At 71.1% G+C, this 56,093-nt stretch carries 56 protein-coding genes and 2 pseudogenes (2 of these 58 running past the window's edge); 23 read left to right on the forward strand and 35 right to left on the reverse strand.

Annotated features, from left to right (window positions below):
* On the forward strand, positions 1–884 hold the 3' portion of the coding sequence (locus tag ACWEV3_RS13515) for an amidase (protein ID WP_452614122.1). 463 nt of this gene lie to the left of the window's left edge; the window shows 884 of its 1,347 coding nt (coding positions 464–1,347); its start codon lies beyond the left edge, outside the window; the stop codon is at positions 882–884.
* A gap of 65 nt (positions 885–949) precedes the next feature.
* Here the strand turns inward: ACWEV3_RS13515 and ACWEV3_RS13520 are convergent, their stop codons facing one another.
* On the reverse strand, positions 950–2,017 hold the full coding sequence (locus ACWEV3_RS13520; protein ID WP_452614123.1) for a tartrate dehydrogenase: 1,068 nt from the start codon (positions 2,015–2,017) through the stop codon (positions 950–952).
* Positions 2,018–2,143: 126 nt separating this feature from the next.
* Here ACWEV3_RS13520 and ACWEV3_RS13525 point away from each other — a divergent pair, with 126 nt between their 5' ends.
* Positions 2,144–3,133: a PHP domain-containing protein gene (locus tag ACWEV3_RS13525; RefSeq protein WP_452614124.1), complete on the forward strand. Its 990-nt coding sequence runs from the start codon at positions 2,144–2,146 to the stop codon at positions 3,131–3,133.
* 91 nt (positions 3,134–3,224) lie between these two features.
* Entirely contained in the window at positions 3,225–3,716 is a 492-nt protein-coding gene (locus tag ACWEV3_RS13530) for a MarR family winged helix-turn-helix transcriptional regulator (protein ID WP_452614125.1), read from the forward strand.
* Between the two features lie 6 nt (positions 3,717–3,722).
* Here the strand turns inward: ACWEV3_RS13530 and ACWEV3_RS13535 are convergent, their stop codons facing one another.
* Entirely contained in the window at positions 3,723–5,600 is a 1,878-nt protein-coding gene (locus tag ACWEV3_RS13535) for an ABC transporter ATP-binding protein (RefSeq protein ID WP_452614126.1), read from the reverse strand.
* Between the two features lie 269 nt (positions 5,601–5,869).
* Between ACWEV3_RS13535 and ACWEV3_RS13540 the strand changes: the two genes are divergently transcribed.
* The 4 genes from ACWEV3_RS13540 (at position 5,870) to ACWEV3_RS13555 (ending at position 9,151) form a co-directional block, all read left to right on the forward strand.
* The gene (locus ACWEV3_RS13540) at positions 5,870–6,568 is read left to right on the forward strand and encodes a GPP34 family phosphoprotein (RefSeq protein WP_358568608.1); all 699 of its coding nucleotides are present in this window, start codon (positions 5,870–5,872) and stop codon (positions 6,566–6,568) included.
* Positions 6,569–6,587: 19 nt separating this feature from the next.
* Positions 6,588–8,066 carry an APC family permease gene (locus ACWEV3_RS13545; protein WP_452614127.1) on the forward strand — a complete coding sequence of 493 codons (1,479 nt, stop codon included), beginning with the start codon at positions 6,588–6,590 and terminating at the stop codon, positions 8,064–8,066.
* Positions 8,056–8,619, forward strand: a complete 564-nt coding sequence (locus tag ACWEV3_RS13550) for a GNAT family N-acetyltransferase (RefSeq protein WP_452614128.1) — start codon at positions 8,056–8,058, stop codon at positions 8,617–8,619. The genes ACWEV3_RS13545 and ACWEV3_RS13550 overlap by 11 nt, the downstream gene beginning before the upstream one ends.
* A 97-nt stretch (positions 8,620–8,716) precedes the next feature.
* Positions 8,717–9,151 carry an Lrp/AsnC family transcriptional regulator gene (locus ACWEV3_RS13555; RefSeq protein WP_452614129.1) on the forward strand — a complete coding sequence of 145 codons (435 nt, stop codon included), beginning with the start codon at positions 8,717–8,719 and terminating at the stop codon, positions 9,149–9,151.
* Positions 9,152–9,204: 53 nt separating this feature from the next.
* Here the strand turns inward: ACWEV3_RS13555 and ACWEV3_RS13560 are convergent, their stop codons facing one another.
* The 13 genes and pseudogenes from ACWEV3_RS13560 to ACWEV3_RS13620 all read right to left on the reverse strand — a co-directional run bounded on the left by ACWEV3_RS13560 (position 9,205) and on the right by ACWEV3_RS13620 (position 18,506).
* Positions 9,205–9,417 carry a hypothetical protein gene (locus ACWEV3_RS13560; RefSeq protein WP_452614130.1) on the reverse strand — a complete coding sequence of 71 codons (213 nt, stop codon included), beginning with the start codon at positions 9,415–9,417 and terminating at the stop codon, positions 9,205–9,207.
* 126 nt (positions 9,418–9,543) lie between these two features.
* Positions 9,544–10,722 (reverse strand): acyl-CoA dehydrogenase, encoded by a 1,179-nt coding sequence (locus tag ACWEV3_RS13565; RefSeq protein WP_452614131.1) that lies wholly within the window; start codon positions 10,720–10,722, stop codon positions 9,544–9,546.
* A gap of 81 nt (positions 10,723–10,803) precedes the next feature.
* Positions 10,804–11,367: pseudogene (locus ACWEV3_RS13570) on the reverse strand (LutC/YkgG family protein).
* A gap of 10 nt (positions 11,368–11,377) precedes the next feature.
* Positions 11,378–11,470, reverse strand: a pseudogene (locus ACWEV3_RS13575) ((Fe-S)-binding protein); the annotation flags it as partial.
* A gap of 63 nt (positions 11,471–11,533) precedes the next feature.
* Complete coding sequence (locus ACWEV3_RS13580; RefSeq protein ID WP_452614132.1) at positions 11,534–12,334, reverse strand: IclR family transcriptional regulator; 801 nt, start codon at positions 12,332–12,334, stop codon at positions 11,534–11,536.
* 15 nt (positions 12,335–12,349) lie between these two features.
* A complete protein-coding gene (pcaC, locus tag ACWEV3_RS13585) occupies positions 12,350–12,745 on the reverse strand; it encodes a 4-carboxymuconolactone decarboxylase (protein WP_452614133.1) in 396 nt (131 codons plus the stop codon).
* On the reverse strand, positions 12,745–13,506 hold the full coding sequence (pcaD, locus tag ACWEV3_RS13590; protein WP_452614134.1) for a 3-oxoadipate enol-lactonase: 762 nt from the start codon (positions 13,504–13,506) through the stop codon (positions 12,745–12,747). The genes pcaC and pcaD overlap by 1 nt, the downstream gene beginning before the upstream one ends.
* Positions 13,503–14,861, reverse strand: a complete 1,359-nt coding sequence (gene pcaB, locus ACWEV3_RS13595) for a 3-carboxy-cis,cis-muconate cycloisomerase (protein WP_452614135.1) — start codon at positions 14,859–14,861, stop codon at positions 13,503–13,505. The genes pcaD and pcaB overlap by 4 nt, the downstream gene beginning before the upstream one ends.
* Positions 14,833–15,405, reverse strand: coding sequence for a protocatechuate 3,4-dioxygenase subunit alpha (gene pcaG, locus ACWEV3_RS13600; RefSeq protein ID WP_452614136.1), 573 nt, complete (start codon positions 15,403–15,405; stop codon positions 14,833–14,835). The genes pcaB and pcaG overlap by 29 nt, the downstream gene beginning before the upstream one ends.
* Positions 15,405–16,151: a protocatechuate 3,4-dioxygenase subunit beta gene (pcaH, locus tag ACWEV3_RS13605; RefSeq protein WP_452614137.1), complete on the reverse strand. Its 747-nt coding sequence runs from the start codon at positions 16,149–16,151 to the stop codon at positions 15,405–15,407. Before pcaH ends, pcaG begins: the two co-directional genes overlap by 1 nt.
* 69 nt (positions 16,152–16,220) lie before the next feature.
* Entirely contained in the window at positions 16,221–16,991 is a 771-nt protein-coding gene (locus ACWEV3_RS13610) for a CoA-transferase subunit beta (protein WP_452614138.1), read from the reverse strand.
* Entirely contained in the window at positions 16,988–17,809 is an 822-nt protein-coding gene (locus ACWEV3_RS13615) for a CoA transferase subunit A (protein ID WP_452614139.1), read from the reverse strand. Before ACWEV3_RS13615 ends, ACWEV3_RS13610 begins: the two co-directional genes overlap by 4 nt.
* A 211-nt stretch (positions 17,810–18,020) precedes the next feature.
* Positions 18,021–18,506, reverse strand: a complete 486-nt coding sequence (locus tag ACWEV3_RS13620) for an NUDIX domain-containing protein (RefSeq protein ID WP_452614140.1) — start codon at positions 18,504–18,506, stop codon at positions 18,021–18,023.
* Positions 18,507–18,815: 309 nt separating this feature from the next.
* Here ACWEV3_RS13620 and ACWEV3_RS13625 point away from each other — a divergent pair, with 309 nt between their 5' ends.
* Positions 18,816–20,231: an aminotransferase class V-fold PLP-dependent enzyme gene (locus tag ACWEV3_RS13625; RefSeq protein ID WP_452614141.1), complete on the forward strand. Its 1,416-nt coding sequence runs from the start codon at positions 18,816–18,818 to the stop codon at positions 20,229–20,231.
* Positions 20,232–20,318: 87 nt separating this feature from the next.
* Positions 20,319–20,843: a RidA family protein gene (locus ACWEV3_RS13630; RefSeq protein WP_435830084.1), complete on the forward strand. Its 525-nt coding sequence runs from the start codon at positions 20,319–20,321 to the stop codon at positions 20,841–20,843.
* A 60-nt stretch (positions 20,844–20,903) separates the two neighbouring features.
* Here ACWEV3_RS13630 and ACWEV3_RS13635 read toward each other — a convergent pair whose 3' ends face one another.
* From ACWEV3_RS13635 to ACWEV3_RS13645, 3 genes are read right to left on the reverse strand one after another with little or no spacing between them, the layout of a single operon-like run.
* A complete protein-coding gene (locus ACWEV3_RS13635) occupies positions 20,904–21,188 on the reverse strand; it encodes a hypothetical protein (RefSeq protein WP_452614142.1) in 285 nt (94 codons plus the stop codon).
* On the reverse strand, positions 21,188–21,811 hold the full coding sequence (locus tag ACWEV3_RS13640) for an RNA polymerase sigma factor (RefSeq protein ID WP_452614143.1): 624 nt from the start codon (positions 21,809–21,811) through the stop codon (positions 21,188–21,190). Before ACWEV3_RS13640 ends, ACWEV3_RS13635 begins: the two co-directional genes overlap by 1 nt.
* Positions 21,808–23,469, reverse strand: coding sequence for a sodium:solute symporter family protein (locus tag ACWEV3_RS13645; protein WP_452614144.1), 1,662 nt, complete (start codon positions 23,467–23,469; stop codon positions 21,808–21,810). The genes ACWEV3_RS13640 and ACWEV3_RS13645 overlap by 4 nt, the downstream gene beginning before the upstream one ends.
* Positions 23,470–23,566: 97 nt before the next feature.
* On the opposite strand from ACWEV3_RS13645, the gene ACWEV3_RS13650 reads away from it, so the two are divergent.
* A complete protein-coding gene (locus ACWEV3_RS13650; RefSeq protein ID WP_452614145.1) occupies positions 23,567–23,854 on the forward strand; it encodes a DUF3311 domain-containing protein in 288 nt (95 codons plus the stop codon).
* A complete protein-coding gene (gene mctP, locus ACWEV3_RS13655) occupies positions 23,851–25,524 on the forward strand; it encodes a monocarboxylate uptake permease MctP (protein WP_452614146.1) in 1,674 nt (557 codons plus the stop codon). The genes ACWEV3_RS13650 and mctP overlap by 4 nt, the downstream gene beginning before the upstream one ends.
* Positions 25,525–25,604: 80 nt before the next feature.
* On the opposite strand, the gene ACWEV3_RS13660 is transcribed toward mctP, so the two are convergent.
* From ACWEV3_RS13660 to ACWEV3_RS13685, 6 genes are all read right to left on the reverse strand, one after another.
* Entirely contained in the window at positions 25,605–27,683 is a 2,079-nt protein-coding gene (locus ACWEV3_RS13660; RefSeq protein ID WP_452614147.1) for a M28 family peptidase, read from the reverse strand.
* Between the two features lie 107 nt (positions 27,684–27,790).
* Positions 27,791–28,243: a TSCPD domain-containing protein gene (locus ACWEV3_RS13665; RefSeq protein WP_452614148.1), complete on the reverse strand. Its 453-nt coding sequence runs from the start codon at positions 28,241–28,243 to the stop codon at positions 27,791–27,793.
* A gap of 91 nt (positions 28,244–28,334) precedes the next feature.
* Positions 28,335–29,435, reverse strand: a complete 1,101-nt coding sequence (locus tag ACWEV3_RS13670; protein ID WP_452614183.1) for a CapA family protein — start codon at positions 29,433–29,435, stop codon at positions 28,335–28,337.
* A 5-nt stretch (positions 29,436–29,440) separates the two neighbouring features.
* Positions 29,441–30,418, reverse strand: coding sequence for a DUF3048 domain-containing protein (locus tag ACWEV3_RS13675; protein WP_452614149.1), 978 nt, complete (start codon positions 30,416–30,418; stop codon positions 29,441–29,443).
* 70 nt (positions 30,419–30,488) lie between these two features.
* Entirely contained in the window at positions 30,489–31,121 is a 633-nt protein-coding gene (locus ACWEV3_RS13680; RefSeq protein ID WP_452614150.1) for an NUDIX hydrolase, read from the reverse strand.
* A gap of 33 nt (positions 31,122–31,154) precedes the next feature.
* Positions 31,155–31,781 carry a TetR/AcrR family transcriptional regulator gene (locus ACWEV3_RS13685; protein ID WP_358568536.1) on the reverse strand — a complete coding sequence of 209 codons (627 nt, stop codon included), beginning with the start codon at positions 31,779–31,781 and terminating at the stop codon, positions 31,155–31,157.
* A gap of 212 nt (positions 31,782–31,993) precedes the next feature.
* Between ACWEV3_RS13685 and ACWEV3_RS13690 the strand changes: the two genes are divergently transcribed.
* Positions 31,994–33,331: a carboxypeptidase regulatory-like domain-containing protein gene (locus tag ACWEV3_RS13690; protein WP_452614151.1), complete on the forward strand. Its 1,338-nt coding sequence runs from the start codon at positions 31,994–31,996 to the stop codon at positions 33,329–33,331.
* On the opposite strand, the gene ACWEV3_RS13695 is transcribed toward ACWEV3_RS13690, so the two are convergent.
* The gene (locus ACWEV3_RS13695; RefSeq protein WP_452614152.1) at positions 33,332–33,790 is read right to left on the reverse strand and encodes a MaoC family dehydratase N-terminal domain-containing protein; all 459 of its coding nucleotides are present in this window, start codon (positions 33,788–33,790) and stop codon (positions 33,332–33,334) included.
* A gap of 622 nt (positions 33,791–34,412) precedes the next feature.
* Between ACWEV3_RS13695 and ACWEV3_RS13700 the strand changes: the two genes are divergently transcribed.
* On the forward strand, positions 34,413–35,762 hold the full coding sequence (locus ACWEV3_RS13700) for a DUF222 domain-containing protein (RefSeq protein WP_452614153.1): 1,350 nt from the start codon (positions 34,413–34,415) through the stop codon (positions 35,760–35,762).
* 296 nt (positions 35,763–36,058) lie between these two features.
* Positions 36,059–36,781 (forward strand): class I SAM-dependent methyltransferase, encoded by a 723-nt coding sequence (locus tag ACWEV3_RS13705; RefSeq protein WP_452614154.1) that lies wholly within the window; start codon positions 36,059–36,061, stop codon positions 36,779–36,781.
* A gap of 8 nt (positions 36,782–36,789) precedes the next feature.
* On the opposite strand, the gene ACWEV3_RS13710 is transcribed toward ACWEV3_RS13705, so the two are convergent.
* Entirely contained in the window at positions 36,790–37,575 is a 786-nt protein-coding gene (locus ACWEV3_RS13710) for a phosphotransferase (RefSeq protein ID WP_452614155.1), read from the reverse strand.
* 116 nt (positions 37,576–37,691) lie between these two features.
* On the opposite strand from ACWEV3_RS13710, the gene ACWEV3_RS13715 reads away from it, so the two are divergent.
* The gene (locus tag ACWEV3_RS13715) at positions 37,692–39,233 is read left to right on the forward strand and encodes an MFS transporter (RefSeq protein WP_452614156.1); all 1,542 of its coding nucleotides are present in this window, start codon (positions 37,692–37,694) and stop codon (positions 39,231–39,233) included.
* Positions 39,234–39,240: 7 nt separating this feature from the next.
* Here the strand turns inward: ACWEV3_RS13715 and ACWEV3_RS13720 are convergent, their stop codons facing one another.
* Both ACWEV3_RS13720 and ACWEV3_RS13725 read right to left on the reverse strand, forming a co-directional pair.
* Complete coding sequence (locus tag ACWEV3_RS13720) at positions 39,241–39,996, reverse strand: lipoate--protein ligase family protein (protein WP_452614157.1); 756 nt, start codon at positions 39,994–39,996, stop codon at positions 39,241–39,243.
* Positions 39,997–40,031: 35 nt separating this feature from the next.
* Positions 40,032–41,144 carry an NAD(P)/FAD-dependent oxidoreductase gene (locus tag ACWEV3_RS13725; protein WP_452614158.1) on the reverse strand — a complete coding sequence of 371 codons (1,113 nt, stop codon included), beginning with the start codon at positions 41,142–41,144 and terminating at the stop codon, positions 40,032–40,034.
* Between the two features lie 385 nt (positions 41,145–41,529).
* On the opposite strand from ACWEV3_RS13725, the gene pqqC reads away from it, so the two are divergent.
* From pqqC to ligD, 4 genes are all read left to right on the forward strand, one after another.
* Entirely contained in the window at positions 41,530–42,225 is a 696-nt protein-coding gene (pqqC, locus tag ACWEV3_RS13730) for a pyrroloquinoline-quinone synthase PqqC (protein ID WP_132480295.1), read from the forward strand.
* A complete protein-coding gene (gene pqqE / locus ACWEV3_RS13735) occupies positions 42,216–43,580 on the forward strand; it encodes a pyrroloquinoline quinone biosynthesis protein PqqE (RefSeq protein WP_452614159.1) in 1,365 nt (454 codons plus the stop codon). The genes pqqC and pqqE overlap by 10 nt, the downstream gene beginning before the upstream one ends.
* Positions 43,580–44,449, forward strand: a complete 870-nt coding sequence (gene pqqB, locus ACWEV3_RS13740; protein ID WP_452614160.1) for a pyrroloquinoline quinone biosynthesis protein PqqB — start codon at positions 43,580–43,582, stop codon at positions 44,447–44,449. The genes pqqE and pqqB overlap by 1 nt, the downstream gene beginning before the upstream one ends.
* 79 nt (positions 44,450–44,528) lie before the next feature.
* Positions 44,529–46,082 (forward strand): non-homologous end-joining DNA ligase LigD, encoded by a 1,554-nt coding sequence (gene ligD / locus ACWEV3_RS13745; RefSeq protein ID WP_452614184.1) that lies wholly within the window; start codon positions 44,529–44,531, stop codon positions 46,080–46,082.
* Here the strand turns inward: ligD and ACWEV3_RS13750 are convergent.
* Positions 46,079–47,242: an MFS transporter gene (locus ACWEV3_RS13750; protein WP_452614161.1), complete on the reverse strand. Its 1,164-nt coding sequence runs from the start codon at positions 47,240–47,242 to the stop codon at positions 46,079–46,081. The two genes, ligD and ACWEV3_RS13750, sit on opposite strands and share 4 nt — an antisense overlap.
* Before the next feature lie 54 nt (positions 47,243–47,296).
* Between ACWEV3_RS13750 and ACWEV3_RS13755 the strand changes: the two genes are divergently transcribed.
* Entirely contained in the window at positions 47,297–48,040 is a 744-nt protein-coding gene (locus ACWEV3_RS13755) for an AraC family transcriptional regulator (RefSeq protein ID WP_452614162.1), read from the forward strand.
* A gap of 1 nt (position 48,041) precedes the next feature.
* On the opposite strand, the gene ACWEV3_RS13760 is transcribed toward ACWEV3_RS13755, so the two are convergent.
* Both ACWEV3_RS13760 and ACWEV3_RS13765 read right to left on the reverse strand, forming a co-directional pair.
* Positions 48,042–49,286, reverse strand: coding sequence for an FAD-dependent oxidoreductase (locus ACWEV3_RS13760; protein ID WP_452614163.1), 1,245 nt, complete (start codon positions 49,284–49,286; stop codon positions 48,042–48,044).
* Between the two features lie 19 nt (positions 49,287–49,305).
* Entirely contained in the window at positions 49,306–50,553 is a 1,248-nt protein-coding gene (locus ACWEV3_RS13765; RefSeq protein WP_358564996.1) for an MFS transporter, read from the reverse strand.
* A gap of 213 nt (positions 50,554–50,766) precedes the next feature.
* Here ACWEV3_RS13765 and ACWEV3_RS13770 point away from each other — a divergent pair, with 213 nt between their 5' ends.
* Positions 50,767–51,651 carry a LysR family transcriptional regulator gene (locus tag ACWEV3_RS13770; RefSeq protein WP_452614164.1) on the forward strand — a complete coding sequence of 295 codons (885 nt, stop codon included), beginning with the start codon at positions 50,767–50,769 and terminating at the stop codon, positions 51,649–51,651.
* A 42-nt stretch (positions 51,652–51,693) separates the two neighbouring features.
* A complete protein-coding gene (locus tag ACWEV3_RS13775; protein WP_452614165.1) occupies positions 51,694–52,878 on the forward strand; it encodes an esterase-like activity of phytase family protein in 1,185 nt (394 codons plus the stop codon).
* 6 nt (positions 52,879–52,884) lie between these two features.
* On the opposite strand, the gene ACWEV3_RS13780 is transcribed toward ACWEV3_RS13775, so the two are convergent.
* Positions 52,885–53,622 (reverse strand): dienelactone hydrolase family protein, encoded by a 738-nt coding sequence (locus tag ACWEV3_RS13780; RefSeq protein ID WP_452614166.1) that lies wholly within the window; start codon positions 53,620–53,622, stop codon positions 52,885–52,887.
* A 156-nt stretch (positions 53,623–53,778) separates the two neighbouring features.
* Here ACWEV3_RS13780 and ACWEV3_RS13785 point away from each other — a divergent pair, with 156 nt between their 5' ends.
* A complete protein-coding gene (locus tag ACWEV3_RS13785; RefSeq protein ID WP_358565011.1) occupies positions 53,779–53,931 on the forward strand; it encodes a hypothetical protein in 153 nt (50 codons plus the stop codon).
* A gap of 74 nt (positions 53,932–54,005) precedes the next feature.
* Here ACWEV3_RS13785 and ACWEV3_RS13790 read toward each other — a convergent pair whose 3' ends face one another.
* The 3 genes in view from ACWEV3_RS13790 to ACWEV3_RS13800 are tightly spaced (each overlapping or abutting the next) and all read right to left on the reverse strand, a layout consistent with a single transcriptional unit that may run on beyond the window.
* Positions 54,006–55,397 (reverse strand): LLM class flavin-dependent oxidoreductase, encoded by a 1,392-nt coding sequence (locus ACWEV3_RS13790; protein WP_452614167.1) that lies wholly within the window; start codon positions 55,395–55,397, stop codon positions 54,006–54,008.
* Complete coding sequence (locus ACWEV3_RS13795; protein ID WP_452614168.1) at positions 55,394–56,062, reverse strand: methionine ABC transporter permease; 669 nt, start codon at positions 56,060–56,062, stop codon at positions 55,394–55,396. Before ACWEV3_RS13795 ends, ACWEV3_RS13790 begins: the two co-directional genes overlap by 4 nt.
* Positions 56,052–56,093, reverse strand: the 3' end of a protein-coding gene (locus ACWEV3_RS13800) for a methionine ABC transporter ATP-binding protein (protein WP_452614169.1). 738 nt of this gene lie beyond the right edge of the window; 42 of the gene's 780 nt are visible here — the last part of the coding sequence; the start codon falls outside the window, past its right edge — the gene reads right to left on this strand; its stop codon occupies positions 56,052–56,054. Before ACWEV3_RS13800 ends, ACWEV3_RS13795 begins: the two co-directional genes overlap by 11 nt.

Raw genomic sequence — 56,093 nt, forward strand, 5'->3', positions numbered from 1 at the left:
GCCGGGTCACGGGCGGGTCCAGCGGCGGCAGCGGGGCCGCCGTCGCGGCCGGGATGGTGCCGCTGGCGCTGGGCACCGACACCGGCGGCTCGGTGCGAATCCCGGCGGCGATGTGCGGGGTGGTGGGTTTCAAACCGGCGTTCAACGCGATCCCGACCGGCGGCGTGTTCCCGCTGTCGCAGTCGCTGGACCACGTCGGCGTGCTGGCCAGGACCCCGCAGGACTGCCGGACCGGCTACCGGGTGCTGGCTGGACTGCGCAACACCGTCAGCCGCGAAGCGGGGGAGACCGCGAGCATCGGCTGGATCGACCCGGGCACGCTGCACCCGACCGATCCGGACGTCGCACGGACCGCCCGCGCCGCCCTGGACCTCGACGGCCTGGAGGTGCGCGACGTCGAGCTGAGCGATCCGGCCGTCCTGCACAAGGCCTTCGCGGGCATCCAGTACAGCGAGGCGTACGCGATCCACGCCGAACGCGTGGCGCAGAACCCGCAGCTGTTCACGCCGGACGTCCTGGAACGGCTGGAAGAAGCCGCGAAGACCGCGGGCTGGCAGCACGTGCGGGCGGTCGCGGCCCGCGACCGGTGGCGCGCCGAGATCGACGGCCTGCTCACCCACGTCGACCTGCTGGCGCTGCCGACGACCTGCGTGGTCGCGCCCGCCATCGGTCGGCGCGAGATCGACATCGACGGCGCCGCCGCGACGGTCCGCGGCGCGCTGGTGTCGCTGACCAAGACGTGGAACGTGGCGGGCATCCCGGCGGTGTCGGTCCCGGCCGGCACCATCGGCGACCTCCCGGTCGGCGTCCAGCTGGCCTGCCGGCCCGGGCGCGAAGACCTCTTGCTGGCCGTCGCGGCCCGGATCACCGACGCCGCACGATGACCGCCAGGCGCGGTTTCGCGAGGACCGGCTGACCGTCGATCTCTCGCGAAACCGGCGCCGGCCGGTCAGCCCTGCACGGCGGTCGCGACGGCCTTGCCGAGGTCCTCGGTGGTGGCCTTGCCGCCGAGATCCGGGGTGCGCGGCGCCGAGGCGTCGGTCAGGACCTGCTCGATCGCGCGGACCACGTCGGCCCCGGCCTCCGGCAGGCCGAGGTGGTCCAGCATCATCGCCGCGGACCAGATCTGGCCGATCGGGTTGGCGATGCCCCGGCCCGCGATGTCCGGCGCCGAGCCGTGCACCGGTTCGAACGTCGACGGGTAGTCGCGCTCCGGGTTGATGTTGCCCGACGGTGCGACCCCGATCGTGCCGGTCACACCGGGCCCGAGGTCGGAGAGGATGTCGCCGAAGAGGTTGCTGGCGACCACCACGTCGAAGCGCTCCGGCGTCATCACGAACCGCGCGCACAGGATGTCGATGTGGTCCTGGTCGACGGTGATGTCCGGGTACTCGGCGGAGATGGCCGCGAACCGCTCGTCCCAGTACGGCATCGAGTAGTAGATGCCGTTGGACTTCGTCGCCGAGGTGACGTGCGGCTTGCCGAGCTTGCGGGCCAGTTCGAAGGCGTAGCGCATGATGCGGTCGGTGCCGCGCCTGGTGAACGCGGCGGTCTGCAGCACCATCTCGTTCGGGGTGCCCTCGCCCTGCCGCCCGCCGAGCTGCGAGTACTCGCCCTCGGTGTTCTCCCGGACCACCCAGAAATCGATGTCGCCGGGCTCCTTGTCGCGCACCGGCGGCGTCACGCCCGGCAGCAGCCGCACCGGGCGCAGGTTGACGTACTGGTCGAACTCGCGGCGGATCGGCAGCAGCAGCCCCCACAGCGAGATGTGGTCGGGCACGCCGGGCCAGCCGACCGCGCCGAGCAGGATCGAGTCGTGGTCGCGCAGCCGGTCCAGCCCGTCGGCGGGCATCATGCGGCCGGTGCTGCGGTAGGTCTCGCAGCTCCAGTCGAAGTGCCGGAAGTCGAACCGCACCCCGTACTTCGCGCCGATCACCTCGAGCACCCGCAACGCTTCCGGCATGACCTCGTTGCCGATCCCGTCACCGGGCAGGACCGCCACTTCGTACTGCTGCAATCTGCACCTCGCGCCTCTCGGAGAACCGTTCCGGTCGCCATCTAACGCCGCGGGCCCGCCCGCGGCCAAGACCCCGGGGCGAATCGCCGGTGGCGCTCCGGCCTGGCAACGGCTACGAAGGACGACGTGGATGCGACACGGGCATTGCGCGAAATCGCGTTCTGGCTGGAGCGCGAGGGCGCGCCGACCTACCGGGTGCGGGCGTTCCGGCGCGCCGCCGCGGTCGTGGACGACCTCCCGGACCTGGACCAGCGGGTGGCGTCCGGGCGGCTGACCGCCCTGGAGGGCATCGGCAAGACCACCGCCGCCGTCATCGAGGCCGCGCACCGCGGCGAGACCCCGGACTACCTGGCGCGCCTGCGGTCCGAAGTGGACGTTCCGGAGCACGGGCAGCGGCTACGCGCGGCGCTGCGCGGCGACTGCCACACCCATTCCGACTGGTCCGACGGCGGCAGCCCGATCGCCGAGATGGCCATCACCGCCCGGGAGCTCGGGCACGAGTGGATGGTGCTCACCGACCACTCGCCCCGGCTGACCGTGGCCCGCGGCCTGTCCGCCGACCGGCTGCGCCAGCAGCTGGAGGTGGTCGCGGGGCTCAACGAGCGCCTCGCGCCGTTCCGCATCCTCACCGGCATCGAGGTCGACATCCTGTCGGCCGGCGAGCTGGACCAGGACGAGGACCTGCTCGCCGAGCTGGACGTCGTGGTGGCCAGCGTGCACTCCGACCTGCGGATGGCCGCGCCGGCCATGACGCGGCGGATGTGCGCGGCGGTGGCCGACCCGCACGTGGACGTGCTGGGCCACTGCACCGGGCGGCTGATCGGCGACCGGAAGCGGCAGCAGTCCACTTTCGACGCGGTGGCGGTGTTCGAGGCGTGCCGGGACAACGGCGTCGCGGTCGAGATCAACTCCCGGCCGGACCGGCTGGACCCGCCGCGCGAGCTGATCCGGCTCGCCCGCGACATCGGCTGCGCGTTCAGCATCGACTCCGACGCGCACGCCCCGGGTCAGCTGGACTGGCTGGCCTACGGATGCGCGCGGGCCGAGGAGTGCGAGGTGCCCGCCGACCGCGTGATCAACGCGCTCCCGGCCGAGGACCTGCTGGCCCGGCGGTGAGCTGGGCGCACCACGGCCATCGCCGGATCGCTCCGTCGCTGATCGCGCATGGTATTTGAATGTTCAAATATTGCCCGGGTATGCTGATCGGGTGACCGAAACCCGATGGCTGACCGACACCCAGCAGTGCGCCTGGCGGAAGTTCGCCGCCCTGATGACCGTGGTCCCGGCCGCGCTGGACAACCAGCTGCAACGGGACGCCGGCCTGACCCACTTCGGCTACTGGGTGCTGGCGATGCTCAGCGAGCACCCGGACCGCGCTTTGCGGATGAGCGAGCTCGCGGCCCGGTCCAACGCCTCGCCGTCCCGGGTGTCGCACGTGGTCGCCCGCCTGGAGCAGCAGGGCTGGGTGCGGCGGCAGCGCGCGTGCTCCGACGGTCGAGGCAACGTCGCGGAGCTCACCGAAGCCGGCTACGAGAAGCTCGTCGCCTCGGCCCCCGGCCACGTGGAGAAGGTCCGCGACTTGATGTTCGACGGCCTCTCCGACGCCCAGGTGCGCCAGCTCGACGAGCTCTGCGCCGCCATGCTCGCGCACCTGGACCCCGAGGGGAACCTCACCACCGCGCCGCCGCAGCGGGACTGAAAAACCTCACGCCGCCTCGTCGGTGTCGTCCTGCTGGGCGAACTGGGTGCGGTAGAGCTCGGTGTACAGGCCGCCGCGGGCCAGCAGCTCGGCGTGCGTGCCCTCCTCCGCGATGCGCCCGCCGGAGACCACCAGGATCCGGTCCGCTTCCCGGATCGTGGCCAGCCGGTGTGCGATGACCAGCGCCGTTCGCCCGGACAGCGCGGTCTTCAGCGCCTGCTGCACCGCCGCCTCGGATTCCGAGTCCAGGTGCGCGGTCGCCTCGTCCAGCACGACGATCGGCGGCGCCTTCAGCAGCAGCCGCGCGATCGCCAGCCGCTGCTTCTCGCCGCCGGAGAGCCGGTAGCCGCGGTCGCCGACCACCGTGTCGAGCCCGTCCGGCAGCGACGCGACGAGGTGCCCGAGCTGCGCCGTCCGCAGGGCCTCGGTCAGCTCCTCGTCGGTCGCGTCGGGGCGGGCGAAGGTGAGGTTGGCGCGGATCGAGTCGTGGAACAGATGCGAGTCCTGGGTGACCACGCCGACCGTCGAGTACAGCGAGGCCAGCGTCGCGTCGCGGACGTCCACGCCGCCGATGCGCACCGCCCCGGAATCCGCGTCGTAGAGCCGCCCGGCCAGGTTGGTGATGGTCGTCTTGCCCGCGCCGGAGTGGCCGACCAGTGCGATCGTCTGGCCCGGCGCGGCGCGGAACGAGATGTTGTGCAGCACGTCGTGCGCGGGCGCGTTGTCCTGCCGCGCCACCGATTCCAGCGACGCCAGCGAAACCTCGCTGGACGCCGGGTAGCGGAACGACACCGCGTCGAACTCGACGTCGGCCGCCCCGGCGGGCAGCGGCTTCGCGTCCGGCTTCTCCTGGATCATCGGCCGCAGGTCCAGCACCTCGAAGACGCGGTCGAAGCTGACCAGCGCGGTCATCACGTCGACGTGCACGTTGGACAGCGCGGTCAGCGGCCCGTACAGGCGGCTGAGCAGCGTTGCCAGCGCCACCAGGGTGCCCAGTTCGAAGGCCCCGGTGAGCACCAGCCCGCCGCCGAGCCCGTAGACCACCGCGGTGGCCAGCGACGCCAGCAGCGTCAGCGCGACGAAGAACACCCGGCTGTACATCGCCGACACCACGCCCATGTCGCGCACCCGCGCCGCCCGCCGCGAGAACCGCTCGGACTCCTCGTCGGCGCGGCCGTAGAGCTTGGCCAGCATCGCCCCGGCGACGCCGAAGCGCTCGGTCATCAGCGAGCTCATCTCGGCGTCCACCTTCATCTGCTCCCGGGTGACCCGCTGCAGCCGCCGCCCGATCCACCGCACCGGCAGCAGGAACAGCGGCAGCATCGCCAGCGCGATCAGGGTGATCTGCCAGGACAGGGTGAACATGGTGGCCAGCACCAGCACCAGGCTCAGCACGTTGGACACCACCGACGACAGCGTGCTGGTCAGGGCTCGTTGCGCGCCGATGACGTCGTTGTTGAGCCGGCTGACCAGCGCCCCGGTCTGCGCCCGCACGAAGAACGCCACCGGCATCCGCTGCACGTGGTCGAAGACCTCCGAACGCAGGTCGTAGATCAGCCCCTCGCCGAGCCGCGCGGAGTACCAGCGCTGCAGCAGCGACGTCGCGGCCTCGAGGAGCGCGACACCGGCGACGGCCACCGCCAACCAGACGATCACGCCCATGTTCCGCGGCACGATCCCGTCGTCGATGATCGCCTTGAACAGCAGCGGGTTGACGATGCCGAGCACCGCGGCGAACGCCACCAGCGCCAGGAAGGGCATGATGTCCCGGGTGTAGGGCCGGGCGTAGCGGAAGATGCGCCGGGCCAGCCCGGGCGAGAGGCGTTGCCGGGTCACGGATTCGTCACTGGCGAAGGAGCGCATCGTCTCCCATGTCACCGTCATGTTCGCAGTCCTCTTCAAGCGGTCCAACGCGGTCGAGCACCATCCTGAAACTTCAAGTTAAGTCGAAGTCAACGCCGCGGGACGAGCGTCGATTCCCGCGCGGGCGCGTCGGTCGGCGTCGTGCTGGACGGCTATCTTGAACAATGCTTCACGTACGTTACTCTGTGCGCTGGCTCGGACACGGTCCGAACTCGGGGGATTGACTGGTAGGCCGCTGCGTAGGACAGGAGCGACCGCGTGTTGATCAGCACTTCGGTCGGGGGTGGGCGTTGACGGTTTCCGGGCAGGAGCCCGCGCGCATCCCGCTGCGCGTGGCGGACCGGTTCTTCCTGGCCGCGCACACCGGGGAGCAGCGCCTTTCGCCCAGGATCGACGGCTCGCTGGTGGCGCTCGGCTGCGCCGGCGGGCTGCTGGCCGAGCTGATCCTGGAAGAAGAGGTCTCGGTGACGCCCAGCGTCCGGCCCAGCGGCAAGGGCCGCTGCCCGGACTTCCTGTCCTGGGCGATCCTGCGGGAGATCCGCGAGGAGACCGGCCACGACGTGCGGACGTGGCTGGAGTACCTGAGCCAGACCGCCACCGAGAAGGTGCGCGCCCGGCTGACCATCACCGACGTGCTCCGGGAGGTGCCGGTGTCCGGCGGCTGGCGCGGCGGGTCGGCCGCGGCCTGGAGGCCCGCCGACGACAGCGTGCGCAACCCGGAGGTGGACCTGGAAACGCTGTTCACCGGCGCCGAAACGGCCAGCGGCAGCGGCATGATCACCATCCCGGCCCGGCTCGCCGAGATCACCCTGGCGCTGCTGCTGCGGGAAACCGGCGTGCTGCGCCAGATCCGGCTCGCCAAGCACGTCACCAGGCAGGGCGAGTACCGGATGGAGTCCTGGGAACCGCGCATCCCGGGCCCGCTGCGGACCCTGGTCAGCGAGGTGGGCGCCGCCCGCGGCCAGTCCGCGATCACCCCGAGGCACTGAGAGCGCAGAGGAGCGAGCGTTGCCACCGTCCAAAGTCTCAGCAGCCCTGGCCCGCGCCCGGCTGGGCGTGACGTCGATCGTGTTCTTCACCGTCGCCGCCGCGGCCCCGGAAACGGTGGTCGGCGGCGGTGCGGTCAGCGGGTTCGCGGTGTCCGGGGTGACCGGGATCCCGCTGGGCTACCTGGCGATCGCGCTGATCCTCGGGCTGTTCGCGATCGGCTACGTCACGATGTCGCAGCACGTGGAGAACGCCGGCGCGTTCTACGCCTACGTGGCCAAGGGGCTCGGCCGGGTGGCCGGCACCGCGGCCGGCGGCCTCGCGCTCGTCTCCTACCTGATGATCCTGGCCAGCCTGCTCGGCGGTTTCGGCGTCGGCGCGGCCGCATTCGTGCAGCAGATCAGCGGCGTCGAGGTGTCGTGGTGGGTGCTCTCGGCCGCCGGCCTGGCGCTGATCGCGGTGCTCGGCGTGCTGCGCATCGACGTCAACGGGCGGGTGCTGGGCGTGCTGCTGCTCGCCGAGGTGGCGATCATCCTGGTCTACGACGCGGCGTTCGTGTCCGCGCCGTCGGACGCGGGCGTCGTGCTGGACACCCTCAACCCGGCCCAGCTGATGACCAGCGCGGCCGGGGTGATCCTGGTGATCGCCTTCACCGGATTCATCGGGTTCGAGAACTCCACGGTCCTCGCCGAGGAGGCGAAGAACCCGCGCACGGTGATCTACGCGACCTACATCTCGCTGGTCGTCATCGGCGGTCTCTACTCGTTGTCGACCTGGGCGATGACGGTGGCCACCGGGCCGGACGCCATCGTCTCGCAGGCCGAGACCCATTCCACGGAACTGCTCTTCGTGCTCGCCGGGCAGCGACTGCCGGGCGTGCTGGTGACCATCGGCTCGGCGCTGTACGTGACGAGCCTGTTCGCCGCGACGCTGTCGTTCCACCACGTCTGCGCCCGCTACTTCTTCGCGCTGGGCCGGGAAGGCATCGGCCTGCGCTGGTGGGGGACGACCAGCTCCCGCACCTCGGCCCCGGCGGCGGGCTCGCTGAGCACCACCGCGATCGTGGCCGTCGTGGTGGCGCTGGTGGCGGTCACCGGGTTGGACCCGATCACCTACCTGTTCTTCTGGGGTGCCTCGGTGGGGGCGCTCGGCGTCCTGACGCTGGTGCTGCTGACCTCGATCGCCGTCGTCGGCTACTTCATCCGCGAACGAGACCACGGGCACGGCCGGTGGCGGACCGCGATCGCGCCGGCGCTGGCTGCCGCGGTGCTCGCGGTGGTGCTGGTCCTGACGGTGACGTCGTTCGGCACCGTGCTCGGCGTGCCCGACGGCGATCCGGCCGCGTGGGCGCTGCCGCTGGGCTTCGTGGTCGTGCTGGCGCTCGGCGCGGGCTGGGGCGCGGCGCTGAAGCGGTTCCGGCCGGAGGCCTACGCGCGGATCGGGATGGGCGCCCGCGCCACCACCATCCAGTCCGGCGCGGAGCCCGCGGATGTCCACTGAGGACGTTCGGGTGCGCACGCTGTTGCGGGCCTTCGCCGACGACGCGTTCGCCCGGTGGCTGCTGCCGGACCCGGAGCACCGGCACCACGTGTACCGCGAGTGGTTCGTCATGGTCCTCGCGCAGGCCGGCGCGGCCGGGCAGGTGATCAGCGGTGCGGACGGCCTCGCGGTGCAGGTCTGGCTCGCGGCGCGCACCGGGCCGCCGAGCATGCTCGACGACGCGGGCTCCCAGCGCCTGCTCGACCTGGCCGGGGACCGGGCGCACCGGTTCCGGGAGTTCGGCGCCCTGAGCGCGGAACGGCACCCGCGCGACCCCCACGAGTACCTGGCCCTGATCGGCGTCGACCCGGCGGTGCAGTGCACCGGCGTCGGTGGCCGGGAGCTCCGCGGCGCCCTCCGCCGGTGGGACGCGGAGGGGATGCCGTCGTACCTGGAGGCCAGCAGCGCCCGGAGCCGGAACCTCTACCTGCGCCTGGGCTTCCAGGACCACGGCGACCCGATCGTCCTCCCCGGCGGCCCCAGCCTCTACCCGATGTGGCGCCCCGCGAGCTGACGCCCTGATCAGGACTGGTGGACGATCTCGCCCGCCTGGACGACCATGCGCAGCGGCTTGGTCAGGGCCGCGATGTCCGCCAGCGGACGAGCGGCGGGTGGCGCGGGCGCTGCAGGAGGACGGCCGGGCCAGTGCGGCCGACATCGCGCGCCGCCTCGACCTGAGCCAGTCCACCGCCTACCGCATCGCCCAGTCCCTGCTGGAGCGCGGCATCGTGATCCCGCGCGTCGAGATCGAACCGGCGGTGCTCGGCTACCCGCTGGAGGCGGTGATCTCGCTGACCACCGAGCTGCGCTCGATCACCGGCATCGCCGCCGAACTGGGCCGCCACCCCACGGCGCGCTTCGTGTCCACAGTGGCCGGAACGGCCTCGATGATCAACCACGGGGCGTTCCGCGACGAGGACGACCTCGCGGGCCTGCTCACCGGCGACCTGGCCGCGCTGGAGGGCATCAAGTCCGTCGAGGTGGCCGTCGTCCTCCGGGTGCTGACCCGCTACTGGCTGCCCCGCGAGGGGGTCCGGCTGGCGTAGTCGGCGATTTCGGCGGAAACCGGAGTGCCGATTCCCGCGGAGACCGCCGCGCGTCAGGTCTCCGCGCCGACGTAGTCGAATTCCCAGATTCCGTCCGGTCGCCTCCTGCCGCGCTCGTAGATCAGCAGCGGCGGCACGGCCTGGGAGTTGCGGGCCCGCGCGGGGAACGTGATGCGCGGTACCGGTTTGCCCGACACGTCAGCGGAAACGGCGACCTCGTGGCCGTCCTCCGGCCCACCGCGCAGCCGGACCCGGATCTCTGCCACGCGAAGCTCCCTTCTTCGGACCAGCAATGCCGTGACCGGCGCCTCATCGGCGACGACACCGCTTCGACCAGGATGCCCGGAACAAGGTTCCTGCTGTCACTGGATCGTGTGGCCGGAGGGCAGCCGTCAGATCATCTCGGTGATGTTGGGCTCGACGTCGAGTAGCGCGCGGCCGAACAGCTCCGCGTTGCTTGCCGGGTGGGCGAGCGCGTGCCGGGCGGCGGTCTGGACGTCGCGCAGGATCGCGTGCAGCGGGTCCGATTCGGACAGCGCCGACGCGCCGTAGGCGGAGACGAGCCCGTCGACGGCTTCGCGGCACTGCTGGATCGCGTGGCTGGAATGCTGCCGCAGCCGGGCGCGCTCCAGATAGCCCGGGTGGGTCCCGGACAGCGCGTGGCCGTCGACCACCGCCGCCGACCGGTCCGCGATCAGCCGGGCGACGTCGATCTTCGTCGACGCCTCCGCCACGGCCAGCTGGAACGCGGTCGAATCGCGCTGCCGCTGGTAGCTGGTGAACGCGATGCCCTTGCGGCCGGCCTGCGACAGCACGTGCTCCAGCGCCTCCTCGGCCATGCCCAGCAGCGGGGCGATCAGGAACGTCGCCAGCGTCGGGACCACGGCGGTGCGGTAGCGCGGGGAATCGTTGCGGCGGCGCGTGAACACGCCCCGCGTCGCCGGACCCCGGCGCAGCAGCCGGTGGTCGGGGACGAACACGTTCTCGCCGATCAGCAGGTTGCTGCCGGTGCCGCGCATGCCGAGGGTGAACCAGGTGTCCTTGACGCGCAGCTCGCTCATCGGGACCAGCCCGAACGCGGCGTCCGCCGGCTCGTCGCCGTGCGCGGGCAACGACATGCCGAGCATGGCCCAGCCGGAGTGCAGGCAGCCGGAGGCCGGCGCCCAGCTGCCGCTGACCTGCCAGCCCCCGTCGACGCGCTCGGCGGACGCCTTCGGCGTGAGCACCTGGCACACCTTGGTGTCCGGGTCGGCGCCGAACACCTCTTCCTGCGCCTGGTCGGGGAAGAGGCCGGTCAGCCAGTCGCCGCAGCCGAGGATCAGCACCAGCCAGCCCGCGGCGGCATCGCCCCGGGTGACCTCGGCGGTGGCGTCCATGATGGTGCGCAGGTCGGTTTCCAGGCCGCCGAACCGGCGAGGCACCCACGCGCGGAACAGGCCCGCCTCGTCGAGTGCGGCGATCGACTCGCCGGCGAGCCGCCGTTCCTGTTCGCCTTCGGCCCGATGCTGTTCCAGCAGCGGCCGAAGCGCCGCCGCCCGCTCGACGAGATCCGCCCGCGCACCGGTCCCCATGGTCGACCTCCAAATCACACTGATCGACGATCAGTGTGCACCGACCGTCACCCGGTCGTGCGGCCGGTCCGGGAGGCGATCTCAGCCCGGGGTGACCAGGACGTGGAGGGTCCGGGGGCCGTGCACGCCCTCGACCCGGTTGAGCTCGATGTCGCTGGTGGCGGACGGGCCGCTGATGAACGTCATCGGCCGGGTCGGGTCCAGCCGGCGCAGCGCGGCCGGGACGTCGTCCACGACCTGCGATTCCCCGACGACGCAGATGTGCACGTCCGGTACCAGCGTCACCGCCCGGCGCCCCTGGCCGGGGCCGTGATCGAGCACGATGGTGCCCGTCTCGGCGATGCCCACCACGGCCGTGGTGATCACGGCGTCGATGCGCTCCAGTCCCGTCGTGTCGATGTCCGATCCGTCGTCCACTCGCCCGAATTCCGAGCTCAGCGCGTCGTACCACTATTGTGGTACCCCAGTTGGGGCGAGTACCCGGCGGGCACCTGCGGCGCGCGCGGCGGCCACGATCGCGGCGGGCAGCCCGGCCGGCTCGACCCGCTCCACCGTCGCCCGGTAGTCCGCGACCCGCTCGCGGAACAGGCCCACCAGATCCGCCGCCGGGCGTTCGGTGCGGTAGTCGCGCGGAATGCCCGACACCGGAACCCGCTCGGTCGCCGACCCGCAGCAGCCGGGTGGAGTGGCAGGTGGGGTGGTAGGTCACCCGGTGCGGGAAGTACGCGCCGACGTCGGTCACCCCGAGCGGGTGGCGGTGTCCCACAACCTCGCAGGTTCGTGGTCGGCAGGCTCCTCGGTCGAGATCGGGTCAGCGCGAAACCGCGCGGGACTGCGGGGCGACCGCGAGGTCGGCGCTGATCCGGGCCGCCGTCGCCTGCAGCGGCGGCAGGAGGTTCTCGCGGGCTTCTTCCGGGCTGGTGCGGGAGGCGTGCGAGGAGATGTTCACCGCCGCCACCACCTTGTTCGCCCGGTCCCGGATCGGCGCCGCGATCGAGCGCAGGCCCGCTTCTAGCTCCTGGTCCACCAACGCCCAGCCCTGCTCGCGGATGCGGGCCAGCTCCTCCTCGAACGCCGCCGGGGTCGTGATCGTGTGCGGGCCCAGCGGCTCGAGGTCCACTTCGGACAGGTAGGCGTCCAGGTCGGCGGGCCCGAGGTCGGCGAGCAGCACCCGGCCCATCGAGGTCGCGTAGGCGGGGAACCGGGTGCCGATGTTGATCGACACCGTCATGATCCGCGAGGTGGGGACGCGGGCGACGTAGACGATGTCCGGGCCGTCCAGCACCGACACCGACGCCGACTCGTGCACGTCGGCCACCAGCCGCTCCAGGTGCGGCTGGGCGATCTCCGGCAGCGACACGCTGGACAGGTAGGCGAAGCCCAGCTCCAGCACGCGCGGGGTGAGCGCGAAGACCCGGCCGTCGGTCCACACGTAACCGAGGTGCACCAGGGTGTGCAGGAACCGGCGGGCCGCCGCGCGCGACAGGTCGGTCGCGCGGGCGACCTCCGACAGCGTCATCTCCGGGTTGGACTCGTTGAACGCGCGGATCACCAGGAGCCCGCGCGCCAGCGACTGGACGTAACCGCCGCTCGTGTCGGACACGGGTTCCATGGCGTTTCTCCTGCTTCAGTCGGACTGCTCGTCGCCGAGGATCGTATTGGCGATCGCGAAGGCGCTGTTCGCGCGGGGCACCCCGGCGTAGATCGCGACGTGCATGAGCACCTCGCGGATGTGCTCCGGCGGGACGCCGTTGCGGCGGGCGGCCTTCACGTGCATCGCGAATTCGTCTTCGCAGCCCACCGCCGCCAGGATCGCCAGCGTCAGCATGCTGCGGGTCTGCCGGTCGACGCCGTCGCCGCTCCACAGCTCGCCCCACGCGTAGCGGGTGATGAAGTCCTGGAAGCCCTCGGTGAACGGGGTGATCTTGGTGTTCGCGCGGTCCACGTGCTCGTCGCCGAGGACCTGCCGGCGCACCTGCATCCCCTGGTCGCGCCGGGTTTCGTCGTCGAGGCGGTCGGGCATCACAGGCTCCTCGTGAAGTGGTCCAGCAGCAGCCGGTTGACGGCCTCGGGCTGTTCGGCGTTGCCGAGGTGCGCCGCCGGGGAAAGCACCTCCAGGCGGGCGCCCGCGACGGCCGCGGCGATCTGCTCCGCGTGCGCCGGGGGAGTGGCCGCGTCCTCGGCGCCCGCGATCACCAGCGTCGGCGCGGTGATCTCGCCCAGCTTCGGCAGCAGGTCCATGCCGGCGATCGCCTCGCAGCAGCCCGCGTAACCCTCGTCGTCGGCCGCGGCGAGCATGCCGCCGAACTTCTCGACGACGTCCGCCCGCTCGGCCAGGGCCGGGGTGAACCACCTCGGCAGCGACGGCTCGACCATCGCCTGCGTGCCCTTCTCCCGCACCAGCGCCGCACGGTCCCGCCACATCGACGCGGGGCCCAGGTCGGCGGAGGTGCAGATCAGCGCGAGCCGGTCGATGCGCTCCGGCGCGTGCTCGGCCAGCCACATGCCGGTCATGCCGCCCAGCGAAACACCGGCGAAGTGGGCCCGGCGGATGCCGAGGGTGTCCAGCAGCGCGAGCACGTCGCCGCCGAGCTGCTTGAGCGTGTACGGCCCGGGCTTGCCCGCGGTGCCGCCGTGGCCGCGCTGGTCGTAGCGCAGCACCTGGAATTCCTGCGCCAGCGCGGGAACCTGCTCGTCCCACAGCGTCAGGTCGGTGCCCAGCGAGTTGGACAGCACGACGACCGGCGCGCCGTCGGGGCCGGTCAGCTCGTAGTTCACGTTCACGGGTTCTCCAATTCGGCGTGTGCGGCCAGGGCGCGGTCGATGAAGGCGGGGGCTGAGCCGAGGTGGTCGGCCGGTTCGGTGGCGGCGACGACCTCGGCGTCCGAAAGCACCGCCCGCACCTGCGGATCGGCCAGCAGCTCCGCGCGCAGCGTCGTGCCCTCCTGCACCGCGCGGCGGCACAGCCGGGCGACGAGGTCCTGCGCCTCGGTGCGGCCGAGGCCGGCCATCAGCACCCCGGCCGCGCTTTCGGCCATCACCAGGCCACCGGTGAGGGCGAGGTTGGCGGCCATCTTCTCGGGGTGCACGCGCAGTTCCGCCAGCAGCCGCCGGGCCTGCGCGGCCGCCGCGGCGACCAGGCGCAGCAGTTCGGTCAGCGGCTCCCATTCGGACTGCCAGGCCCCGGCGGCGCGCTCGTACTCCTGCGGCATCGCCGACAGCAGGGTCGCCACCAGGCCGGGCACCCGCCGGGTCGCGGCGGTGATCAGCACCGCCGACACCGGATTCTGCTTGTGCGGCATGGCGGAGGACCCGCCCGCCTTGCCCTCGGCGAGCTCGCCGACCTCGGTCTGCGCGTGCAGCTCGACGTCCAGGGCGATCTTGCCGAGCACCCCGGCCGCGGTGCCCAGAGCCCCGGCCAGTTCGGCGACGCGGGTCCGGTCGGTGTGCCAGGGCACGACGGGTTCGGCCAACCGGAGTTCGGCGGCGAGCAGCCCGACGACCCGGACGCCGTCGGCGCCGAGCGAGGCGAGCGTGCCGGCGGCGCCGCCGAACTGGACGGCCAGCCGTTCGTCCCGGATGCGGCTGAGCGCGGCGATGGCTTCGCCGAGCGCGGTGAGCCAGCCGGCGCAGCGGCAGCCGAAGGTCGTCGGCAAGGCCTGCTGCAGCAGCGAGCGGGCGATCATCACGGTGCGCCGGTGCCGTTCGGCGAGCCTCGCGCATTCGGCCGCGGCGGCGCGCAGATCCGCGATGATCAGGTCCAGGACGTCGCGCGCCACCAGCATGGCGGCGGTGTCGATCACGTCCTGGCTGGTCGCACCGCGGTGCACGTGGGGCTTCGCCTCGGCGCCCACCAGCGCGGTCAGGTCCCGCACCAGCGCGATCACCGGCGTCGCCGACGACACCGCGCGCTCGGCGATCGAGCCGACGTCGAACAGCTCGACCTGGCAGTGCCGGGCGATCTCCTCGGCGGCCGGGACCGGGATGACCCCGGCCTCGGCCTGCGCCGAAGCCAACGCCGCCTCGAAGCGCAGCATCGCCTGCAACCAGGCGGAACCGCTGGTCCGCTCGGCCGCCGCCGGCGTGCCGAACATCGGCCCGAACAGGTCGTCAGACCGCGAAGAAGACTGTTTCGCCATCGCCCTGGATCCGGATGTCGAAGCGGTAGCCGCGGTCATCGGCCGCCGCGACCAGCGTGCCGCGGCGCGCCACGTCCACTGTAGACAGCACCGGGTCGGCTGCGTTGGCCTGCTCCTCGTCCGGGAAGTAGACGCGGGTGACCACCCGGTTGAGCATGCCGCGGGCCAGCACGGTGACATCGAGGTGCGGCGCCTCGGTCCCGCCGTCCGGCGTGGGCAGCGGGCCCGGCTTCACGGTGCGGAACCAGAACCCGCCGTCGGCGTCGGTCGGGCACCGGCCGAAGCCCTGCCACGACGAGGATTCCGGGCGCGGGTCGTCGGGGTGGTCGAACCGGCCGCGCTCGTCGGCCTGCCAGATCTCGACCACGCCGTCCGGGATGGGATCGCCGTTGCCGTCGGTGAGCCGCCCGTGCAGCACGAACGCGCCCGGGTGCTCGGCGGCGACGACTTCCTGCCCGCCGTCCCAGAGGATGCCGCCGGGCAGGGCGTAGAACGGGCCGACCGTCTGCGACGGCGTGGTGGCCGGGGGCTTGGGAGCAGCCATCAGTCGTCGTCCTCCTCTTCCTCGTCCTCGAACACCGAGCCCTCCGGGCCGCGCAGCACGATGTCGAACTTGTAGCTCAGTGCCCACTCCGGCACGGTCGTGTCGAGGTCGAAGCGGGAGATCATCCGCTCCCGGGCCTGCTCGTCGCGCACCGAGTTGAAGATCGGGTCCTGGTGGAACAGCGGATCGCCGGGGAAGTACATCTGGGTGATCAGCCGCTGGGTGAACGCCTGCCCGAACAGCGAGAAGTGGATGTGCGCCGGGCGCCACGCGTTGTCGTGGTTGCGCCACGGGTAGGCGCCGGGCTTGATGGTGATGAACTCGTAGTTGCCCTCGGCGTCGGTCATGCACCGGCCGGTGCCGGAGAAGTTCGGGTCCAGCGGCGCCGGGTGCCGGTCGCCCTGGTGCCGGTAGCGGCCTGCGGAGTTGGCCTGCCAGATCTCCACCAGCGTGTTCGGCACGGGCTTGCCGCCGGAGTCCAGCACGCGGCCGCTGACGATGATGCGTTCGCCCAGCGGCTCGCCGTCGTGCTGCACGGTCAGGTCGTGGTCGCGCTCGCCGCAGCGGTCCTGCCCGAGCAGCGGCCCGGTGATCTCGGTGAGGTACTGGGGCAGGTACTGCAGCGGCTGCTTCGGGTAGCGCAGCGCGGACGAGCGGTACTCGGGGGTGTTCAGCGCCGGGTGGGACTGGTCGTCCCTGCCGTACTCCGGCAGGATCAGCCCCGACCGGGTCTCGTGTGTGGTCATCGCAGCTCCTCTTGCGTCCAAGCTGTCAGGCGGGCCGTACGACTGCCAGTCCCGGGCCGTGCACGTCGGTCATTTCGCGCCGCCGATCGTCGCCTTGAGCTCCCGCAGCACCGTCAGCTCGGTCTCGGTCGGCGCCTGCAGCACGGTCGGCTCGTCGACGACCTTCAGCTGCCAGCCCACCGCTTCCCGGGCCTGCTCGACCGTCGCGCCGGGGCTGAGCTGGGTGAGGGTGAGCTCGCAGGTCTCCGGGTCCGGCTCCAGCACGCCCAGGTCGGTGATCACCTTGACCGGGCCGCGGCCGCGCAGGCCGAGCTCCTCCCGGTCGCCCTTGCCGGTGCCGTAGCCGACCGAGGTGACGAAGTCGACCTTCTCCACGAAGCTGCGCGGGCTCATCCGCATCACGATGAGCACCTCGCGGCAGGACGCGGCGATCTCGGGCGCGCCACCGGCGCCGGGCAGCCGGACCTTCGGGTTGGCGTAGTCGCCGCCGATCACGGTGGTGTTGATGTTGCCGAAGCGGTCCACCTGCGCGCCGCCGAGGAAGCCGATGTCGATTCGGCCGGGCTGCAGCCAGTAGTTGAAGATCTCCGGCACGCCGATCACGGAGTCGGCGGTGTCGGCCAGCACGCCGTCGCCGATGGACAGCGGCAGCCGGTCGGGCTTGGCGCCGAGCGTGCCCGATTCGTAGATCAGCACCAGGTTCGGGGCGTGCGTGCGGCGCGCCAGGTTCGCGGCGGTGCTGGGGAGGCCGATGCCGACGAAGCACGCCGCGCCGTCGCGCAGGGAGCGGGCGGCGCCGACGGTCATCATCTCGTCGGAGGTGAATTCGGCGGAGCTCATCGGGCACTCCTCTCGGTGCTGAGGACCTCGGTCTCCAGCCAGTTCTCGAACTTCTCGCGGTCCCGTCCGATCGGGTCCCACTGCTGGTAGTAGGTGTTGTCGCGCTCGTAGTAGCCCTGCGCGTAGGACGGGGCGGCGCCGCCGGGCACCTCCGCGACGGCGGTGACCACCCACTGCGGCAGCACCACGGCGCCGGGGCGCGGGGCCAGCTCGTCGACGATCTCCTCGACGGTGACCAGGGAGCGCTTCGAGGCCAGCACGGTCTCCTTCTGCACCCCGGTGATGCCCCACATCTGCACGTTGCCGGCCCGGTCGGCCTGCTGCGCGTGGATGATGCCGACGTCCGGGTTGATCGCCGGGACGGCGGCCAGCCGCTCGCCGGTGAAGGGGCACTCGATCATCTTGATGGTGTCGGTCTGCGCCGGCAGGTCGGTGCCCGCGTAGCCGCGCAGCACGGCGAAGGGCAGCCCGGAGGCGCCGGCGGCGTAGCGGTTGGCCATGCCGGCGTGGCTGTGCTCCTCGATCTCCAGCGGCACCGGCCAGGAGTTCTGGATGGCGTCGCGGAAGCGGTGCAGCGAGCCGACGCCGGGGTTGCCGCCCCAGGAGAAGATCAGCTTCCGCGCGCAGCCGGCCCCGATCAGCTGGTCGTAGACGATGTCGGGCGTCATCCGGACCAGCGTCAGGTCCTTGCGCCGCTGCCGGATGATCTCGTGCCCGGCCGCGACCGGGATCAGGTGGGTGAAGCCCTCCAGGGCCACCGTGTCGCCGTCGTGGACCAGCTCCGCGATGGCCTCGTCGAGCTGCAGGATGCGAGCCACCCCGACCACTCCTCGCTGTGCGCATAGTGAACGTCTGTGCTTTCTGCGAACACTACGGCAGCGCGCCGAATCAGGTCAAGGGAAGGGCATGCGGTTTCGCCAGGTCCGGGGCCGTTCACGGGCATGCGGGGACCCGGCATCGACGGGGGATCAGCCGACCGGTCGTCCCGGGGCTGCGCGTGCCGCTAGGGCGGTTTGAGGCGCGGTCACGTCAGAGGTAGCCGGTCTCCGGCAGGTCGTCGGCGGGCAGGGCGAAGACGCCGACCGCTGCCTCGGCGGCGGCGGTGGCCTGGAGGTAGCCGGTCTCGCCCCAGGAGAGGAGGTCGCCGGCCTTGCCCGGGTGGACCAGCAGCCGCCGGTAGGTCCGGCCGCTGTCGGGGTCCGGTTCCGGCGGGTGCACGGCGGTGATCAGCGCGGCCATCCGCACCTGGGCGTACGGCGAGATGCCGTCGTCCACGCACTGGTACCCGAGGTAGTGCGGCTCGCCGATGCCGACGGTGACCTCTTCCATGGTCTCCCGCCGCAGGATGTCGACGTACTCGACCTCGCCGGGCTCCGGACGGCCGCCGGGCAGCGAGTGCTTGCTGCCGTCGAGGCGGATGAGCAACCGGCCGTCCGGGACGAAGAGGAACCCGTACACCTGCCGCACCGGCAGGCCCTCGGGCACGGCGCTGGTGTGCCAGGTGAACTTGGGCATCGCTGCGGGTCCCTTCCACGAAGCCGGAAAAAGATCACCCTAACCGAGGAGGACGCCGAATTCCCCGATCGCCGCGCCGCTGTCGATTGCAATGCCGCGCCGGGCTCGTCGCTCGAGGAACGCGACGGTCCGCAGACCCCTCCGCAGCCATGTTGCCCAGACGTCGGCGCAGGTTTACGGCCGGCCCCCGCTGAACCGGATCAGAGCCGCGAAATCCCTTTCCTGGCAGGAAGGGCGTAAACCGCAACGTTCTGATCGGCAACCGATGGTGCGTAACCACCAGGGCGAACGGCAAGAAGGGACACGGCAGTGTCGAGAAGAGACAGCAAGCTCGCGCCGGATCTCTCCCGGCGAGGTTTTCTCCGCTTCGCCGGAACCGGTGCCGCATTGGCCGGCCTTTCCGGGGTGGCACTGGCATCCCCGGTCGGCGCCGCGCCGGCCGCTCCGCTGGCGGCGGCATTACCACCGCCGTCGGGCGGCAACTACTGGCGCGAGGTCGAGCGCCTGTTCATGCTCGACAAGAAGGTCCTGTTCATGAACGTGGGCACCGTCGGCTCGCCGCCCATCGAGGTCGTCGACACCGTCGACCGGGTGCATCGGGAGGTCGCGATCGGCGCGTTGTCGGCGTACAGCGACTTCGCCGACGTGCGCGCCGTCGCCGCGCGCGGGTACGGCTGCGATCCCGATGAGCTAGTGATCTCGCACAACACCAGCGACGGGATGTCCAAGATCATCGCAGGGCTGGGCCTTCGGGCGGGAGACGAGGTCCTGACCACCAACCACGAGCATCCCGGCGGGAACGTGCCGATGGCCATCGCCCGCGACCGGCACGGCGTGGTGCTCAAGCGCGTTGAACTCCCCGTCGGCAACGATCAGCGAGCCGAGGACTACGTGGCGCTGTTCGGAAAGGCCATCACCGCCAAGACGAAAGTGCTGCTCTTCTCCGCGCCGACCTACAAGACCGGCACCATGCTGCCGATCCCGATGCTCGCCAAGCTCGCGCAGTTGCACGGGTTGACGACCGTTGTGGACGGCGCGCACATCCCGGGGATGATGGCGTACGACTTCCACGAACTCGGCGTGGACTTCCTCGCCGGATCGGCGGCGAAGTGGCAGTGCGGGCCGGGGGGCACCGGCGTGCTGTACATCCGCAACAAGGTGCTGCCGCAGTACAACCCGAACCCGTTGCCCGAGTTCTGGCCGGTGGTTTCCAGCAGCTACCCCGAGGCCGGGGGACTGCCGCCGCGGTCGAACGGGCCGGTCGAGAGCTACGACATCGCCGAGTACCTGCAGTCGATCGGCAACGGCAGCATGGCGATCATGGCCGGGGTGCGCAACGCGTGCGAGGTGTGGGACCGCATCGGCCGGCAGCGCATCCAGGACTACGTGCTCGGGCTTTCCGGCTATCTCAAGGAACTCGTCGCCGAGCGGTGGGGCGCGCAGGCGCTGTACTCGCCGAAGGACGATCCCCGCCTGGCGTGCGCGCTCACCTGCTTCAACCCCTTCCGGAACTCGCAGGACGTGTACGACAAGGACAAGTCCGGAGCGTTCGTGGCCCGGCTGAAGGAGCAGTACGGAATCGTCATCCGCAACACCGACTTCCCGGTGATCGGCATGACGCGCCACCCGTACCCGGTGCGGATCTCCACGCACCTCTTCCACCAGAACGACGACGTCGAACGCGTCGTGGAAGCGATGTGGGAGCTGTCCGGCGCCATGGCCTGACCCGATCCACCAGGGGCGCGGGGGATCCCCGCGCCCGGACCCCTGCTGTTCCGCCGGAATCAACCGGATGCGAGAAGAGAGGTTCCGATGCAACGCCAACAATCGTCCCCAGCGCGCAACCGGCTCCGCCGGCTCACCCGCCCGGCCGTGATCGCCGCCATGGCCGGGGTCATCGGCCTCGGGATCGGCTCCCAGACGATGCCCGCGAGCGCGGGCGACGAGAGCGGGAACGCGCACCGGGTGATCACCTCTCCCGATGCGCCCGCGGCGATCGGCCCGTACTCGCAGGGGATCGCCGTCGGCAACCACGTCTACCTGTCCGGGCAACTGCCCCTCGACCCGAAGACGAACCAGATCCCCGAAGGAGCGACGATCCAGGACCAGACCCGGCAGGTCCTCCGGAACCTGGAGGCGGTTCTCGAAGCCGCGGACATGTCTCTCGGCGACGTCGTCAGCACCACGGTCTACCTGACCGACCTCGACGACTTCGCCGCTTTCAACGCCACCTACGCCGAGTTCTTCGCGCAGCGGCCGCCGGCCCGCGCGACCGTCGAGGTGGCGCAGCTGTCCCGCGGCGCGAAGTTGGAGATCTCCGCCATCGCGGTGCGCTGACCGGGCTGCCGCGCCCGATGTGGGAGGGACACCGCGAGGTCGTCCTCCCACATCGGACTGTCAGGGCACGATGACGACGTCGTGCAGATCCCGAGTCGAAAGGCCCGGCGGCCCTGGGGCGTACGGAGCCGGGGGCGGGCTGTCGTGAACGTGCAGCGCCCAGAGCCCGACGACGTCGGCGGCCGCCACCAGGACCGCGGCGACCGCCAGTGTGATCAGGCGCCGACGGCGGTCGCGCCGCTGCCACTCGCGCTTCGCCTTCACGTAGGCGTTCGGGGACGAGGTGGCCTGGGCCGCGAGTGCCTCGAGCGAGTCCCGCACGCGGGCCTCGGCGTCCTCCAGCATCACCGCCTCCCACCCTCGATCCGCATGGCCAGCGCCGACATGCCGCGGAAGATGTGCGACTTGACGGCGCCGACGCTGATCCCCATCGACTCGGCGATGTCGGACTCCTTCAAGCCCATCCAGTACCGCAGCACTAGAGCCTCCCGCTGCCGCCCGGAGAGGGTCTGGAGCGCGGCGATGACCTGGCGCTGGTCCTCGCGGAGGAGCACCGACGACTCGGCGGATTCCATCGTCCGCTCGCCGAAGCCGTCGGCTTCGAACTGGGCATGCCGGCGGCGCACCTGCAGGTGCCGGATCCGCATCCGGGCCAGATTGCAGACGGTCGAGCGCAGGTACGCTGGCGCGGACTCGGGTGAGTGCAGCCGCCGCCACTGGCGGTGCAGTTCGCAGAACGCCTCGGACACCAGGTCCTCGGCGTCGTGCTCGGCTCCGAGCAGCAGGGCCAGCCGGAGCAGCTGGGTGTGGTGGGAATCGAAGAGCGCGGCCATCGCGGCCTCGCGCTCGAGGTCGTTCAGGCCGGTGTTGCGCGCTTCGGGTACGCCGGGGTCACGCGCGGGCGGCGCGACCGCCGGCTCGGGGACAGAGTCGGGCAGGTCGGCGGAAACGCTCTTGCGGGCGGTCACATCAGCGCCCTTCTCTGCTCGGGCACCTTGGCGAGCAACCGGGTCGCCGCCTGAACGACGCCGATGACCGCGAGATTGGCCGCGAGAGCAAGCAAACCGGCGAACAAAGTCAGGTGCAGGCCTCCGAAGTGGACGGTGACCGTCGGCGCGAAATGACCCCAGGTCACCATCGCCGTTCCGCCGAGCATGCCCGTGAGCCAACCGGCGAGCAGCGCCGTGCGGCCGGGTGCGGCCGGTAGCAGGCCGAGCAGCAGCGCGGGCAACGTCTGGAGCACCCAGACGGCGCCGAGGAGGTGCAGCTGTATCGCGTTGGTGTTGTGGAATCCTAGGGCGAACGCGAGCGCGCCCACCTTGACCAGCAACGACATCGACCGGGCAACGCAGGCCTCCTGCTCGCTCGTGGCGGCCGGGTTGAGGTACTCGACGTAGACGTTGCGGGCGAAGAGCGTTGCCGCGCCGATCGACATCACCGCGGCGGGGACGAGTGCGGCGACGACGAGGGATCCGAGGAGACCGCCCGCGAGCCACGGTGGCGCCACCTGCTGGATGAGCAACGCGACAGCCTGGTCGGCGCGGCCCGGTGGAGGGGCGACGCCGATGGCGATGGCCGCCGCTCCCATCACCGCGAAGACCCCGAGCACCAAGGTCCAGCCCAGCAAGGCCGGAATGGTCTGTGCCACAACGCGTTTGGTCCGCCCGGAGAAGGCCACCATGAGCACGTGCGGGAAGGCGAACAGGGCAAGCGCCGACCCGAGTGCGAGGCTCCCGTAGGCCATCGCGTTCTCCGGGTTCAGGGTCGCTTCGAGGCCACGGGACCGCAGCGCCGACTCCGCGGCCGGCCACAGGCCGGCCCAGTCGGTGCGGCCCGACACGAGCAGGACCAGCACGATCGCGGATCCGACGACGAGGGCGGCTTTGAGGACGGCCACGGCGCTCGGCGCGCTGAGCCCGTGGCGGTACGTCGAGGCGGCGAGCACCGCGAACACGACGGTCAGGGCGAGATCGCCGACGAGGCCGCCCGGATCGATGCCGACGACCGCGAGAACTGCCTGGATCCCGATCAGCTGCAAGGCGATGTACGGCATCGTCGCGAGGATTCCGGTCAGAGCCACCGCAAGCGCCAGGCCGGGTGAGCGGTAGGTACCGCGGATGAAATCCACGGCGCTGACGTAGCCGTGCCGGCGAGCGGTTTCCGCCATCCGCGGCAGCACGACGAGCACGAGCGGGTACACGATCGTCGTGTACACCAACGCATAGAGGCCCATACCACCCGAGCTGAAGACCACCCCGGGCACGGCGAGGAACGTGTAAGCCGTGTAGATCGTCCCGCCGAGAACGCACCACAGCATCAGCGGGCCGTGCGAGCGTCCCACAAGCGCCCACTGCTCCAGATCTGTCCCCGTGGCGGTCGAAGCGGGCGGGCCGGTGCGGGGGCGCAGCATGGCCAAGGTCGAGGCGGCTGTCACGACGCCGACGGCGACGACCGTGGTGGTTCCGTTCATCTGGCCTCCTTGATCGACAGTGGTCGCAGGCGATCTGGCCGGTAAACCGAATCGGCGCACTGCGCAACTGAAGGGCGAGCAACCAAAGAGCGCGGAACGAAGCAGGCGACAGTCCACCACAGCGATCACCGGCATGGAAGGGGTCTGGGCAACCACCCGAGGTGGGTGTGACGGCGCCACCAGTGGGCCGATTCCGCTTGTGCGCCCATCGACGAGATCGTCCGGAAGCGAATTCCCAGGACTGGAGGTCAATGTGGACCAGACCACTAGGACCGGCGCGCCGCCGGCGAACCGCAAACTTCTCGTGCTGGCCGGAGTTCTCCTGTTGCTCCCGTTGGTGGGGCTGCTCTGGGTCGGCAGCTACGCGCGGAAGGAACCGGTGATCGGCGGGTTCCCGTTCTTCATCTGGTACCAGTTCCTGTGGGTCTTCCTCTGCTCGGCGATGACGTACGCGGCGTACCGCCTCGTGCTGAAGGCGCGCCCGCACCGTCCGATCTCTGAGGACGGTGCCGGGGCCGGCGAGGAGGAGGTGGAGCGTTGAACCCGGGTCTGAACGGGATCGCACTCGCGGTGCTGGTCCTGTTGTTCGCAGTGGTGGCGGTGCTGGGTTTCTGGGCGTCGCGGTGGCGGCGTCCGGCGAGCATGGACAGTCTCGACGAGTGGGGGCTGGGCGGGCGGTCCTTCGGCACCTGGGTGACGTGGTTTCTGCTGGGCGGCGACCTCTACACGGCGTACACGTTCATCGCGGTGCCGGCGGCGATGTACGGCGCGGGTGCGGTGAGCGGCTTCTTCGCCGTGCCTTACACGATCGTGCTGTACCCGATCATCTTCGTCTTCATGGCACGGCTCTGGTCGGTGAGCCATCGGCACGGCTACGTCACGCCGGCGGACTTCGTCCGCGGCCGGCACGGTTCGCGAGCACTTTCGCTCGCTATCGCCGCGACGGGCTTCATCGCCACGATGCCCTACATCGCGCTGCAACTGGTGGGCATCCAGGCCGTGCTCGAAGTCGTCGGTGTCGGCGGGTCGGGGAACTGGTTGGCCAAGGACGTTCCGCTGTTCGCGGCGTTCCTCATCCTCGCGCTGTACACCTACACGTCGGGTCTGCGGGCCCCGGCGGTGATCGCGTTCGTGAAGGACGTCCTGATCTACGTCGTCATCATCGTCGCGGTGATCTACCTGCCGGCCAGGTTCGGCGGCTGGGAGCACATCTTCGGTTCCGCAGAGGCGAAGATGGCCGCTCCAACCGCGGCGACCGGCAAGCCTGCTGGCGTTTTCATCCCGGGCGCAGCGCAGTTCTGGCCGTACGCGACGCTCGCGCTGGGGTCGGCGATGGCGCTGTTCATGTATCCGCATTCGATCACGGCGACGCTGTCCGCGAACAGCCGCAACACGATCCGGCGCAACGCGGCGATCCTGCCCGCGTACTCCTTCGTCCTCGGCTTGCTCGCGCTCCTCGGCTGGGTGGCCATCGCCGCCGGGACCGAACCGGTCGGGCTCGACGGCAAACCCAACGCCCAACTGGTCATCCCGCAGTTGTTCGAGGACGCCTTCCCGGCCTGGTTCGCGGGTGTCGCGTTCGCGGCGGTGGCCATCGGAGCGCTGGTGCCTGCGGCGATCATGTCGATCGCGGCGGCGAACACGTTCACCCGCAACATCTACCGGGAGTGGTTCCGGCCGAACGTCACCGCCGAGCAGGAGGCGCGCGTGTCCAAGATCGCCTCGCTGCTGGTCAAGGCGTTCGCGTTGGTCTTCGTGCTGCTGCTCGACAAGCAGAACGCGATCAACTTCCAGCTCCTGGGCGGGATCTGGATCCTCCAGACCTTCCCGGCCGTCGTGTTCAGCCTCTACACCCGCTGGTTCCACCGGTGGGCGCTGCTCATCAGCTGGGCCGTGGGCATGGCCTACGGCACCATCAAGGCGTACAACGTGTCGACGCCGACCACGCCGCATTTCGGTGGGTCCGTCGCGTCGATCGAAGGCCTCGGCGAGCTGGGCTACATCGCCCTCACCGCCTTCGTCATCAACGCCGTCGTCGCCGTTGTGCTGACCCTCGTGTTCCGGGCGGTCAAGGCGCCCGGCGGGCGGGACGAGACGGTTCCCGCCGACTACTTCGCGGATGCGGGGGACCCGCGCGCCCGGAAGTCACCGACAGCGCTACGAGCCCCCACCGCGGAAGGAGGGGAGTCGACCTCGTTGCGCAACAGCTAGTGCCCGGCGCGGATGTCCTTCGTGGATCGATCGCCGACGGCCCGCCTCCCCTTGGGAAGGCGGGCCGCAGGGTCGAACCGCTACGCCACGGCTCCTCGTGCTGCTTGGGTGGCCTTGTGCAGTGAATCCACGAGCAGGTCGCGGTACTTCTCGGCCGTTGCCGGGTCGTCGCCGGTGATCGCGTCGTCGATCGCCGACAGCGGCTGTACCGCGTAACCCGTGTACAGGCCCGGCGCGTAGACCATGTGCTTGTACCAGTCCCGGCCCGGCAGGCCTTCCTGCTGGGTCAACGCGCGTTCCTGGGCGATCAGCGCGTCGTTGATGGCGTCGGCGCGCTCGCCGCGGACGCCGTGCGCTTCGTCCTCCAGCCGTTTGGCCGCCGCGTGCCATTCCCGCGCCGCGGCGTACGCGGGGGAGAGGTCGACGACCTGGCCGTCGGCCTGCTTCTCGTCCAGGTCCCGCAGGTGGCCCTCGACCGCTGTCGCGTAGTCGGAGTAGAGCATCGGCGCGATGTCAGAACCGGCCATACGCAACGCGAAAGTGCCCGCGTACGCGGCGGATGCCTCGTGATACCGGTAACCGGGGTCGAGGAACTCGCGCATCATGCGCAGGTCGTCGTAGGCGCTGTGGTACTCGCCGCTCGGCGTCGACGTGCCGAACTCGGCCGAGGCGATGCCGAGGTGGTCCAGGAACGGCGTGTAGTCCGAGCCGCTGCCCAGCCGGTCCGGCACCGGGTTCTGCTCGCCCGAAGCCTGCTGCCAGTTCCGGTACAGCGTGCCGTGCTCGGGATCGCGGACGTCCTTGGCGATGTCGGCCAGCACCGCGTCGAGCGCGGGGACCGAGCCCGCGGAGAAGTCCTTGCCGCCGCCCGCGCCGTCCATGTTCAGGTACACCAGGGCGTTCTCCAGCAGGTCGGCGCGGTGCTGTTCGACCCATTCGGTCGCGCCCAGCAGCCCGTACTCCTCGCCGTCCCAGCCGGCCAGCACGATGGTCCGCTCCGGTTGCCAACCGCGGTCGCGCAGTTCGGCCAGCGCCCGCGCCGCTTCCATCAGCGTCGTCCACCCCGACACGTCGTCCTTGGTGCCGTAGGTCCAGGAGTCGTAGTGCGCTCCCAGGACCACCTTCTGCTCGGGGTGCTTCGAGCCGGGGATCTCGACGATCACGTCGTTGACCGGGATCTGCCGGTAGTCGATGTCCAGGTCGAGGTCGACCCGGGTCGGCCCGGGGCCCACCCGGTAGGTCAGGTCGAGGCCGCCTTGCCATTCCGCCGGCGCCTCCGGGCCTTGCAGCGCGGCCAGCAGGTGCTGTGCCTGGCCGTAGGAGATCGGGGTGGTCGGCACGCTCGTCATGTTCTCCGCGTCCGATGGATCGAGGCGCGGGGTGCCCTGTGTGGACGGTCTGCCCGGCGTGAGCGGGTCGCCCGGGTACTGGAAGATGTACTGCACGCTGCCGCGCTGGATGCCGTCGGCATTGCGCCACGGTCCGTCCGGGTAGACCTCGCCCCGGGTGAAGCCGTCGTCCGCGGGGTCGGAGTACAGGATCACGCCCGCGGCGCCGTGCTCTTCGGCGACCTTCGACTTCACCCCGCGGAAGCTCTGCCCGTAGCGGGCCAGCACGATCTTGCCCCGGACGTCGACGCCCATCTCGGCGAGCCGCGCGTAGTCGTCCGGCAGGCCGTAGTTGACGTAGACGACGTCCGAGATGGCTTGCCCGGCCGGCGAATAGGCGTTGTAGCCGACGACTACGTCCTCGAAGTTCTCGTGCCAGGGGTAAGGAGGCTCCTTCACCTCCAGCTCCCGCCGCTGCGGGCCGGTCATGGTCACCGCGATGTGCTGCGGCACCGAGGCGTAGACGCTGTAGCTCTCCAGCCTTGCGTTCAGGCCCCACCTGGTCAGCTCGTCCACCGAGTAGTTCGCCCTGCGCTCGGCGCCTTCGGTGCCGACCCGGCCGGGGTAGGTGGACATCGCTTCGCTCATCCGCGCCGCGCTGTCGGCATCGACCTCCCGCTGCAGCGCCCGCTCCCAGGACCGCAGGTCACCGGGCCCGCCCTGGGCGGTCGCCGGCGAGGTCTGCGCGGTGAGCCCGACCACGAGTGCCGTGGCCAACGCCGCCGAACCGAACAACCACCTGCGGGGCCGGAGCGGTGCGTGCTGGGACATCCGTCCTCCTGAATGCCGTGGCATGCAGCGAGCAAGATTCGGTTAGCAAGACGAAAGGTACAAAGGGCTATCCGGGCCGCACAACGATCATCACTCGTTTGCCCGGGTTACTCCTCGGTCGGGCCAGCGGCGATGCCGAGTCGGGTGCACGTCGGGGCGTCCAGGTAGTCCAGGGCCAGGCGGCGGAAGACGTAGTCCGGGAAGGAGTGGGCGTAGCCGATGTCCGCATCGGACACCGGGCCGCGCGGCTCGAACTGCATGCCGGCGTACTTCGCCACGTAGGTCTCCAGCGGCACGCCGTGCTGCAGGCCCAGCGAGACGGCGGCGAACAGGCTGTCCAGGAAGCCGCTGAGCGGGCTGCCCTGCTGCCCCAAGCTCACCCAGACCTCGCCGAGCTTCCCGTCCGGGTAGGCGTTGGTGGTCAGGTGGCCCGTGACGCCGCCGATGTCGAACCGGAGGGTGTAGCCGCGGCGGCGGCGCGGCGGGTGCTGCCGGGCCGCGCTCTGATCCATCCGGATGACCCGGCGCCTGCGGCGTGCCGGGGCGTCGGTGCGGGCCATGCCAGGGGGCGCTCCTTCGTGAGGTCGTCCTATATGGACAATGCGAGACGGTACCGCAGCGCTGCGCCACCGCCGCGCCCGGGCGGCCGCTTCACGCCCGGCGCCGCGCGCGCAGCGCCCCGTTCGACAGCACCACATCGGTGCCGAACTCGGCGCTGATCCGGGCCAGTGTGGCGCGGAGCCAGTCGGCGTCGGCGGCCGATGCGGGGTGCAGGTACATCTGCCTGGCCTGCATCGGGAGCATGCGCAGGTCGACGAGTTCGCCACCCGCGTCCAGCGACGCGAAGAACAGCAGGCGCAGATCGTCGCGGTACTGCTCGTAGCCCGGGATGCCCTCGTAGTCGTCGATGAAGTCGCCGCAGCCGTAGAGCACGAGCCGGTTGTGGTAGATCTCGATCGGCCGCGGGTGGTGCGAGGAATGCCCGTGCACCAAGTGCACGCCGCCGTCGATCAGCCGGTGCGCGAAGCGGACCTGGCCGGCACCGACGCGGTACTGCCAGTTCGTGCCCCAGTGCAGCGAGACGACCACGATGTCGCCGGGCCGGGTCCGCTCGCGGATCTCGCCGGCGATCTCGGCGGCGCGCCGGTCGGAGAGGTCCGGCAGGAAGTTCACGCCCGACCGCTTCGCGGTCGCCGCCCAGCTCGCCGGGATGCCGCTGCACGCGGCGCCGTAGCCGAAGACCACGACCCGGCCGCGCGGCGTGCCGATCACCGCCGGCCGGCGCGCCTCCGCCGCGTCGTGCCCGGCGCCCACCCAGCGCAGACCCGCCCCGGACAACGCGTCGAGGGTGTCGTCGAGCCCCCGGCGGCCGAAGTCCAGGACGTGGTTGTTGGCGAGGCTGCAGACGTCCGGATGCCCGGCGGTCAGGCAGCCCACGTTCGCCGGGTTCATCCGGTAGTGCACGCCCTTGCCCGGGGCGAACTCCCCGTTGCAGGTGATGCTGGATTCCAGGTTGATCACCCGCACGTCGGGCGCGGCGACGTCGAGGGCGCGCAGTGCGCCGCCCCAGGGCCAGGCGAAGCCGACGGGCTTCGTGATCGGGCCGTTGCGCGCCTCGGCCGCCGCGACGTAGCTGCGCGCGTCGTGCAGGTACGCCTCGTGCAGGCCCGGATCGCCGGGGTGCGGCAGGATCTGGTCGACGCCGCGACCTGGCATCACGTCGCCGCACAGGAAGAGCCGGATCGGTTCCATTCCGCTCACGGCGTCAGCACGATCCAGACCTGGCCGGGCGCGGGCAGCAGCGGCTCGCCCGACGGGCCGGTGTAGGTGGCCGCGGCATCGGGGGCGGGCCGGGACCAGGTGCCCTCGAACGATCGCCCGTCGCGGAGCACCGAGACCGCGCCGCTACCGACCGTTTCGGCGATCGGGGACGGGTTGCCCGCGGCGTCGCGGATCGCCGACTCGCGGACCTTGACCCGCTCGATCACCACCGTCGGCGGGCCGAGCCGCCCGCCGTCGACCGACGCGAACGGCGCCCCGTCCATCGAGGCCAGCCACCGGTGCTCCGCCGCGGACCACTGGAAGCCGACGGTGGCGGAGGGGAAGGTGACCTCGTAGTGGTCCGTCGGCGTGCCGCCGGCGGGGGCCGGCCCGGCGACGATCCGGTTCTGGCCCGGCCAGGGCGCGCCGGGCGGCAGCTTCGCCGGGTCGAGGAACAGGTTGTGCGGGGCGGTGCGCGACTCGTCGCGGGTGTAGGCGGCGGGCTGGTGCCCGTCGGAGGCGTCGGTCACCGGGGCCGCCGCGATGAGCGGCAGCAGTTCGGGAGCCGCACCGGAGTACGCGAGCGTCGGGTGGCCGAACTGGGGGAGCAGCACGGCGTCGGTCTCCCGCGCGCTTCGCACCGGCCCGATCGTCGGCGGCTGGTGCGAGGCGAAGATCGCCAGCAGGCGGCTGTAACCGCCCTCGACCGGCTCGACGTAGATCACGTCGGCGGCGCCGATGCCGACCGGTGGCCGGGCATCGGCCACGTTGTCGATCTTCACCGCGAGCACCGGCGGGCCCGGCGGCGGGATGCCGGCGGACGGCGGGGCGGTGCCGCTGGTGGCGGGCTGCTGTTCCGGCGGCGCAGGGGACCCGGCGCGCGGCGTCGAGAACAGGCCGCAGGCGGCCGTGCCGAACACCGCGAGCAGGATCAGCGCCGCTGCGAACAGCGTGCGCGTGCGCCCGCGTCGCATCGTTTCTCCTGGCAACTCCTCCGCGCTCCAGGCTACGCCCGCAGTGCGCCTGCCAGGGCGGGAAAGCGGGTCAGCGCCAGGCGAAGACCGGTTGCTCCAGGTCGGCGACGCGGGTGTCCCGGCCGTGCAGCACGACCTCGCGGAACTGGTGCAGGACCGCCGCCGTGGGGGCGTGCACGAGGGTGTCCAGCAGCGGCAGCTGGATGACCGGCCGGTCGGACTCGGCGATGGCCACGAACCGGGGCGCGACGTCCAGGTCGGACAGCGTCACCAGGTCCACCCGCGCGACCTCGTCCGGGCTCGGCGACAACTCCGGCGCGGAGCCGATCCACACCACGATCGGCGCGATGACGTAACCGGAGCGCGTCGCGTAGTCGTCGAGCCGCCCCAGCACGTCCTGCTCCCGCGCGGCCACGCCCAGCTCCTCGCGCAGTTCGCGCAGCGCGGCCTGCCGTGAGTCCTCGCCGGGATCGAGCCGCCCGCCCGGCAGCGCGAACTGGCCCGCGTGCGCGCGCAGCGTCGCCGCCCGGCGGGTCAGCCAGACGCCCAGCTCGCCGCCGTCGCTGGCCAGGGTGATCGCGACCGCCGCGGCCCGGCGGCCCTGCAACGGGATTCGCCTGGTGCGGAACCGGGCCAGGCGGGCCGCGATCTGCCGGCGCGCGTCGTCCGGTCGCTGCGGGATGGTGGCGAGTTCGTCGGCCATCGCGGTCCTTTCGGTCGGGCGCCGGGGGACCGGTCAGCCGGGTGGCAGGCCGCGGCCCAGCAGGTCGAAGGCCTCGTCCAGGAAGTCGTGCAGGTCGGTGTCCGGGTCGGCCTCGTGCCAGGACTGGATCGAACTGCGCATCGCCGTGATCGAGGTGGCCGCCAGCAGCCGGACGTACCGGTCCGCGCGGTCCCGCCCGAGCCGCTGCGCGAGGCCGTCGGCGAGAGCGGCCTCCAGGGCGCGCGAGGCGAGCACGATCCGGCGCAGCGCCTCGGGGTGGTCGCGCAGCAGCCGCGCCTGGTCGCGCCAGATGGGCGCGGCCATCGCGGCGTCGATGGCCTCGCCGAGCGCGACGTGCGCCACCTGCAGCGGCGAGCGCTCGGCGGGCTGGGCCAGGATTCGCCGCGCGGTGCTCGCGACGCTCTCCGGATCCCAGGGCACCAGCACCTCTTCCTTCGCGGTGAAGTAGTTGAAGAAGGTGCGCGGGGAGACCTCGGCGCGGGCGCAGATGTCCTCGACGGTGACCGCGTCCATGCCGCGGTCCAGGAACAGCCGGACGGCCGCCTGCTGCAGGGCCTGCCGGGTCGCCCGTTTCTTGCGCTCGCGCAGCCCGCACGCCTGCTCGGCATCCGCGCTGCTCGCGGCCGTCGTCCTGGCCATCGGGGGCGTCCGTTTCTCTCGTCGGGGCGGCCGGCTCAGCCTAGTGCCCGGTTTCCGGCATCTCCGACAAACCGATGTTGCACCCGTGCATTTTTGCACAGACTGCAGAAATAAGTTAGGGTCGCTAACCGTCAATGGGGTAGTTCTCGCCCTCGGCCGGGCGATCCGAACCAGTGCAGCGCCGCACCCCCGTCCCGTCGTGAGGAGGCTTCTTGACCGAGGCACAGCCGAGCTCACTGGTGCGCACCCTGGCATCGGCGCTGTGGTTCCCGATGTTCTTCATCGTCGGATTCATGGTGTGCTACCTGCTGCCCTTCCACGCCCCAGCACCGCACAACATGCCGGTGGCGGTGGTCGGCGACCAGGCGGCGCAGCACCTCGACGCCGCCTTCGCCCAGGCGATGCCCGGCGGCATCGACGTCACCGCGGTACCCGACGAGCAAGGCGCGCGCGATGCGATCCTGCAGCGCCAGGCCGTCGCCGCCTACGACCCCGCGGACGGGCAGCTGTTCTACGCGAAGGCCAACGGCTCGGCGCTGATGATGGTGCTGCAGCAGGTGTTCACGCCGATCGCCACGGCCGGCGGGCACCACCTGGCGCTCGTCGACCTCGCCCCGGCCGCGCCCGGCGATGTCATGGGCACCGGCCTCTTCTACGTCCTGCTGGCGATGAACATCCCGCCCTACATCACGGTGATGATGCTGCTGCGCGCCGCGCTGACCACCCGGCAGAAGCTGCTGGCGCTGGCCGGAGTCGGCGCGTTCGCCTCCGTGGTGTGCTACTCCGCCGCGCTGTCGATGGACGTGATCTACGACGAACCGGTCCTGATGCTGATCGGCTTCCTGCTCACCCAGGCGGTCGCGTGGACGACGTTCGGGCTCGTGCCGTTCGTGAAGCAGTTCATCCCCGGCGTGGCCATGGGACTGTTCGTGCTGCTGAGCATGCCCTCCAGCAGCGGCGCCATCCCGAAGGAACTGGTGCCGGTGTTCTTCCAGTCGCTGCACCGGTTCCTGCCGCTCGGGCAGGCCGTGGACTCGATGCGCGGCGTCCTGTACTTCAACGGCGCGGGAGCCCTGCCCGCCGTCCTCGGCCTGGTCGCCTGGTGCGCGCTGGGCGTCCTGCTGGTGGTGTTCAACCAGCTGCGCATGAAGCGGAAGAAGGCCGCGGACCCGGAAGCGGTGACCGCCGCGGGCACCTACGAGCACGAGGACGACAGTGAAGTCGTGGTGGACCCGGCGATCGAGGCGCCCCGGCCCAAGCACCACCACACCCTGGCCGGCACCGTGCGGGCCGCCGGCGGCGAGGCGCTGCCCGGCGCCATCGTGACCGTCACCGACCCGACCGGCGGTCAGCTGGCGCACCTGGTGACCTCGAACTCGGGCGAATACGAGGTGCACGACCTGCCCCGGCAGTACGTCACGGTGGTCGTCTCCGCGCCGGGCATGCGACCGGCGGTGGACCGGGTCGCGGTGCGGCCGGGACGCATCGCCGGCTACGACTTCGTCCTGGAGCCGGACGCCCGGCACCACCGGATGGCCGGGGTGCGCTGATCAGCTCTCGGCTGGCGGGTGGCGCACGATCAGGACCTCCTTGAGATCCGCCACCGCGCTGCCGTCGTCTCGGGTGACGGCGGTTTCGCGGACCACGAACTCCAGCTGGCCGTGCTTCTTGGCGTAGACGTCGGTGATCACCGGGCGGAGCACCAGGGTGTCGCCGGCGTGGGCGAGGGAGTGGTAGGTGAACCCCTGCTCGCCGTGCAGGACGTGGCGAAGGTCGACGCCGAGATCGGCCATGAAGCCGAAGGAATCCGGGCCTTGCAGGGTTAGGCCGAACAGGAACGTCGGCGGGACCGGGAGATCTGGGTGGCCGGCTGCTCGGGCGGCGGACCGGTCGGTGTAGATCGGGTCCGTTTCGCCTATCGCGGCCGCGAACTGCTGGAGGCGGCCCGGTTCTATCTCTGCCCTGATCTCGGGGAGGCGCTTGCCGATCACCGCTGGGTCGATCGCCATCTTCTTGGGCGTCCTTTTCTGGGCGGGGGCGTGGTTGGGATCGTACGGGGGGTTTGGGGTTTGGGGGGGTTGGGGTTTGGGGGTTTGGAGGGGTTGGGGCTTTTGGAGGGGCCTTTGGAGGGGTTGGGGCTTTTGGGGGTTCGGTGTGCTTTTGGGGCCATCCCCGCGATGGGTGGATTGTGGGGGCTGCGGGTCGGAGGTCAAGCCCGGCCTGGCGGCCGCCCCTTCGGGGTTTCAGGCTTGACATCCGACCCGCAGCCCCAGAGCGGCTTTGTATCGCGGGGATGGCCCGGAGTGGGCTGGTCCGTTGGCGGCTTGCGTTGCGGGGTGGGCGTTTTCGGGTTTGCCGGGGCTGGTGGGGGTTTGGTTTCGGGTTGATCCGTTACAGGGGTCCGGTCGCGTGGGGGTGGCTTGATTTTGCGGGAAATTGATCCCTGGTCTCCGGGCGCGGTGCGCATTGCCGATGGTGGCGCGGGTTTGGTGGTAGATGGGGTCGCCTTCGGCGTGTCGTGCACGGATTTCGTTGGCGCGGCCGTGTTTCTGGATTGCAGTCGGGTGTTTCACCTGATCAAGCGACCATAAAAACAGTGCGAATGCATGTTCGAATCAGGAGAATGGAGGTATGACACCGCTGCTGAACATCCAGGACTCGACTGTGCAGGCCATGCCTCAACAGTCGGCGGTGTCATGCACCGATGCCGAACTCGCGGCCCGCATCCAAGAACTGGAGAAGGAGATGCGGGTGCTGATGTGGGAACAGCTGCAATACATCGCCGAAGCCGACCACCGAAGCATTCACACCGAGACCACCGCCCGATCACTGCAGGTCTGGTTGCAGGGGCTGCTCAACATCGACCCGCGCGACGCGAAAACCCGCGTCACAGTCGCCCGCAACGTCGAAGACCGGCAAACCTTCCACGGCGAGCTCATACCTCCCGACCTCCCCGACACGGCCGCCTCCTTGTCGGAGGGTGAGATCGGGCTGGAACACGCGCGTGTCATCGTCAACGGCATCCGCCGTTTGCCCGAGTACGCGCGCTGTCACCAGGTCGCCGAGGTTGAAGCGACTCTTGCCGGGTATGCGCGGACGATGTCGCCGAGGGAACTGGAGAAACTCGCCGAACGCATCCGCTACCTGTTGGACCAGGACGGCGCGTACCGCGACGAGGAAACCCAGCACGAGGCACGCGAGTTGTACTACGGCACCACCCGGGACGGCATGACCGTCATCAAAGCGAAACTGGACCGCGAGACCGGGGCGAAATTCGCTGCGCTCATGCAACCGCTGGCCGCGCCCCGGCCCGAGATCGACGGGGAGAAAGATCCCCGCACGACCGGGCAACGCAACGCCGACGGCTTCACCGCATTGCTGGACCTGGCACTGGACCACGACGGGACGCCCCGCACCGGCGGGCAACGGCCGCAGATGACCATCGCCATCGACTTCGACGACCTCAAGAGGGGCTTGGAGGTCATCGGCGAGGACGGCATGCCCGGCACACTCAACACCGAACGCGCCATCACCGCCCACAACGCACGCCGCATCGCCTGCGACGCCGAAATCCTGCCCATCGTGCTCGACGGTGACAGTCTGCCGCTGGATGTGGGCAGGGCGAAACGAACCGCGCCCACCCACATCCGCGCCGCACTACTCCGCCGCGATGGCGTGTGCGCCTTCCCCGGGTGTGACCGGCCGCCGGGGACACCGGAAGCGCACCACGTCCGGCACTGGGTCGACGGTGGTGCCACCGACCTGAACAACATGGTGATGCTCTGCGCACACCACCACCGCACACTTCACAACCAACGCTGGGACATCACCATGCGCAGTGGGAGGCCCGAGTTCATCCCACCGCCCACAATGGACCCCAGACGAACACCCAGACCAGGCGGCACAGCATTACCCGCCCAACACCGCGAGTACCTCCGGGACCTCATCCCCGCACCACGGGACCCGGCGGGCGAACCATGACGCCCGGATGCGATTCAAGCGGACGGTGGCACGACGCCGCCCGCTTGAATCGCAGATTCTTGTCGGAGCACCGCTCCCCTTGCCGACCAACCTCGCCGCTATCGCCCGCCTCTTCCGATGCCTTCGGACGCAGCGTCGCCCGTGGCATAATTGATCGGTTTGCCGGGAGCCGTCCCAGCTTCGGTGCTCACGATGCGAAAACTCCCGGACCGTGTCGCGACCCGCCCGTAGGAGGTCGCACCGGCGTGCGCGAGGAATGACCTGATCCGCGAACGACAGCTGGCGGAAGGATGCTCATGGAGTGGACGAATGACGCGGCGATTCGCAAATGGGCCGCGATGCCCGAAGCGGTATTGGACCAGATGGAGCCAGAAGGCGACTTCTGCCGCCGCCATTTGCTGAACGCCTCCTTGCTGCGGTTGCTGGGGCCGCTCGACGGCGTTCGAGTGCTCGACGCCGGGTGTGGGCACGGGTATCTCAGCCGGATGCTGGCCGATCGCGGCGCCGAGGTGGTCGGCGTCGAGCCCGCCCGGGCGCTCTACGACTACGCCGCCAAGAAGGAGGCGGCGCAGCCGCGTGGCATCCGGTACGTGCAGGCCGACCTGTGCGATCTGCCGGATCTCGGCGGACCTTTCGATGCGGTGGTTTCCAACATGGTGCTGGCAGCCATTCCCGACTGGTCGACCGCGATGCGGGCCTGCGTCGAATCGCTCGCGCCCGGCGGCGTTTTCGTCTTCTCCCTCAACCACCCGTGCTTCGAGCAATTGGCGCCGACCTGGCGGCAGCACGGCGAGTACCGCATCCGGGAGTACCTGCGCGAGTACCCGATCGAGCAGGCCCACGCACCCGACTTCCACCGCACGCTGTCGACCTACCTCAACGAGCTGACGAGGCTCGGCTGCCGACTGCGCGAACTGGACGAGCCGGGACTCGACCCGGCCGTCGCGTCACCCTCCGACGGCACCGAGGCGTACGTCGAGCTGCCGAACTTCCTCCTGGTCGCGGCGGAACGCCGCTGACGGCCCGGTCAGTCGAGCAGCCTGCGAACGACGCCGTCCAATCCCGACCGGACGGCGTCCGGCAGGGCGTTGTCCAGACCGTGGACGACTTCGTGCCAGGGGCCGAGCCGATGCCACAGCAGGGCTCGGTCGTGGAGTCGCAGGGTCACTCCGTACTCCTCCGCAAGCGCGGCGGCGAACTCCGGCGGTGTTGCGTGCAGCGCCCACGCCAGGTCGATCGCGCCGTCGCCGACGTGCGCGTCCGAGAAGTCGATGACCCCGGACAGACCGGCTTCCTCGGACAGCACGTGTTCTGGGCCGAGGTCGCCGTGGACCACGGTGTCGGCGGGCAGCGTTTCGAAGGCGTCCAGCAGGGCCCGGGCCGCTCCGTGCAGTTCAGCGGGAGCCAGTGGCAGTACGTCGGCCCGGAACCTCTCCACCGTTTCGGCGAGCTCGCGGCCCGCCGGTTCTGGCCTCTGCAAACCATGACGGACTGCCTCGGCCGGGTCTACGGCGTGCAGCGCTCGCAGAAAGGCTCCCAGCTGGCGGCCGTGCTCGGCAGTGGGCTCCGAAAGGGGCTCACCGGCCACCAATTCGTGCCGGACCACCAGCGGTTCCGTCGTCACCACGTGGGGTTCTGGCACGTCGAGCGGCAGCTGCGGCGCGAGCCATGGCATCAACTCGGTTTCCATGCGCAGGCGATCGGCGACTTCCGGTCGCCGGGGTCTGCGCTCGATCCAGCGTCCTTCGACCAACGTCGCCGCACTGTCCCAGCCACCGTCGATGTTCACCGGTTCCGCCACACCACTGTCCACCGTTTCAGTAGAGCACGGGCATCCACCGATTAAATCCGGTCGCGGCCGCTGTCAATACTCACGACGACAGCGGGACGGCATCGCGGGAGCGGTCGCCGGAGGAAAGGGTTTCGAGCGTGGATACGACACCGAGGGCAGGACGCCGTGAGTGGATCGGGCTTGCGGTTCTCGCCTTTCCGACCCTCCTGCTGTCGTTGGACATGAGCGTGCTGCACCTCGCGGTGCCGCACCTCGCCGCCGATCTGCAGCCCACCAGCACCGAGCTGCTGTGGATCATCGACAGCTACGGCTTCATGATCGCCGGTCTGCTGGTCACCATGGGCACCCTCGGCGACCGGATCGGGCGCCGGAAGCTGCTGATGATCGGCGGCGCCGGGTTCGGCATCGGGTCGATCGCCGCGGCCTTCGCGCCCAGCCCCGCGATGCTGATCGCGGCGCGGGTGTTGCTGGGCGTCGCCGGGGCCACCCTGATGCCCTCGACGTTGGCGCTGATCAGCAACATGTTCCAGGACACCCGGCAGCGCAGCACCGCCATCGCCGTCTGGATGAGCTGCTTCATGGGCGGCATGGTGATCGGGCCGGTCGTCGGCGGCGTGCTGTTGGAGAACTTCTGGTGGGGCTCGGTCTTCCTGATGGGCGTGCCGGTCATGATCCTGCTGCTGGCGACCTCCCCCGCGCTGCTGCCGGAATACCGCGATGAGAACGCGGGCAAGCTGGACCTCGTCAGCGTGGGGTTGTCGCTGGGCACGATCCTGCCGATCGTCTACGCGCTCAAGGAACTCGCCAAGTACGGGCCGCAGGTGCCGAACATGCTGGCGCTGGTCGCCGGGATCGCTCTCGGCGTGGTCTTCGTGCGGCGGCAGCGGCGGATCGCCGATCCCATGCTGGACCTGCGGTTGTTCCGGGTGCGCACCTTCAGCGCCGCGCTGGGCATCGTGCTCGTCGGCGCGATCACCATGGGCGGCATCTTCATGCTGGTCAGCCAGTACTTCCAGCTGGTCGCCGGATTGTCGGCGCTGGAAGCCGGCGTCCTGATGATGCCGCAGGCCGGCGCGGTGGTGGTCGGATCGCTGATCGCGCCGCGGCTGGCCAAGCGGTTCCGGCCGGAGTTCGTGCTCGGTTTCGGCATGCTCGTCGCGGCCGCCGGGATTCTGCTGTTCACGCTGGTCGACGCCGGGAACGGGGCTGTACTGGTGACCATCGGCATCTCGTGCGCGAGCTTCGGCATGGGCCCGCAGGGCGTGCTCTGCACCGAGATGGTGGTGGGCTCCGTGCCGCCGCAGAAGGCGGGCGCGGCATCGGCGATGTCGGAGACCAGTGGCGAGTTCGGCATCGCGATGGGCATCGCATTGTTCGGCAGCCTCGCCACCGCCGTCTACCGCGGCGTGGTCGTGCTCCCGCCGGACCTACCGCCCGGCATCGCGGCCGAAGCCGCGGACGGGATGGCCGGCGCGGTGACCGCGGCGGGACGGCTGGCCGATCCCGAAAGCGTCCTCGGCCCGGCTCGGGACGCCTTCACCAGCGGTTTCCAGGTGGTTTCGATCGTCAGCGCGGCCGTCGTCGCGCTGTTCGCGGTCATCGGCATGGCCCTGCTGCGCAAGCGCTCCGGCGCGCAGGCGGAACCGAAGGCCAGCGAGCCGGAAGCGGCTGCGGTGTGAGGCGAGCTCAGCGGTCCGCGACGCGGTGGTCCGCCACCAAATCGCGGGCCTTGCCGATCAGAACGTCCGTCAAGTGCGCCGGGACGAGGCCGTACCGCTCGTCGTAGGCCGCGACGACATCGGCTTCGAACTCGTCCAGGGACGCGCCGGGCGACTCGGTGGTCACCGACCCCACCGAGTCGTCGTCGAAGGGCAGCTCCAAGTGCCGGTAGACGTCGGTCAGCAGCGGCCGCAGCAGCTCGTCGTCGCCGAAGATCGCCACCGCGCTGAACAACCAGGCACCGCGCACCATCCGCTGCGCGGTGCCGACCAGCTTCACCCGGCCTCGCGCGTTCACGCTGTGCGCGCCCGGGCAGTACTCCCCCGGCACCGCACCGACCTGCGCGCCGACACCGTGCTTGCGCAGCACGTCCGCCCACAGCTCGGCGTAACCCACGAACCGCTCGTCCATGCCAGCCAGGTAGCCGGGGTCGGGGCCGACGTGGTCGACCACGAGCGAGCGCTCGGTGTAGGCCACCGCGCGGCCGCCGGGGGCGCGCAGGACCGGCGTGAACCCGGCGTCCCGGACGGCGCGGACAGCGGCGGGGAAACCCGGCAGCAGGGCGTCCCGCCTGCCGAAGGCGACGACGCGGGTGTCCGGCCGGTACACCCGCACGGCCGGCCCCGCCTCGCCGCCGCTGACGCGGCGCAGCATCGCATGCGCGATCGCGACCTCCAGTGCCTGGTCCGAACCGACGCCGAGCGCGCCGCGAAAGAGCTCCACGCGCCGATTCTACTGGCCGGAAATCACCGGTCCGGCTACAGCGAGGTCGGGATGACCGGGTGCCGCTCGAAGAGGATCGTGCCGCGGACGATGGCTTCCTTGTACAGCGCGGCCTTCCGGCCGGTCAGCACCGCTTCGCGCGGGCTGTCGTCGGCGTGCACGAACTGGACCAGCGCGTCTCGCCTGCCGAGGCTGATGCACTGGTTGAGGTAGCGGAAGCGGATCGGCCTCGGCGCCCGCCCGGCCAGCCGATCGGCGATCGCCCGGGCGGCGTGCTGCGCCGACGGAAGCCCGGTCGCGCACGCCATCCGCAGCTTCTGCCCGCTCCGCATGCGCACCGCCGCCGCGTCGCCGATCCCGGTCACCTCCGGGTGCGAGACCGACCGCAGCATCTCGTCCACGACCAGCCTGCCCTGCTCATCGACGGCGAGACCGGCCTCGCGGGCAAGCCCTGGCACCGTGAAACCGGTCGCCCACACCACGGTGTCGGCGCCGATGTGCCCACCGCCGGCCAGCACAAGCCCGTCCTCGCGCACCTCGGAAACCCTCGCGTGTTCGAGCACTTCGACGCCGAGCCGGTCGAAGGTGCGCCGCAGGTAGTCGCGTCCGCGCCGGGAGAGCCCGGCGCCGAGCTCGCCCCCGTTCACGAGGCGGACCTTCAGGCCGGGATGCGCCTCGGCCAGCTCGGCGGCGGCTTCGATGCCGGTCAGCCCGCCGCCGACCACCGCGACGGTGGTGCTGTCGTCGATGCGTTCCCGCAGCCGCACGGCCTCGTCGGCGGTGGCCACGGTGTAGGCATGTTCCGCGACGCCGGGCACCGAATCCATGTCCGCCGCACTGCCCAGTGCGTAGATCAGCACGTCGTACCGCACGGCACTGGCCGAGTTCGCCAGCCGCACGGCCTTCTCCTCCGCGTCGATCGCGGTCACCCGGTCGACGACCAGGTGCACGCCGGTGCCCGCGATCAGGTCCGCCAGCGGCAGGTCCCGCAGCCGCTGCCCGGCGGCGAGCTGGTGCAACCGGACCCGCTCGACGAACCGGTCCTCTGCGTTGATCAACGTCACCGCGGCATCGGTCCACCGAGCCACGAGCTTCGCGGCGGCCAATCCGGTGTAACCAGCCCCGACAACCACAATCCGAATAGCCATGATCCCGTCCTCCCGAGGTCTGCGCTGCCACGCGCGAAGGAGGAACGGGACACCGGACCGAAGTGTGACATCATGTGACTCAGGTCACCAATGCGGGCAATAGTCGGATTGTTTCACTTCTCGGATTCGCCGATGCGAGCGGCAGTTCCGGCGTTCGGGGTATTGGTTGCGGCGGTCGTGTTGTCCGGGTGCCGAAATCTTGATCTCGGCCGCGCGCCACTTGTACGGTTCGGGTTCGCTTGTTCTCCTTGCGAATTGGAGGTTTCGCGATGGCCGCTCCTTCCGAATCCGCCCCCGCTCCCGCGCCGCCGAGCTGGACTCCGCCACTGGTCGAGCAGTACGAGACCCGTCCCGAGGTCACCGCCTACGCGCACGACGGCAATCGGTGACGCAGCCGCTGGCCGAATCCGAATTCCGGGAATCGCTGCAGCGGTTGGCGAATCGCTACTGGGCGCACCACCCCTTTCACCTGCGGCTGCACGATGGCCGCTGCAGCGCCGCGGAAGTTCGGCTCTGGGTGGCCAACAGGTGGTACTACCAGCGGCACCTGCCGCAGAAGAACGCGGCCATCGTGGCGAACTGCCCGCTGCCCGAGGTGCGGCGGATCTGGGTCGAGCGGATCGCCTTCCAGGACGGGGCCGGCGATGCCGACGGCGGCCTGCACGACTGGCTGGTGCTCGGCGAGGCCGTCGGCCTGCAGCGGGACGAGGTGGTCGACGAGCGGCACGTGCTGCCCGGTGTTAGGTTCGCCGTTGACGCGTACCTGGACTTCTGCCGCCGGAAACCGTGGATCGAGGGCGTGGCCGCGGCGCTGACGGAGATGTTCTCGCCCGGGCACATGGCCGACCGGATGGCGGCCTGGAAGCGCCACTACGACTGGATCGAGCCCGGCGGCCTGGCGTACTTCGAGCGCCGCATCCCGGCCGCCCGCGCGGACAGCTCCGTCACGCTCGGGGTCGTGCTGAAGCACTGCGTGACGCGCGAGCAGCAGGACGCCGCGGTGCGGGCGCTGTCGTTCAAATGCGATGTGCTCTGGGCGATGTTGGACGCCATCGACTACAAAGGACAGTCATGGGCGTGACCGTCGACAGCCGCCCCGGGTTGCGGCGCGGGGTCCGGTTCGTCCGCGACCGGGTCCGCGGCAAGCACGCCTTGCTGTACCCGGAAGGCGTGCTGCTGCTCAACGACACGGCGGCCGACATCGTGCGCCGGTGCGACGCCAGGCGCACGGTCACCGACATCGCCGTCGAGCTCGCCGCCGCGTACCAGGGCGCCACCGCCGAATCCGTGCTCGCACTGCTCGCAGACCTGGACCGACGCCGCGTGCTGGGCGCGGAGCCGGTCGGCGTCGCGGAGTCCGGGCAGCAGCCGGGAGCAGCGCGGGCCGGTTTGCCCCTGGGGCTGCTGGCCGAGCTGACCTACCGGTGCCCGCTGCAGTGCACGTACTGCTCGAACCCCTTGAACCTGGCCGACTACCGGGACGAGCTGGACACCGGGACCTGGTTGCGCGTCATCGAGCAGGCCCGGTCCATCGGCGTCCTGCAACTGCACCTCTCCGGCGGCGAGCCGGCGTTGCGCCGCGACCTGGTCGACCTCGTCGCGGCCGCCCGCGAGCACGGCATGTACACGAACCTGGTCACCAGCGGTTTCTCCCTGCCGCTGCGGCGGTTGCAGGAGCTCGCCGCCGCGGGCCTCGATCACGTCCAGCTGTCGGTGCAGGACTCCGCCGCGACGTCCGCGGACGTCATCGCCGGGCGCCGGGCGCACGACCGCAAGCTGGACACCGCGCGCAGCATCGTCGCGGCCGGGCTGCCGATGACCGTCAACGCCGTGCTGCACCGCGGCAACATCGGGCGGCTGCTCGACATCGTCGAACTCGCGGTGGGCTTCGGCGCCGAGCGCGTGGAGCTGGCCAACACCCAGTTCTACGGCTGGGCCTTGCGCAACCGCGCCGCGCTGATGCCCAGCCGCGAACAGGTGCAGCAGGCCGACGCCGACGCGGCGGTGGCCCGCGAGCGCTACGGCGACCGGCTGGAGATCGTGTACGTGGCCGCGGACTACTTCAGCCCGCGCCCCAAGCCGTGCAACTACGGCTGGGGCAACCGGCAGCTCGCGGTGGCGCCCAACGGCAACGTGCTCCCCTGCCCCTCCGCCGCCCAGCTTCCCGAGCTGGACGCGCCGTCGGTGCGCGATTCGGCGCTGGATTCGATCTGGTTCGATTCGGCGGCGTTCAACCGCTTCCGCGGCACCGGGTGGATGCCGGATCCCTGCCGCAGCTGCGCGCTCAAGGACGTCGACTTCGGCGGCTGCCGCTGCCAGGCCTACCAGCTGGTGGGCGACGCGGCCGCGACCGATCCGGCCTGCTCGCTGTCCGAGCACCACGACCTGGTCCGCGCCGAGTTCGAGCCGCGGCCCGCCGTTCCGAGGCGGATGTGATGCGGGTCCGCATCCTCGGCACCGCCGCGGGCGGCGGCCTTCCACAGTGGAACTGCGGGTGCCGGAGCTGCAGCCGGGCCGCGGAACTCGGCGTGGCGCGCAGCCAGGACTGCCTGGCGATCAGCGGTGACGGAGCCTCCTGGTACCTGGTGAACGCCTCACCCGACCTGCGCACCCAGCTGCTGGCCAGCCCCGAACTCCGGCCCGCGCCGGGCACCCGGCGCACGCCCGTCGAAGGCGTTCTGCTCACCAGCGCCGAGCTGGACCACACCCTCGGCCTGCTCACCCTGCGCGAAGCCGCCCGGCTGCCGATCTACGCCACCGCGACCGTCCACCGGGCTTTGCGGCAGGCCTTTCCGATCGCGGACGTCATCGGCAACTACACCGAGGTGCGGCAGGAGATCATCGCCGACCGCCGATTGCTGGCCGGCGGTCTCGCGGTCGAGGCCGTCGGCGTCAGCGACAAGCGCCCCCGCTACGCCCGCGAGCTGCCCGGAACCGACTGGGCCGTCGCCTACCGGTTCACCGGCTCCGGCCGCAGCCTGGTGTACGCGCCGTGCCTGCCCACCTGGAACGACGCGTTCGAGCGGATCATTGACGGCGCCGACGTCGTGCTGCTGGACGGCACCTTCCACACCGAGGACGAGCTGACGCACGCGTCCGGCAGCGATCGACCAGCCCGCAGCATGGGGCACCTGCCGATCCGGGCCGCCCTGCCGGAGATCGCCCGCCACCCGGCGACGCGCTTCTTGTTCACCCACCTCAACAACACCAACCCGCTGGCCCACCCCGACGCGCCGGAGCTCGCCGACGTGCACGGGGCCGGCGCGGAGATCGCCGCCGAAGGCCAGGTCCTGGTGCTGGACTGACCGTCCCCGATTTTTGCTCGCGCCCGATATCGGGTATGTGGGAGACGTGACCGACGAGCGGCTGGCGAAGTACCGGGAGATGCGCGACTTCACCCGCACCGCCGAACCGAGCGGCGACGGCGAGGTGCGCGCGACCGGTGACCGGTTCGTCGTGCAGCGGCACCGGGCCCGCCGCCGGCACTACGACCTGCGGCTGGAGCTCGACGGCGTGCTCGTGAGCTGGGCCGTGCCCAAGGGGCCGACGCTGGACCCGGCGGCGCGGCGCATGGCGGTGCAGGTCGAGGACCACCCGATGGAGTACGCCGATTTCGAGGGCACCATTCCGGCCGGCGAGTACGGCGGCGGCGACGTCATCGTCTGGGATCGGGGCACCTGGGATTCCGTGGACGAGGATCCGGCCGCCGCGATCGAGGCCGGGACGCTGCACTTCGACCTGCACGGCGAGAAGCTGGCGGGCCGGTTCGTGCTGGTGCGGCGCGGCGAGAAGCAGTGGCTGTTGCTGCACAAGAAGGACGAGCACGCCGAACCCGGCTGGGATCCGGAGGACCACCCGCGGTCGGTGAAGAGCGGGCGCACCAACGAGGAGGTCGCCGTCGCACCGGAGGCGATGTGGCGCAGCGACCTCCCGCCATCGGAGGCCGAAATTCCCTTGGGCACCAACACATCCCGCGCGGCGCAGCGGTGGGAGCCGCCCACCGCGGGCGAGCTGGCGGCGCTCGACGAGCTCGGCGCCAAGGGCCGCTGGCGGCTGGCCGGGCGGGATCTCGCGCTGACCAACCTCGACAAGGTGCTGTTCCCGGGCCACGACGGCGAGGCTCCCGTGACCAAGCGCGACCTGATCCGGTACCACGCGCTGATCGGCCCGGTGATGCTGCCGTACCTCGCCGACCGGCCGCTGAACTCGCACCGCTTCCCCAACGGCGTGGACCAGCCCGGCTTCTGGCACAAGGAAGTCCCGAGCCACGCGCCCGGCTGGCTCCGCCGCTGGCGCTACGAGGGCGCCGAGCCCGGCGACACGCAGTGGTACCTCGTGCCGGACAGCGTTCCCGCGCTCGCCTGGCTGGCCAACTACGCGGCGCTGGAGCTGCACGCCTGGACCTCGCGCGCCGCCGACGTCCTCCACCCGACCTGGGCGCTGTTCGACATCGACCCGGGCAGCCGGACGACGTTCGACGAGGTGCTCGTCCTCGCCCGCCTGCACCGGACCGCGATGGAGCACCTCGGCGTCGAGGCCCGCCCGAAGGTGACCGGGCAGCGCGGCATCCAGATCTGGGTGCCGGTCGAACCGCGCTACACCTACGCGGAGACGCGGGCCTGGGTGGAGAAGGTGTCCAAGGCCGTCGGCGGCATCGTCCCCGAGCTGGTCAGCTGGGCGTGGACGAAGCAGGACCGCCGCGGCCTGGCCCGGCTGGACTACACCCAGAACGTCATCAACAAGACGCTCGTCGCCCCCTACAGCGCCCGCCCGCGGCCGGGCGCGCCGGTGTCCGTGCCGCTGGAGTGGGACGAGCTCGACGACCCGGACCTGGCCCCGGACCGCTGGACGATCCGCACCGTCCTGGACCGGATCGCGACGGTCGGCGACCCGTTCTCCGCGCTCCTCGGCGTCGAACAGCGGCTGCCGCCGGTCTAGCGGGCCGCCGCGACCTCCAGGGCGGCCGGCTCGTGCAGGGTTCGCCCGAGCAGCCACGCGATGACCGGGAACACCAGCAGCGTCGTCAGCGCCGTTTGCAGCGACGTCGCCTCGGCGATCGCGCCGAGCACCGGCGTGGCGACGCCTCCGACGCTCACCGCGAGGCCGAGCGTCACACCGCTGGCGGTGCCGACCCGGTTCGGCAGGTAGTCCTGGCCCAGCGTGACGTGCAGCGAGAACGGGATGTACAGCAGGACCGCGGCAAGCGCCACGAAGACGTACACGGAGACACCGGGCGCGTAGACCACACCGGCGACCGCGGGGATGGACGCCGCGTACGACAGCCGCAGGGCGCGGATGCGGCCCCACACCGTGGCCAGCTTGCCGCCGAGCACGGTGCCCGCCGCTCCGCCGGCGAACAGCACGAACAACGCCGCCGCGCCCGCGGTCTCGCCGCCGCCCACGCGCTGCTGCACCCACAGCGCGACGAACGCGCTCAGTCCGATGTAGACGATCGACCGGGCGATGACGATTCCCGTCAGGCGGACGAAGACCGGCCAGTCGTCGCGGCCCCGATCGGCCTTGGCGCCGCCGGTCGCCGCGGAACCGGCGATCAGCGAGCGGAGCACGGCGGTGGTCACCAGCCCGCCGAGCAGGGCCGGGATGATCAGCCACGGCGAGGCCGGCAGGCCGCCCGCGGCGAGGACCGGGGTCACCACGATCGGCGCTAGCGCGAAACCGATGTTGCCACCGAGGGAGAACCAGCTCATCGCCAGGTGGTCGCCGCCGGAGGCGGCGCGCGCGAGCCGGGCCGCCTCCGGGTGGTAGGCCGCCACGCCCAGCCCGGACAGCGCGACCGCCAGCCACGTGAGGACGTACGAGTCGCCGACCCCGCACAGCGCCACGCCCAGCCCCGCGGTCACCATGCTCACCGGGATCAGCCAGGGCATCCGCACCCGGTCGGTGAGCGCCCCGAACACCGGCTGCACGACGGACGACAGCAACGTCGCCGCCAGCACGATGCCGGACACCGCGACGTAGCCGTACTGCCGCTCCAGCACCAGGAACGGGACGACGGCGGGCACCGCCCCCTGGTAGATGTCCACGCCTGCGTGCCCGACGGCCAGCAGACCAACAGATCGAGTTCTTCCTCGCGTCACGGTGCGATCGTCCGGCAGGCGGCGGTTGTCCCGCTTCCGATAAACTGCCATGTTGTGTCGAGAATCCGCCACACGCCGCGGGCGCCCACCGCGCTGCGGTTCCTGCCGCCCGGCTCCGAAGTGGATGCGCACCGGCACGACGACAACCAGATCGTCTACGCCGGGCGTGGCGTCCTGTCGGTGACGACGGACGCGGGCAGCTGGATCGCCCCCGGCACCCGCGCGGTGTGGGTTCCGGCGGGGACGGTGCACGAACACCGCGCCTACGGCGAAACGGACCTCCACACCGTCGGCCTGCCCACCACCGACAACCCGCTGGGGCTGACCTCGCCCGCGGTGCTGGCCGTCGGTCCGCTGCTGCGCGAGCTGATCCTGGCCTACACCGGGGAGAACGACTACGACGCGGCCGAGCGGGACCGCATGCGCTCGGTGCTGCTCGATCAGCTGCGCCGGGCTCCGCAGCAGCCGGTGCGCCTGCCGACCGCGCGCGACCCGAGGCTCGCCGCGGTGTGCGAGATCCTCGCCGGGGATCCGGCCGATCAGCGCACGCTTGCCGCGCTGGGCGCGCAGGTCGGGGCCAGCGAGCGCACGCTCAGCCGCCTGTTCCGGGCCGAGATGCGGATGACCTTCCCGCAGTGGCGGACGCAGTTGCGGCTCCACCACGGGCTGCGGCTGCTGGCCGAAGGCGAAGCTGTCACCACGGTGGCGCACCGGACGGGCTGGGCGTCCACGAGCGCCTTCATCGAGGTGTTCCGCCGCACCTTCGGCCACACGCCGGGCGATCGGCGCAACCGCTGAGTCATTCGGGCAGCCGAGCACCCTGGCGGTTGAGCTCGGCCCGCACCGCCTCGGTGCCGGCGTCGCCGCCGGCTGCGGTGAAGGCGGCCGCGACACCGGCCGCGTGCCCGGTGGCGAACGCCGTGCCCATGGCGCGCAGCGACGCGCCCGCGCCGCGGTCGCCGTCGACGGTGCGACCGGCGGCGAAGAGGTTCGGCGTGTCCCGGCTGTGCAGGACGTCCAGCGGAATCCCGTAGAAACCGGGGTCGCCGATGAATTTCCACTCCGACGGGATGCCCGGGCCCGGGTGGTACTCGATCGGCCAGGCGCCGATCGCGACCGCGTCGTCGACCGGGCCGGGCTGGAGCACCTCCTTCTCCGTGAACCGGTACCGGCCGACGAGGTGCCGGGACTCGCGGGTGCCCATCTCCGGCCCGGTGCTGACGATGTACGCCCCGCCGCAGCCGGGCAGCGAGCGAACCACCTGCAGGTACGCCTGCGCCTGCCGCCGGGCGCCGATCTCGGCGCGGGTGGTGTCCGCCGCGCTGCGCGCGTCGTAGCCCTCGTCGGCCAGGTAGGTGATGAGGTCGCCGGAGATCGGCATCCGCGCGATGAGCCCGCTTTCCGCGGTCAGGTCGGGCGCGCCGGCCTTCTTCGCCGCGCGCACCGCGGCGCCGATGGCCTCCCTGGTGACCTCGGCGTCCACGGGGATGCCGCCGAAGCGCACCCCGAGCGTGCCGTTCTGCACCCAGCCGTCGTTGCCGTAGCGGACCTCCGCCCCGGCGTGGTGGGCCAGGTCGGCCTCGCCGGTGGCGTCCACGAAGGCCGTCGCGGTGAACTCGTGGATCCCCGAGTGGTCGGCGACGCGCACCGCGGTGATCCGGTCACCTTCGCGGTCGGCGCCCAGCACGTGGGTGTGCAGCAGGACGTCGACCCCGGCCTGCGCGCACAGCTCGTCGAAGACGCGCTTGACGCTCTCGGGGTCGAAAACCGCCGCCACCGCGGTGAACCTGGTCGGCTCGCTGATCGCGCCCATCGCGCGCAGCGCCGTGATCACCTCGTCGGCGACGCCGAAGACGGCCTGCTGCTTGTCGTCGCGCGTGTAGAGGCCGCAGTAGGTCACCACGTTGCGGAGGGTCGCCGCGCCGCCGAGGCACGGCCCGCGCTCGATCAGCAGGGTCCGGGCACCGGCGCGGCTGGCCCCGATCGCGGCGGCCACCCCGCCGGATCCACCGCCGGCCACGATCACGTCGTAGTGCTGGGTCACGTTCGCTCCACTTTCCTCGTCAAGCAACAGCTTTGGCGGTGTCGCCTGTCTTGTCGTCGGCCGGCGGGGCGGCGCCGTGCTCCCGCACCCCGAGCATCAGCACCATGCCGAGCAGCGGTCCGGCGGCGAGCGTGGCGAAGGCCAGGAAGAACGATCCGGTGGCCTGGAAGACGACGCCGAGCACCACCGGCACGATCGTGCTGCCGAGCTGCCAGAACGCGTTGGTGGCGCCGGCCGCCGAACCGGCCAGCCGAACCCCGGAGAGGTTCGGGATGAGCGCGACCATCAGCGGGCTGTAGACGTAGGCGGCGATGCCGAGGAACGGCGCGATCCACATGAACGCGGTCAGGTTGGTCGCCGTGCCGAACAGCAGGAGGGTGACCACGAAGGCGCCGAGCACGATGATGGTCAGGACCTTGCGCTTGCCGCCGAACACGTCGCTGATCACGCCGATGAGCGGCTTGGCCACCACCGCCGCGATGCCGAAGATCGCGACGACCACGCCGGCCTGCACCGGGGAGACGTGACTGCCCTTGATCATCAGGGCGTTGGACCAGGTGATGAAGCCGTAGGTGCCCCAGAGCCCGCCGAACCCGGCCAGCCCGAGCAGGAAGAGATCCCGGTTGCGCAGCAGCGAACCCAGCTTCGGCACCTCCCGCGCCGAGGATTCGGCGCTCTCGGATCCGTTGCGCAGCAAGAAGAAGCACAGCACCGCGACGACCATCGAGGCCGCGCCGAACACGTGGTACGAGGTCTGCCAGCCGGAGGACTCGATGAGGCTCGGCACGATCGCGTTGGCGATCACCGTGCCCAGCGAGGTGGCGGTCATGAAGATGCCCATCGCCAGCCCGCGGTCCTTGGCCGGGAACCACTGCGAGATCAGCTTCACGCCTGCCGAGTAGTCGCACCCGGCGAACACGCCGATGCAGGCCTGGAACGCGATGCCCATCGCCACCGAGGTGGTCTCGCCGAACAGGATCATGAACCCGCCGGCCACGAACAGGGTGGAGGCGATGACCATCCGCCCGCCGAGCCAGTCGGTGAGGAAGCCGCCGCCCGCGTTGGAGATGACGTAGCCGACGTAGTAACCGGTGGCGAAGACGCCGAGTCCGGCCAGCGAGACCCCCAGGTGCTCGCCGACCGCGACAGACGCAGGTCCCCAGGTGGAACGGTCCACCGCGGTCATGGTGAACGCCGCCCAGGACAACAGGAGCACGACCCACCGGTACGGGTGGCGCACTCCGCTGGCGGTCGGGATGGGACTCATCGTTGAGCGCTCGCTTTCTGCGATCCGGTTGCGACGTCCTGCTCATGAGGCAGAGGTTCGGCACACCGAGACTGGCGCGCCGCCCTGCCACCGACGAGGATTCCAGATAGGACGTGCGACTTCGGGAAGTACACCTTCTTGACAGCGTGACGTCCAATACCACCTAATCAGATAGGCCATGCTTCGCAGGCATGACTACTGCATGGAGGTGAAATGGAACTGCGCCATCTGCGGTACTTCGTCGCCGTCGCGAGCGAGCGCTCGATGTCCCGTGCCGCGGAGCGCCTGCACCTGACGCAACCGTCGCTGAGCAGGCAACTCCGCCAGCTCGAACGGGACGTGGGCGTCACGTTGTTCGAGCGCACGCCGACCGGCACGACCCTGACCCCGGCGGGCATCGCCCTGCACCAGCACGCGCTGCTCCTGCTGCGCCTGGCCGATGCGAGCCGCGACGCGGCGCATTCGGCGAGCGAGCACACCCGCGAAGTCGTCGACATCGGCATCCCGCCGGGGCTGGCCGCCGACTGGGTCCTGGAGACGCTGGCGGCGCTGCGCGCCGATATCCCGCACGCGTCGGTGACGCTGACCGAGGCGAGCAGCACCGACCAGCTGCGCATGGTCCGGGAGGGACGGCTCGATCTGGGACTGGTGCACGAGCGGCCGCTGGCGCTGCGCGGCACCCGGCTCTTCGACCATGCCTTCGGGATCGCGGTGCGGGCCGGGCACCGGCTGGCGGGGCGCAGCACCTGCCGCGTCCGGGATCTCGACAACCTGCGGCTCCTGGCGCACGGCCGCGAGCAGGTGCCGGTCGCGCACGACCGGCTGATCGTCGCGGCGCACGACGCGGGCGCCGTCCCGCTGTGGCGGTTCGCTCAGTTCTCCGAGCACGCGCTGGCCTGCGCCGAGGCGACCGAGGCCGAGGCGGTGCTGCTCACCGAGCACTCCGCCCGGCGACTGCTGCCCGGCTGGCCGTGGGTGCCGCTGGTCGACCCGCCGCTGGAGCTGACCACCTGGGTGGTGTGGCAGGCGAGCACCCGGCCGGTCGTCGAGCAGGTGGCGGAGTTGATCTCGCGCCGCGCGGTTCGCCCGGTGGAGTGATCGAGCTGGCGCTGCCGAGGGGCGCCCTGTTGGCTGCTGATCATGCGAACCCGAACCCCATCGGCGGTGCTCGCCGCTGCCGCCGCGCTGTGCCTCGTCCCCGCCGCATTCCCCGCCGCGGCAGCGGAATCCGACTCGGCCCGGCTGCTGGGCACCTACGTGGTGCCGCACGGCCTGCAGGTGGACGGCACCCCGGTCGGCGGCCTGTCCTCCGTGGACTACGACCGCCGCAGCGGGGACTTCGTCTTCGTCAGCGACGACTGGTCGGACTACGCCCCGGCCCGCTACTACCGCGCCACCGTCTCGGTGACCGAGGACGGCGTCGGCGACGTGACGTTCACCGGCGCCCGGATCTTCCGCCGCCCGGGCGGCACGACCTACCCGACGATCGACACCTGGCGCGAGGAGCAGCACCGGACGCCGCGCGCCCTGCGGAACGTCATGGGCACCGTGGATCCGGAGGAACTGCGGGTCGACCCGCTCTCCGGCGACGTCGCCTGGACCAACGAGGGGCAGCGCAACGTCCCGGCCGACGGCTCGGCCCGCGGCACGGTGCTGCTCGACCCGGCGCTGCGGATCTCGCACCGCGACGGCTGGTACGTGCGGGACCTGCCGACCGCGCCGAACGAGAAGATGACGATGGGCGAAACGGGCCCGCGCGTCAACGAGACCTTCGAGGGCCTCGCCTACACCGCCGACGGCATGCGGATCGTCTCCGCGCTGGAAGGCCCGCTGGAGCAGGACGGGCCGCCGGCCAACGCCGACCACGGCGCCTTCAGCCGGATCACGGTGCACGACCGGGCGGGCCGCCCGATCGCCCAGTACGCCTACCCGGTGGAGCCGCTGTTCGCGCAGCCGCAGCCGCCGAACGACTGGAACACCAACGGGATCTCGTCGCTGCTCGCCGACGAGCAGCCGGGCCGCTTCCTCGCGCTGGAGCGCGGCTACGCCGCCGGCGTCGGCACCAAGGGCCGCATCTTCGAGTTCAGCACCGACGGCGCCGACGACGTGATCGACCGGCACTCGCTGGCCGACGGCGGGTTCCGCCCCGTGCGGAAGGAGCTGCTGGTCGACCTCGACGAGATCGGGCTGCCCTACACCGACAACGTGGAGGGCATCAGCTGGGGACCGCGCCTGCCCACCGGCGAGCGGGTGCTGCTGGTGGTCAGCGACAACAACTTCTCGGCCCGGCAGCAGACCCAGCTGATCGCCATCGCCGTCCCCTGACCTGGTTCACGACTTCAGGTGTTCGGCGAAGAAGTCCTCGATCCGCCGCCAGGCGTCGGCGGCGGATTCGGGGTGCGGGCCGGCGCCGGAGATCCGCAGGAGCGGGCGCATGATCCTCGGCGCGTTCTCCGCGTCGTTGAGGAACGAGTGGCCCGCTTCCGGGTATTCCTTGACGTCGTGCGGGATTCCGGCCCGTTCGAGGGCGGCGTCGAGCTTCGCCGCGGCGCCCTTCAGCATCCCGTCCCGGCCGCCGTAGCTGCCGACGACCGGGCAGGCCTCGGCGAGCGCGCGGTCGATGTCCTTGGGCAGCTGGCCGTAGTTCGCCGAGGCCGCGTCGTAGATGCCGCGGCCCGCGGCGACCAGCGCGAAGGCGCCGCCCATGCAGAAGCCGATGAGGCCGACCTTGCCGGTGCAGTCCGGCCGGTCGGCCAGCTCGGTGCGGGCCGCCTCCAGGTCGGCGTAGGCGCGGCCGCGGCCGGACAGCGCCGCGCGCATGGTCGGGATCAGGCAGCGCCGGGTGCCTCCGTCGGTGAACAGGTCCGGCAGCAGCGCCAGGTAGCCGGCCTCGGCCATCCGCTCGGTCTGCCGCAGCATGACGTCGTCGACGCCGAACGCCTCGTGGACGACCACCACGCCGGGCCACGGGCCGGGCCCGGCCGGCTTCGCGAGGTGACCGGTCAGCTTCCGGGAACCGCCGAGGGCGGTGCTGCGCGGGGTCAGGTCGATGGCCGTGGGTGCGGGCACGGAGTCCTCCGGGAATCTGCGGTGCGCTGGCTGATCAACACGACGATACGGCGGATCCCGGTCTTCGGGTGACGCGCGTCGCACTCCGATCTCCGGCGTCCGGGCACATCCGGTTGGCATGCTGATGTTGTCCTGAGATCCCGACCGGAGGGAAGCATGAGCACCGAACCCGACCGTCCCAGCAACGAGGCCGAGACGGGGAGGCACAGCCACGCCGCGCCGGAAGGCGCCGGGGTGCACCCGCTGATCGACCTGTCCCGCGATCCGCACCCGGGCGTGCCCGACCACGCCAAGCCGGACGAGGACTGACCAACACCACGAGGGGGGCACGCGATCGCGGCTGATCCCGCGGTCGCCGCCCTGGTCTCGGAAACGCGGCGCGGTCAGCGCGGCGCGTTGCGGAACGCGCCCCGGTACGCCGCCGCTGGGTGGCGGGGGTTCAGGCGCCCGTGGTGCTCGGCGACGTCCGCGAACAGCTTGTCGCGGAACGTTCCGGGCCGGTACTCGGTCTGCGCCAGGCCGCGGCGGCGCAGTTCGGGCAGCAGGCCCTCGATCACCTCCTCATAGCTGCCCGGGATGACGTGGTTGATGATGTTGATCCCGTCCACTCCCGCGTCCTGCCAGCGCTCCAGCTCGTCGGCGATCTGCTCCGGCGTGCCGACCAGCCGCATCCGCTCCGCCCGGTAGCGCACCATGTCCTCGATGGTCGGATTGCCGCCCGGCACCGAGTCGATGACGGCCTGCAGCACCCCTCGCCCGCCCTCGACCGCGAGGTCCTTCAGCGGGGTGTCGACCGGCGCGTCGCCGAGGTCGACGCCCATCCCGCCGAGCATGTGCGCGGCCAGGCCGTCGACCGAGAGGTGCTCGTCGTAGTCGGCTTTCCGCCGCCGGGCCTCGGCTTCGGTGCTGCCGACCACGAAGGACAGTCCCGCGAAGAACAGCACGTCCGCGGGCCTGCGGCCGTGCTCGACGGCCAGCGAGCGGACCGTGGTGGTGACCTTCCGGGCGCTGCCCGGCGAACCGGCGAACATGAACACCGCCTCCGCGTTGCGCGCCGCGAACGCCATGCCCGCCGGTGAGGTTCCCGCCTGGAACAGCACGGGCGTGCGCTGCGCCGACGGTGCCACCAGGTGCGGTCCCTCGACGGAATACCGCGGCCCCTCGTGGTGGATCTTGTGGATCCCGGCGGGGTTCGCGTGGCTGCCCGACTTGTCGCGCAGCAGCGCGTCGTCCTCCCAGCTGCCTTCCAGCAGCTTGTAGACGACGTCGACGTACTCGTCGGCCCACCGGTAGCGCTCGTCGTGCGGGGTGAGCCCGGGCAGGCCGTAGTTGCGGTGCGCGTTCTCCAGGGCCGAGGTGACGATGTTCCAGCCGGTCCGGCCGTCGGTGAGGTGGTCGAGCGTCGCGGCGCGGCGGGCGAAGGTGAACGGGTGCTCCTGGATCACCGAGCTGGTCCACGCCAGGCCCAGGTGCTCGGTCACCGCGCCGAGGGCGGAGATCATCACCGACGGGTCGTGCGACGGGATCTGCAGCCCCTCGGTGGCGAAGATGTCCCAGTTTCCGCGGTAGTTGCCGTACAACCCCACGACGTCGGCGAAGAACATCGCGTCGAACTTGGCCGCCTCCAACCGGCGGGCCAGGTCGGTCCACAGCGACAGCTCGTCGAACCGGTGCTGCTGGGCGTCCGGGCGGCGCCACTGGCCTTCCAGGATGTGCGAGGTGGTCACCATGACGAACGCGCTCAACCGCAGGCGACGGCGGTTCCCGGCGCTCACAGCCGCTTGTCCAGTCGTCGCGCGGTCAGCGTGCCGGTCAGCTGGATCAGCTGCACCAGGACGATCATGACCACCACCGCGGCGATCATCACGCCCGTCTCGTACCGGTAGTAGCCGTGGCGGATGGCGAAGTCGCCGATGCCCCCGCCGCCGACCAGGCCCGCGATCGCCGAGTACGAGACGAAGCTGACCACCATGATCGTGATGGACCCGGCCAGCGCGGGCCGGGCTTCCACCAGCAGCACGCTCCAGATCGTGCGCAACTTCGAGGCACCCATCGCCTGGGCGGCCTCTATCACGCCGGGGTCGATCTGCAGCAGGTTCTGCTCGACGAACCGCGACAGGTACGCGATGGCGTTGACGCACAGCGGCACGGTCACCGCGACGGTGCCGACACTCGTGCCGACGATCAGCCGGGTGACCGGGATCATCGCGATCAGCAGGATCAGGAACGGGAACGAGCGCACCAGGTTGACCACCGCGTTCACGACCTGGTGCAGCCGCGGCGCCGGGCGCAGGCCGCCCGGCCTGCTCGCCCAGAGCAGCACGCCGACCGGGACGGCGGCGAGCACCGCGATCGGCACCGTGATCAGCAGCATGACGGCGGTCTCGCCGAGCGCCTCCAGCATTTCGGGCAGGGCGGCGGTGATGCTGTCAGCCTGCATTGCTGTCCTCCAGGCTCCGTTCAGGCCGCAA

The sequence above is a fragment of the Saccharopolyspora sp. NPDC003752 genome, from assembly GCF_053605825.1.

Coding starts and splice junctions, on each gene's coding strand:
- ACWEV3_RS13535 (WP_452614126.1), bottom strand. CDS start 5,600: ATGACGGTGACATGGGAGACGATGCGCTCCTTCGCCAGTGACGAATCC.
- ACWEV3_RS13550 (WP_452614128.1), top strand. CDS start 8,056: ATGTCCACTGAGGACGTTCGGGTGCGCACGCTGTTGCGGGCCTTCGCC.
- ACWEV3_RS13565 (WP_452614131.1), bottom strand. CDS start 10,722: ATGGGGACCGGTGCGCGGGCGGATCTCGTCGAGCGGGCGGCGGCGCTT.
- ACWEV3_RS13580 (WP_452614132.1), bottom strand. CDS start 12,334: ATGGAACCCGTGTCCGACACGAGCGGCGGTTACGTCCAGTCGCTGGCG.
- pcaC (WP_452614133.1), bottom strand. CDS start 12,745: ATGCCCGACCGCCTCGACGACGAAACCCGGCGCGACCAGGGGATGCAG.
- pcaB (WP_452614135.1), bottom strand. CDS start 14,861: ATGGCGAAACAGTCTTCTTCGCGGTCTGACGACCTGTTCGGGCCGATG.
- pcaG (WP_452614136.1), bottom strand. CDS start 15,405: ATGGCTGCTCCCAAGCCCCCGGCCACCACGCCGTCGCAGACGGTCGGC.
- pcaH (WP_452614137.1), bottom strand. CDS start 16,151: ATGACCACACACGAGACCCGGTCGGGGCTGATCCTGCCGGAGTACGGC.
- ACWEV3_RS13610 (WP_452614138.1), bottom strand. CDS start 16,991: ATGAGCTCCGCCGAATTCACCTCCGACGAGATGATGACCGTCGGCGCC.
- ACWEV3_RS13620 (WP_452614140.1), bottom strand. CDS start 18,506: ATGCCCAAGTTCACCTGGCACACCAGCGCCGTGCCCGAGGGCCTGCCG.
- ACWEV3_RS13630 (WP_435830084.1), top strand. CDS start 20,319: ATGCAACGCCAACAATCGTCCCCAGCGCGCAACCGGCTCCGCCGGCTC.
- ACWEV3_RS13635 (WP_452614142.1), bottom strand. CDS start 21,188: ATGCTGGAGGACGCCGAGGCCCGCGTGCGGGACTCGCTCGAGGCACTC.
- ACWEV3_RS13660 (WP_452614147.1), bottom strand. CDS start 27,683: ATGTCCCAGCACGCACCGCTCCGGCCCCGCAGGTGGTTGTTCGGTTCG.
- ACWEV3_RS13665 (WP_452614148.1), bottom strand. CDS start 28,243: ATGGCCCGCACCGACGCCCCGGCACGCCGCAGGCGCCGGGTCATCCGG.
- ACWEV3_RS13670 (WP_452614183.1), bottom strand. CDS start 29,435: ATGGAACCGATCCGGCTCTTCCTGTGCGGCGACGTGATGCCAGGTCGC.
- ACWEV3_RS13675 (WP_452614149.1), bottom strand. CDS start 30,418: ATGCGACGCGGGCGCACGCGCACGCTGTTCGCAGCGGCGCTGATCCTG.
- ACWEV3_RS13680 (WP_452614150.1), bottom strand. CDS start 31,121: ATGGCCGACGAACTCGCCACCATCCCGCAGCGACCGGACGACGCGCGC.
- ACWEV3_RS13685 (WP_358568536.1), bottom strand. CDS start 31,781: ATGGCCAGGACGACGGCCGCGAGCAGCGCGGATGCCGAGCAGGCGTGC.
- ACWEV3_RS13695 (WP_452614152.1), bottom strand. CDS start 33,790: ATGGCGATCGACCCAGCGGTGATCGGCAAGCGCCTCCCCGAGATCAGG.
- ACWEV3_RS13700 (WP_452614153.1), top strand. CDS start 34,413: ATGACACCGCTGCTGAACATCCAGGACTCGACTGTGCAGGCCATGCCT.
- ACWEV3_RS13705 (WP_452614154.1), top strand. CDS start 36,059: ATGGAGTGGACGAATGACGCGGCGATTCGCAAATGGGCCGCGATGCCC.
- ACWEV3_RS13725 (WP_452614158.1), bottom strand. CDS start 41,144: ATGGCTATTCGGATTGTGGTTGTCGGGGCTGGTTACACCGGATTGGCC.
- pqqE (WP_452614159.1), top strand. CDS start 42,216: ATGGGCGTGACCGTCGACAGCCGCCCCGGGTTGCGGCGCGGGGTCCGG.
- pqqB (WP_452614160.1), top strand. CDS start 43,580: ATGCGGGTCCGCATCCTCGGCACCGCCGCGGGCGGCGGCCTTCCACAG.
- ligD (WP_452614184.1), top strand. CDS start 44,529: ATGCGCGACTTCACCCGCACCGCCGAACCGAGCGGCGACGGCGAGGTG.
- ACWEV3_RS13765 (WP_358564996.1), bottom strand. CDS start 50,553: ATGAGTCCCATCCCGACCGCCAGCGGAGTGCGCCACCCGTACCGGTGG.
- ACWEV3_RS13770 (WP_452614164.1), top strand. CDS start 50,767: ATGGAACTGCGCCATCTGCGGTACTTCGTCGCCGTCGCGAGCGAGCGC.
- ACWEV3_RS13775 (WP_452614165.1), top strand. CDS start 51,694: ATGCGAACCCGAACCCCATCGGCGGTGCTCGCCGCTGCCGCCGCGCTG.
- ACWEV3_RS13785 (WP_358565011.1), top strand. CDS start 53,779: ATGAGCACCGAACCCGACCGTCCCAGCAACGAGGCCGAGACGGGGAGG.
- ACWEV3_RS13795 (WP_452614168.1), bottom strand. CDS start 56,062: ATGCAGGCTGACAGCATCACCGCCGCCCTGCCCGAAATGCTGGAGGCG.